Source organism: Craterilacuibacter sinensis (genome assembly GCF_009831765.1).
Taxonomy (GTDB): domain Bacteria; phylum Pseudomonadota; class Gammaproteobacteria; order Burkholderiales; family Chromobacteriaceae; genus Craterilacuibacter; species Craterilacuibacter sinensis.
On the sequence record NZ_WSSB01000009.1, the window covers coordinates 1 to 57,377 of the forward strand.

The 57,377-nt window shown below is 58.9% G+C and carries 50 protein-coding genes (1 of these 50 running past the window's edge); 19 read left to right on the forward strand and 31 right to left on the reverse strand.

Annotated features, from left to right (window positions below):
• Window positions 1–123 precede the first annotated feature (123 nt).
• The 10 genes from GQF02_RS10455 to GQF02_RS10500 form a co-directional block, all read right to left on the reverse strand.
• On the reverse strand, window positions 124–1,278 hold the full coding sequence (locus tag GQF02_RS10455) for an acyl-CoA dehydrogenase family protein (protein ID WP_160796945.1): 1,155 nt from the start codon (window positions 1,276–1,278) through the stop codon (window positions 124–126).
• Window positions 1,279–1,286: 8 nt separating this feature from the next.
• The gene (locus GQF02_RS10460; RefSeq protein WP_160796947.1) at window positions 1,287–2,783 is read right to left on the reverse strand and encodes a CoA-acylating methylmalonate-semialdehyde dehydrogenase; all 1,497 of its coding nucleotides are present in this window, start codon (window positions 2,781–2,783) and stop codon (window positions 1,287–1,289) included.
• Window positions 2,784–2,803: 20 nt separating this feature from the next.
• Entirely contained in the window at window positions 2,804–3,961 is a 1,158-nt protein-coding gene (locus tag GQF02_RS10465) for a phenylacetate--CoA ligase family protein (RefSeq protein ID WP_160796948.1), read from the reverse strand.
• A gap of 11 nt (window positions 3,962–3,972) precedes the next feature.
• A complete protein-coding gene (locus GQF02_RS10470) occupies window positions 3,973–4,785 on the reverse strand; it encodes an ABC transporter ATP-binding protein (protein WP_160796949.1) in 813 nt (270 codons plus the stop codon).
• A gap of 77 nt (window positions 4,786–4,862) precedes the next feature.
• The gene (locus tag GQF02_RS10475) at window positions 4,863–6,173 is read right to left on the reverse strand and encodes an ABC transporter substrate-binding protein (protein ID WP_160796950.1); all 1,311 of its coding nucleotides are present in this window, start codon (window positions 6,171–6,173) and stop codon (window positions 4,863–4,865) included.
• Between the two features lie 67 nt (window positions 6,174–6,240).
• Window positions 6,241–7,305 carry a branched-chain amino acid ABC transporter permease gene (locus GQF02_RS10480; RefSeq protein WP_124734000.1) on the reverse strand — a complete coding sequence of 355 codons (1,065 nt, stop codon included), beginning with the start codon at window positions 7,303–7,305 and terminating at the stop codon, window positions 6,241–6,243.
• Window positions 7,306–7,308: 3 nt separating this feature from the next.
• Window positions 7,309–8,196, reverse strand: coding sequence for a branched-chain amino acid ABC transporter permease (locus GQF02_RS10485; protein ID WP_124733999.1), 888 nt, complete (start codon window positions 8,194–8,196; stop codon window positions 7,309–7,311).
• Between the two features lie 10 nt (window positions 8,197–8,206).
• Window positions 8,207–8,995, reverse strand: a complete 789-nt coding sequence (locus GQF02_RS10490; RefSeq protein ID WP_124733998.1) for an ABC transporter ATP-binding protein — start codon at window positions 8,993–8,995, stop codon at window positions 8,207–8,209.
• Complete coding sequence (locus tag GQF02_RS10495) at window positions 8,992–10,998, reverse strand: AMP-dependent synthetase/ligase (protein WP_160796951.1); 2,007 nt, start codon at window positions 10,996–10,998, stop codon at window positions 8,992–8,994. Before GQF02_RS10495 ends, GQF02_RS10490 begins: the two co-directional genes overlap by 4 nt.
• Window positions 10,999–11,074: 76 nt before the next feature.
• The gene (locus tag GQF02_RS10500; protein ID WP_160796952.1) at window positions 11,075–11,923 is read right to left on the reverse strand and encodes a 3-hydroxybutyryl-CoA dehydrogenase; all 849 of its coding nucleotides are present in this window, start codon (window positions 11,921–11,923) and stop codon (window positions 11,075–11,077) included.
• Between the two features lie 142 nt (window positions 11,924–12,065).
• Between GQF02_RS10500 and GQF02_RS10505 the strand changes: the two genes are divergently transcribed.
• Window positions 12,066–12,473, forward strand: a complete 408-nt coding sequence (locus GQF02_RS10505) for a MerR family transcriptional regulator (RefSeq protein WP_124733995.1) — start codon at window positions 12,066–12,068, stop codon at window positions 12,471–12,473.
• Window positions 12,474–12,563: 90 nt separating this feature from the next.
• Window positions 12,564–13,748, forward strand: a complete 1,185-nt coding sequence (locus tag GQF02_RS10510) for an acetyl-CoA C-acyltransferase (protein WP_160796953.1) — start codon at window positions 12,564–12,566, stop codon at window positions 13,746–13,748.
• 400 nt (window positions 13,749–14,148) lie between these two features.
• Here the strand turns inward: GQF02_RS10510 and GQF02_RS10515 are convergent, their stop codons facing one another.
• The 6 genes from GQF02_RS10515 to siaA form a co-directional block, all read right to left on the reverse strand.
• Window positions 14,149–15,198, reverse strand: a complete 1,050-nt coding sequence (locus GQF02_RS10515; protein ID WP_160796954.1) for an AI-2E family transporter — start codon at window positions 15,196–15,198, stop codon at window positions 14,149–14,151.
• Between the two features lie 98 nt (window positions 15,199–15,296).
• Window positions 15,297–17,066: a protein-disulfide reductase DsbD gene (dsbD, locus tag GQF02_RS10520; protein WP_160796956.1), complete on the reverse strand. Its 1,770-nt coding sequence runs from the start codon at window positions 17,064–17,066 to the stop codon at window positions 15,297–15,299.
• Between the two features lie 40 nt (window positions 17,067–17,106).
• Complete coding sequence (siaD, locus tag GQF02_RS10525) at window positions 17,107–17,898, reverse strand: biofilm regulation diguanylate cyclase SiaD (protein ID WP_160796958.1); 792 nt, start codon at window positions 17,896–17,898, stop codon at window positions 17,107–17,109.
• Window positions 17,899–17,903: 5 nt separating this feature from the next.
• Complete coding sequence (siaC, locus tag GQF02_RS10530) at window positions 17,904–18,284, reverse strand: biofilm regulation phosphoprotein SiaC (protein WP_160796960.1); 381 nt, start codon at window positions 18,282–18,284, stop codon at window positions 17,904–17,906.
• A gap of 18 nt (window positions 18,285–18,302) precedes the next feature.
• Window positions 18,303–18,845, reverse strand: coding sequence for a biofilm regulation protein kinase SiaB (siaB, locus tag GQF02_RS10535; protein WP_124733989.1), 543 nt, complete (start codon window positions 18,843–18,845; stop codon window positions 18,303–18,305).
• A complete protein-coding gene (gene siaA / locus GQF02_RS10540) occupies window positions 18,842–21,025 on the reverse strand; it encodes a biofilm regulation protein phosphatase SiaA (protein WP_328698612.1) in 2,184 nt (727 codons plus the stop codon). The genes siaB and siaA overlap by 4 nt, the downstream gene beginning before the upstream one ends.
• Here siaA and GQF02_RS10545 point away from each other — a divergent pair.
• Window positions 20,976–21,821: an alpha/beta fold hydrolase gene (locus GQF02_RS10545; RefSeq protein ID WP_220789431.1), complete on the forward strand. Its 846-nt coding sequence runs from the start codon at window positions 20,976–20,978 to the stop codon at window positions 21,819–21,821. The genes siaA and GQF02_RS10545 overlap by 50 nt on opposite strands.
• 54 nt (window positions 21,822–21,875) lie before the next feature.
• On the opposite strand, the gene GQF02_RS10550 is transcribed toward GQF02_RS10545, so the two are convergent.
• From GQF02_RS10550 to GQF02_RS10575, 6 genes are all read right to left on the reverse strand, one after another.
• Window positions 21,876–23,072 carry a branched-chain amino acid ABC transporter substrate-binding protein gene (locus tag GQF02_RS10550; protein WP_160796964.1) on the reverse strand — a complete coding sequence of 399 codons (1,197 nt, stop codon included), beginning with the start codon at window positions 23,070–23,072 and terminating at the stop codon, window positions 21,876–21,878.
• 325 nt (window positions 23,073–23,397) lie between these two features.
• The gene (locus tag GQF02_RS10555) at window positions 23,398–24,618 is read right to left on the reverse strand and encodes a branched-chain amino acid ABC transporter substrate-binding protein (protein WP_160796966.1); all 1,221 of its coding nucleotides are present in this window, start codon (window positions 24,616–24,618) and stop codon (window positions 23,398–23,400) included.
• A 143-nt stretch (window positions 24,619–24,761) separates the two neighbouring features.
• The gene (hemH, locus tag GQF02_RS10560) at window positions 24,762–25,889 is read right to left on the reverse strand and encodes a ferrochelatase (protein ID WP_407924829.1); all 1,128 of its coding nucleotides are present in this window, start codon (window positions 25,887–25,889) and stop codon (window positions 24,762–24,764) included.
• Between the two features lie 45 nt (window positions 25,890–25,934).
• Window positions 25,935–28,319 carry a DNA translocase FtsK gene (locus GQF02_RS10565; protein ID WP_160796968.1) on the reverse strand — a complete coding sequence of 795 codons (2,385 nt, stop codon included), beginning with the start codon at window positions 28,317–28,319 and terminating at the stop codon, window positions 25,935–25,937.
• A 53-nt stretch (window positions 28,320–28,372) separates the two neighbouring features.
• Window positions 28,373–29,470: an anhydro-N-acetylmuramic acid kinase gene (locus tag GQF02_RS10570; RefSeq protein ID WP_160796970.1), complete on the reverse strand. Its 1,098-nt coding sequence runs from the start codon at window positions 29,468–29,470 to the stop codon at window positions 28,373–28,375.
• Between the two features lie 26 nt (window positions 29,471–29,496).
• Window positions 29,497–30,834, reverse strand: coding sequence for a M23 family metallopeptidase (locus GQF02_RS10575; protein ID WP_160796972.1), 1,338 nt, complete (start codon window positions 30,832–30,834; stop codon window positions 29,497–29,499).
• 231 nt (window positions 30,835–31,065) lie between these two features.
• Here GQF02_RS10575 and GQF02_RS10580 point away from each other — a divergent pair, with 231 nt between their 5' ends.
• Both GQF02_RS10580 and recJ read left to right on the forward strand, forming a co-directional pair.
• Window positions 31,066–32,085, forward strand: coding sequence for a hypothetical protein (locus tag GQF02_RS10580; RefSeq protein ID WP_160796974.1), 1,020 nt, complete (start codon window positions 31,066–31,068; stop codon window positions 32,083–32,085).
• Between the two features lie 19 nt (window positions 32,086–32,104).
• Complete coding sequence (recJ, locus tag GQF02_RS10585) at window positions 32,105–33,787, forward strand: single-stranded-DNA-specific exonuclease RecJ (protein ID WP_160796976.1); 1,683 nt, start codon at window positions 32,105–32,107, stop codon at window positions 33,785–33,787.
• A gap of 3 nt (window positions 33,788–33,790) precedes the next feature.
• On the opposite strand, the gene GQF02_RS10590 is transcribed toward recJ, so the two are convergent.
• The gene (locus GQF02_RS10590; protein WP_160796978.1) at window positions 33,791–34,429 is read right to left on the reverse strand and encodes a Clp protease ClpP; all 639 of its coding nucleotides are present in this window, start codon (window positions 34,427–34,429) and stop codon (window positions 33,791–33,793) included.
• Window positions 34,430–34,748: 319 nt separating this feature from the next.
• Between GQF02_RS10590 and GQF02_RS10595 the strand changes: the two genes are divergently transcribed.
• The 4 genes from GQF02_RS10595 (at window position 34,749) to GQF02_RS10610 (ending at window position 36,986) form a co-directional block, all read left to right on the forward strand.
• Window positions 34,749–34,952 carry a cold-shock protein gene (locus GQF02_RS10595; RefSeq protein WP_124733979.1) on the forward strand — a complete coding sequence of 68 codons (204 nt, stop codon included), beginning with the start codon at window positions 34,749–34,751 and terminating at the stop codon, window positions 34,950–34,952.
• Window positions 34,953–35,194: 242 nt separating this feature from the next.
• Window positions 35,195–35,704, forward strand: coding sequence for a metal-dependent hydrolase (locus GQF02_RS10600; protein ID WP_124733978.1), 510 nt, complete (start codon window positions 35,195–35,197; stop codon window positions 35,702–35,704).
• A gap of 9 nt (window positions 35,705–35,713) precedes the next feature.
• Window positions 35,714–36,628 (forward strand): pseudouridine synthase, encoded by a 915-nt coding sequence (locus GQF02_RS10605; RefSeq protein WP_160796980.1) that lies wholly within the window; start codon window positions 35,714–35,716, stop codon window positions 36,626–36,628.
• A gap of 19 nt (window positions 36,629–36,647) precedes the next feature.
• Window positions 36,648–36,986, forward strand: coding sequence for a 2Fe-2S iron-sulfur cluster-binding protein (locus GQF02_RS10610; RefSeq protein WP_160796982.1), 339 nt, complete (start codon window positions 36,648–36,650; stop codon window positions 36,984–36,986).
• 49 nt (window positions 36,987–37,035) lie between these two features.
• Here the strand turns inward: GQF02_RS10610 and GQF02_RS10615 are convergent, their stop codons facing one another.
• Together GQF02_RS10615 and hdeA are read right to left on the reverse strand one after the other, a co-directional pair.
• Entirely contained in the window at window positions 37,036–37,230 is a 195-nt protein-coding gene (locus GQF02_RS10615) for a hypothetical protein (protein ID WP_160796984.1), read from the reverse strand.
• A gap of 164 nt (window positions 37,231–37,394) precedes the next feature.
• Window positions 37,395–37,706, reverse strand: coding sequence for an acid-activated periplasmic chaperone HdeA (gene hdeA, locus GQF02_RS10620; protein ID WP_124733975.1), 312 nt, complete (start codon window positions 37,704–37,706; stop codon window positions 37,395–37,397).
• Between the two features lie 295 nt (window positions 37,707–38,001).
• Between hdeA and GQF02_RS10625 the strand changes: the two genes are divergently transcribed.
• The 5 genes from GQF02_RS10625 (at window position 38,002) to GQF02_RS10645 (ending at window position 42,744) form a co-directional block, all read left to right on the forward strand.
• Window positions 38,002–39,333, forward strand: a complete 1,332-nt coding sequence (locus tag GQF02_RS10625) for a ClC family H(+)/Cl(-) exchange transporter (protein ID WP_160796986.1) — start codon at window positions 38,002–38,004, stop codon at window positions 39,331–39,333.
• Between the two features lie 114 nt (window positions 39,334–39,447).
• Window positions 39,448–39,636 carry a CrcB family protein gene (locus tag GQF02_RS10630; protein WP_160796988.1) on the forward strand — a complete coding sequence of 63 codons (189 nt, stop codon included), beginning with the start codon at window positions 39,448–39,450 and terminating at the stop codon, window positions 39,634–39,636.
• A gap of 143 nt (window positions 39,637–39,779) precedes the next feature.
• Window positions 39,780–40,334, forward strand: coding sequence for a thymidine kinase (locus GQF02_RS10635; RefSeq protein ID WP_160796990.1), 555 nt, complete (start codon window positions 39,780–39,782; stop codon window positions 40,332–40,334).
• A gap of 124 nt (window positions 40,335–40,458) precedes the next feature.
• Window positions 40,459–41,610, forward strand: coding sequence for a methyltransferase (locus tag GQF02_RS10640; RefSeq protein WP_160796992.1), 1,152 nt, complete (start codon window positions 40,459–40,461; stop codon window positions 41,608–41,610).
• Between the two features lie 99 nt (window positions 41,611–41,709).
• The gene (locus tag GQF02_RS10645) at window positions 41,710–42,744 is read left to right on the forward strand and encodes an aminopeptidase (protein ID WP_160796994.1); all 1,035 of its coding nucleotides are present in this window, start codon (window positions 41,710–41,712) and stop codon (window positions 42,742–42,744) included.
• A gap of 123 nt (window positions 42,745–42,867) precedes the next feature.
• On the opposite strand, the gene GQF02_RS10650 is transcribed toward GQF02_RS10645, so the two are convergent.
• On the reverse strand, window positions 42,868–43,518 hold the full coding sequence (locus GQF02_RS10650; protein WP_160796996.1) for a GntR family transcriptional regulator: 651 nt from the start codon (window positions 43,516–43,518) through the stop codon (window positions 42,868–42,870).
• A 171-nt stretch (window positions 43,519–43,689) separates the two neighbouring features.
• Here GQF02_RS10650 and GQF02_RS10655 point away from each other — a divergent pair, with 171 nt between their 5' ends.
• Together GQF02_RS10655 and GQF02_RS10660 are read left to right on the forward strand one after the other, a co-directional pair.
• Window positions 43,690–45,027 (forward strand): glutamine synthetase family protein, encoded by a 1,338-nt coding sequence (locus tag GQF02_RS10655; RefSeq protein ID WP_124733968.1) that lies wholly within the window; start codon window positions 43,690–43,692, stop codon window positions 45,025–45,027.
• A gap of 30 nt (window positions 45,028–45,057) precedes the next feature.
• Window positions 45,058–46,422, forward strand: a complete 1,365-nt coding sequence (locus GQF02_RS10660; protein ID WP_160796998.1) for an aspartate aminotransferase family protein — start codon at window positions 45,058–45,060, stop codon at window positions 46,420–46,422.
• A gap of 1 nt (window position 46,423) precedes the next feature.
• Here the strand turns inward: GQF02_RS10660 and GQF02_RS10665 are convergent, their stop codons facing one another.
• The 4 genes from GQF02_RS10665 to glnE form a co-directional block, all read right to left on the reverse strand.
• The gene (locus GQF02_RS10665; protein WP_160797000.1) at window positions 46,424–46,993 is read right to left on the reverse strand and encodes a TetR/AcrR family transcriptional regulator; all 570 of its coding nucleotides are present in this window, start codon (window positions 46,991–46,993) and stop codon (window positions 46,424–46,426) included.
• Window positions 46,983–48,023 carry a lipopolysaccharide heptosyltransferase II gene (gene waaF, locus GQF02_RS10670; protein WP_160797002.1) on the reverse strand — a complete coding sequence of 347 codons (1,041 nt, stop codon included), beginning with the start codon at window positions 48,021–48,023 and terminating at the stop codon, window positions 46,983–46,985. Before waaF ends, GQF02_RS10665 begins: the two co-directional genes overlap by 11 nt.
• Before the next feature lie 60 nt (window positions 48,024–48,083).
• Window positions 48,084–48,284 (reverse strand): zinc-finger domain-containing protein, encoded by a 201-nt coding sequence (locus GQF02_RS10675; protein ID WP_124733964.1) that lies wholly within the window; start codon window positions 48,282–48,284, stop codon window positions 48,084–48,086.
• A 99-nt stretch (window positions 48,285–48,383) separates the two neighbouring features.
• Entirely contained in the window at window positions 48,384–51,056 is a 2,673-nt protein-coding gene (glnE, locus tag GQF02_RS10680; protein ID WP_160797004.1) for a bifunctional [glutamate--ammonia ligase]-adenylyl-L-tyrosine phosphorylase/[glutamate--ammonia-ligase] adenylyltransferase, read from the reverse strand.
• A 28-nt stretch (window positions 51,057–51,084) separates the two neighbouring features.
• Between glnE and GQF02_RS10685 the strand changes: the two genes are divergently transcribed.
• Genes GQF02_RS10685 through tldD form a run of 3 tightly spaced genes read left to right on the forward strand, consistent with a single transcriptional unit; the run spans window position 51,085 to window position 57,262 of the window.
• On the forward strand, window positions 51,085–54,978 hold the full coding sequence (locus GQF02_RS10685; protein ID WP_160797007.1) for a YhdP family protein: 3,894 nt from the start codon (window positions 51,085–51,087) through the stop codon (window positions 54,976–54,978).
• A 14-nt stretch (window positions 54,979–54,992) separates the two neighbouring features.
• Complete coding sequence (locus GQF02_RS10690) at window positions 54,993–55,799, forward strand: carbon-nitrogen hydrolase family protein (protein ID WP_160797009.1); 807 nt, start codon at window positions 54,993–54,995, stop codon at window positions 55,797–55,799.
• Between the two features lie 11 nt (window positions 55,800–55,810).
• Complete coding sequence (tldD, locus tag GQF02_RS10695) at window positions 55,811–57,262, forward strand: metalloprotease TldD (RefSeq protein WP_160797011.1); 1,452 nt, start codon at window positions 55,811–55,813, stop codon at window positions 57,260–57,262.
• Window positions 57,263–57,329: 67 nt separating this feature from the next.
• Here tldD and blaOXA read toward each other — a convergent pair whose 3' ends face one another.
• On the reverse strand, window positions 57,330–57,377 hold the 3' end of the coding sequence (gene blaOXA / locus GQF02_RS10700) for a class D beta-lactamase (protein ID WP_160797013.1). It continues 741 nt past the right edge of the window; the window shows 48 of its 789 coding nt (coding positions 742–789); the start codon falls outside the window, past its right edge; it ends in the stop codon at window positions 57,330–57,332.

Consider the following 57,377-nt stretch of genomic DNA (forward strand, 5'->3'; position numbering starts at 1 on the left):
AGCTAATCACCACGAGACAACAGATACAAGGGTGGGTTAGGGCGCGGTGCGCCCGTAACCCACCGATATTGCTTCGCATGTGGTGGGTTACGCCCCCGCGGGGCTAACCCACCCTACCGCCCCCTACAGCAGGCTATCGCCGTCGCCAAGCAGGCGGCGCGCGATAATCATGCGCATCACTTCATTGGTGCCTTCCAGTATCTGGTGCACGCGCAGGTCGCGTACATGGCGCTCCAGCGGGAAATCATTCAGATAGCCGTAGCCGCCAAAGAGCTGCAGCGCGTCGTTGGCCACAGTGAAACTCGCGTCGGTCGCGAAACGCTTGGCCATGGCGCAGTAGGCCGAAGCATCGGCTGTGCCGCTATCGAGCTTGTACGCAGCCAGACGCACCATCTGCCGTGCGGCCACCAGCGTGGTCACCATATCCGCCAGCCGGAACTGCACGCTTTGCAAGCTGGCAATTGGCGCGCCGAACTGCACCCGCTGAGCGACATAGGTGCGGGCCGCATCCAGCGCTGCCTGCGCGGTACCCACCGCTGTGGTCGCGATATTGATGCGCCCACCGTCCAGCGCCTTCATAGCGAAGGTGAAACCCTGACCTTCCGCGCCCAACAGGTTCTCGCGCGGCACATACACATTGTCGAAGCTCACAGCGCGCGTGGGCTGGCTTTTCCAGCCCATCTTCTTTTCGTTCTTGCCATAGCTGATGCCGGGGCTATCCGCCGGCACGATAAAAGCCGAGATGCCGCGCGCACCTGCACCACCGGTTCTGGCCATCACTACCAGCACTTCGGTTGCACCTGCGCCGGAGATGAACATCTTGCTACCGGACAGGCGCCAGCCATCGCCATCCCTCTCGGCGCGGGTTTTGAGCGAAGCGGCGTCCGAACCCGCGCCCGGCTCGGTCAGGCAATAGCTGCCCAATATTTCGCCAGCGACCATGCGCGGCACCCAGCGGGCGGCCACTTCGCTTTGGGCGAAGCTCGCGATCATCCACGTCACCATATTGTGTATGGTCAGGTAGGCTGCGGTGGAGGTACAGCCGTAGGCGAGTTCTTCGAACACGATGGCAGCATCGAGTCGCGGCAGTGCAAGGCCGCCGTACGCCTGCGGCGTATACAGGCCGAGAAAGCCCAGTTCACCCGCCTCTCGAATGGTCTCCAGCGGAAAATGCTCGTCGCGGTCCCAGTCGGCGGCGTGCGGGGCAAGCGCATGGCGGGCGAAGTCGCGCGCGGCGTCCTGTAGCGCCAGTTGCTGTTCGTTCAGTGCAAAGTCCATGTCGCCTCCTATTTGAGCGAGATGGTGGTGTTGACCCGGCCGACGCTTGCCGCATCGTCAAACCAGCGGCAGGTCACGGTCTGCGTCTGGGTATAGAACGCCACCACCTGCTTGCCGTAGGGGCCAAGATCACCCAGTTTGCTTGCGCGCGAGCCGGTAAAGGAGAACAGCGGCACCGGCACCGGAATCGGCACATTGATGCCGACTTGGCCCACGTCGATATTCTCCTGGAAGTGGCGGGCGGCGGCGCCGGACTGGGTAAACAGCGCCACGCCGTTGCCATTGGGGTTGGCGTTCACAAGCTCGATGGCCTCGTCCAGCGTGGCGGCGCAAAGCACCACCAGCACCGGGCCGAAGATTTCCTGACGGTAAACCGACATCTCGGTGGTCACGTCGGAGAGTACCGTCGGGCCGACAAAATTGCCGTCCGGGTAGCCTGACACCGTCACCCCGCGCCCGTCCAGGCGCAGCGTGGCACCCTCGGCCACGCCTTCGGCGATCAGGTTTTCCACCCGCGCCTTGGCTGCTGGCGAAATCAACGGGCCCAGGTCCGGGTTGTTGATGCCGGCGCCGACTTTCAGTGTCTGTGCGCGGCTAAGCAGCTCATCCAGCCACTGTTGCGCCTCGCCCACCAGAACGGCAACCGAAGTGGCCATGCAGCGCTGGCCGGCTGCGCCGAAGGCGGCGCCGATGAGCTGATTGAGTGTCTGCTCGCGGTTGGCGTCAGGCAAGACTACCGCATGGTTCTTGGCGCCCAGCATGCACTGCGCGCGCTTGCCGGCCAGGCTTGCACGGTTGTAAACATGGGTGCCGACGCGGGTGGAACCGACAAAGGACACCGCCTTGATGTCGGGGTGGTCGCACAGCGCGTTCACCACCTCTTCGCCGCCGTGCACCACATTAAGCACCCCGGCCGGAATGCCTGCTTCCAGCGCCAGCTCCACCAGACGCATGGTGACCATCGGGTCCTGCTCGGAGGGCTTGAGCACGAAGGTGTTGCCGCAGGCGATAGCCATCGGGAACATCCACAAGGGGATCATCGCCGGGAAGTTGAACGGTGTGATGCCGGCACACACGCCCAGAGGCTGCAGCACGGTATGGGTGTCGACACCGCCGGCAACGTTCTGTGCGTATTCGCCCAGTTGCAGCGTGCCAATATTGGCAGCGTGTTCGACTACCTCCAGGCCGCGGAAGATGTCGCCCTCGGCATCGGCCAGCGTTTTGCCCTGTTCTGCGGTGAGGATGGCGGCAAGTTCGGCCATGTGCTCGCGTATCAGCTGCTGGTATTTCAAAAAAATGCGGGCACGGGTGCCGATAGGCGTCTTGCGCCAGCTGGCAAACGCACGCCGGGCACTGGAGACCGCTGCGGAAACTTCGGTGGGTGTGGCCATAGGCACATGGGCCAACACCGCTTGCGTGGCCGGGTTGATGACATCGCGCCATTGCGTGGTTTCTGACTCGACAAATTCGCCGCCTATCAGCAGCTTGACCTTAGGGATATTCATGGCAGTTTCCTGTGTGGTGTTCAGCGACGATCTTCGATCAGGCGGCCGTCGTCGGGCAGGGCATTGCTTAACAGCACGCGGCCTGACAGACGGGTCAGTGCCTTGAGGCTGGACTCAATGGCGGCTGTGTCGCAACTGGCCGCTGCGTCGATATGCAGTGTCATCACATCCTTGCCCGCATCGTCGTGGCTGAGGATCAGGCGCGCGCGGTGGATGTCGTTGTGGCGCGCCAGCACGGCTTTGACTTGCTCGGGGTGGACAAACAGGCCGCGCACCTTGGCGGTGTCGTCGGCACGCCCGAGCCAGCCCTTGATGCGTTGCTGCTGGCTGCCGGGCACGAAGGCGGACAAGTCGCCAGTAGCAAAGCGGATCAGCGGGTAGACGGGGGAGAACGAGGTGATGACCAGCTCGCCGGTTTCTCCCTCGGGCAACGGCTTGCCGCTGGCGTCGCAGATTTCGGCGATGATGCCGCCGGCTACATGCATGCCGGTGCCGGTATCGGTCTCATACGCGATCAGTCCCAGCTCGGCGCTGGCATAGCACTGGCAAATGGCGATGCCGCGCGCCCGGCAGCGCACACGCAGGCTGTCGCTCAGTGCCTCGCCGCTGACCAGGGCCTTGGCAAGTGCAAGAGGCGTGGCGGTTTCGTCGGCCTTGTCCAGGATCAGCTGCAGGAAGCTGGGGGTGCCGACATAGGCGTTAACGCCAAGGTTTGCCAGCGCCGCCAGCGTGATCTCCAGATTGCCCGGCCCACCGGGAAACACGGTGCAGCCCAGTGCCTGCAAGGCACTGTCGAAAATGAAGCCGCCGGGTGACAGGTGGTAGGAAAAACCGTTATGCACGATATCGTCGGCCACGAAACCTGCCGCGGTCAGCGCCTCGTCCATGCGGTAGCTTGCCGCATCCATCGGCTCGTAGATCGGGCCGGGGGATGCGAACACGCGCAGCGCCTTGCCGGCGGCGTAACCGCCAAAGGGCGGCCTGGCCGCCTGGGCGGCAATCAGCGCGGATTTGCGCGTCAGGGGCAGGCTGGCCAACGCCGCCCGGTTATTGATGGCGTCAAGTGGCAGACCCGACAGCAGTGCGGTGTAGGCGGGGGCTTGTTCGCGTGCGTAGCTTAATTGCGCCGGCAGGCGCGCCAGAAGCAGGGCAGCCGGATCGCAGGGCCAATGGTTCATGGCACGCCTCCTCAGGCCAGCCAGCGCTTGCGCCGGCGGTAGTGTTTGACGTCGCGAAAGCTCTTGCGCCCTTCGCCGCCCAGGCCCAGATAAAACTCTTTTACATCTTCATTGCCGGCCAGCTCCTCCGCCGTACCATCCATGACCACGCGGCCGTTTTCCAGGATGTAACCGAAATCGGCATAACGCAGCGCCACATGGGTGTTTTGCTCGGCCAGCAAAAAGCTCACTTTTTCCTTCTGGTTGAGCTCCTTCACGATCTCGAAGATTTCCTCGACGATCTGTGGCGCCAGCCCCATCGATGGCTCATCCAGCAAAATCATTTCCGGCTGGGCCATCATGGCGCGGCCGATGGCAGTCATTTGCTGCTCGCCGCCCGAGGTGTAGCCGGCCTGACTGGTGCGGCGCTGCTTCAGGCGCGGGAAGTAGTGGTAGATACGCTCCAGCGCGGCTTTTTGTTCGGCGCGGCTGTGCTTGCGGGTAAAGGCGCCGGTGAGCAGGTTTTCTTCCACCGACAGGTGGCCGAAGCAATGGCGGCCCTCCATCACCTGCACAATGCCGCGTTTGACCAGCGCATCCGGCGTGGCGCGATCGATGCGCTCGCCCTTGAATTCGATACTGCCCTGGGTAATATCGCCGCGCTCGCTGGCGAGCAAGGTGGAGATGGCCTTAAGCGTGGTGCTTTTGCCCGCGCCGTTGGCGCCAAGCAAAGCGACAATCCGCCCCGGCGGCACTTCCAGCGACACGCCCTTGAGCACCAGAATCACATGGTTGTAGATGACTTCGATATTGTTGACCGACAACAGTGCGGTGTTTGTCTGCATGGATCTGCCCTTAGCAAGGTGGAACTGTGCTGCCGGAAGACAGGCCTTTGCGCGCTGTCTTCCGGCAGGCCAGGCGTTTACTTCTCGGCGGCGCAGTTGCGCGGCGCGATGCCTTTTTCCTGTGCATACTTCTGCGCCGAGGCCTTGACCATGGGGCCGATTACGCTGCTGTCGGCCTTGATCCAGCCGGACACCGGTTTCCAGTCGCTGCCGTTCCACTGCATAAAGCGGGTATAGCCGCTGCCTTCATGGTTCTGGCAGCTGGTCTTGATCTGCGGGAACATATCGGACACGCCCAGTTCTTTTTGGCGCTTGGCGTCGATATTCAGATTTTCCATGCCCCAGCGGATCTGGTCGCCAGTCAGCGGCTTGGCACCATATTTCTTCTGCGCGGTGCTGATGGCTTCGGCCATCAGGATGCCGCTGAGCACGCCGCGGTTGTAGTTGACGGTGCCGATATACCCCTTGTCGGACAGATTGCCCTTGCCTGCGCCGTAGACGGTTTTTTCGATGTCCTGAATCAGCGGGAACTGTTTGCCATCCATGGCAAAACTGCCGGCGATATAGCCTTTGGCGGCATCGCCGGCGGCCACTGCGTCTTCTTCCGACCCCCCCCACCAGTTGGAGACGATCTTCTCGCGCGGGAAGCCGACTTTTTGCGCCGACTTGAGCGCCGACGGGGTCATGACGCCCCAGCTACGCAGCAGTACGTAATCTGGCTTGGCGCGGCGAATCTCCAGCCATTGCGACTGCTGTTCGGTGCCCGGTGCAGGCACTTCGATATGGGTCAGCTCGAAACCGTATTTCTTGGCCAGTGCATCCAGAACCGGAATGGTTTCCTTGCCATAGGCCGAGCCGTGGTAGAGATTGACGATTTTCTTGCCCTTGAGCTTGTCCATGCCGCCCAGTTGCTGGCCGATAAAGGACACCTTGGCGCTGGCCTGGCTCCAGTACGAGGTCACCAGCGGGAACACATACTTGAACACCGTGCCGTCTTGTGCATCGGCGCGGCCAAAGCCCATGGTCATCAGCGGAATCTTGTCCTTGTCGGCACGCTCCATGGTGGCGTAGGTGATGCCGGTCGACATGAAGTTAAACGCCGAAGCGCCGCCGCTCTTGCCCTTGAGCCGCTCGTAACATTCGACACCGCGGTCGTTCTTGTATTCGGTTTCGCACTCTTCGTAGCTGAGCTTGACGCCACCGATGCCGCCTTGCTTCATATTGACGTAATTGAGGTAGTCGATCATGCCGCCATAGAACTTGGCACCACCCGAGGCGTAAGCACCGACACGGTAGCTCGGAATCGGAATGAACTGTTCGCCTGCGGCCAGTACAAAGCCGGACAGGGTTGTCAGGGCCAGCGATACGGCGAGTACGGTTTTTTTCATGTGTTGTCTCCTGAGTAGTGGGCCTGCGGGTACTGCTTAAACAAAGTGGGTGCGACTGCGTCGTGCCTTAATGCGGGAAGGGCCATAAGCGCAGTTTTTCCTTGCTGATCTGCCACAGACGGGCCAGACCCAAAGGCTCGACCGCCAGGAAAAAAATGATCAGGGCGCCGAAGATCATCATTTCGAGATTGGACATGAACTGCGAGCTCACCGCGCCATGCAAAAGCTGGCCGGCCAGATTCAGCAGCACCGGCAACAGCACGATAAAGGCCGCACCAAGGAAAGCCCCGAGGATGGAGCCGACGCCGCCGATAATGATCATGAACAGGATCTGGAAAGAGCGGTTCAGATCGAAGGCCTGCGCATCGACCGTGCCCAGGAACACGAAGGCATACAAGGCGCCTGCCACGCCGCAGTAAAACGAGCTGATGGCAAAAGCCAGAAGCTTGGTGCGCAGCATGCGGATGCCGATCACCTCGGCGGCCACGTCCATATCGCGTATCGCCATCCATGCCCGGCCCAGGCTTGAGCGCACCATATTCTTGGCGGCCAGTGCCATCAGCGCGACGATGGCCAGCGTGAGCAGGTATTTCTCGGCTGGCGTATCCAGCGTGATGCCGAACACGGACAGCACTGGCGAGCTGATCACCCCCGAGCTGCTGTCATTGGAGAACCAGGGGAACTTGGTAAACACCCACTCCACCAGAAACTGCGCGGCCAGCGTCGCAACCGCCAGATAAAAGCCCTTGATGCGTAAAGACGGCAGGCCGAACAACACACCGACCAGCGCCGCGCTCAAGCCACCCAGCACCAGCGCCAGCAAGAGCGGCATGCCCGGCACGCGCAGCATGAAGTTGTAGGTGGCGTAGGCGCCCACCGCCATAAAGGCCGCCGAACCCAGCGATAGCTGGCCGGCGTAGCCGGTGAGCAAATTCAGCCCGAGCGCGGCCAGCGAAAGCACCAGAAACGGGATCAGGATGCCGGAGAGCAGGTAGTCGCTGGCAAGACCCGGCACCGCGACAAAGGCGAAAAGCAGCAGGGCAATAATAAAGATGCGGTCCTGGCGGATAGGCAGGATGGCCGAATCGGCGGCATAGGAGGTCTTGAATTGACCGGCTTCACGATAAAACATGGCTTAGACCCTTTCGATGTGTTTTTCGCCGAACAGACCCTCGGGGCGCACCAGCAAGAACAAGAGCGCCAGCACATAGGGGAACCAGTTCTCGATACCGCCGGACAGAATCGGGCCCAAGTACACTTCGGCCAGCTTTTCACCGGCACCTATGATCAGGCCGCCGATAATCGCGCCCGGCACCGAGGTAAAACCGCCCAGAATCAGCACCGGCAGCGCTTTAAGCACCACCAGCGTCAGCGCAAACTGCACACCCAGGCGCGAGCCCCACAGCAAGCCGCAAACCAGCGCCACAAAACCTGCGACGCCCCAGACAATGGCCCAGATCTGCTTGAGCGGAATGCCGACCGACATCGCCGCCTGATGGTCGTCCGCCACCGCACGCAGCGCCCGCCCCAGACGGGTCTTGTTGAAAAACAGCGCCAGCGAACCGACCAGAACGGCACAGATGGCGGCGGCAAACACATCAAAACTGGAGATAAACACGCCGCCCACATCGAAAGGCTCGTCGTTGAAGCCCAGATTCAGACCGTGTACATCGGCCCCCCACAGCATCTGCGCCAGACCTTCCAGAAAGAAGGCGAGGCCGATGGTGGCCATAAACAGTGAAATCGGCGGCTGGTTGACCATGGGGCGCAGCACTACGCGCTCGATGGCCAGGCCCAGCGCCACCATAATCACCAGCGTGATAAAGAAGGTCAGCCAGAACGGCACGCCCATGGCCTGTATGGAGACGAAGGTCAGCGCTGCGAACAGCACCATCGCGCCCTGGGCAAAGTTGAATACGCCGGAGGCCTTGTAAATCAGCACAAAGCCCAGTGCCACCAGCGAGTACATCACGCCGGCGAGCAAGCCGCCGACCAGAACTTCGGTAAAGAAAAGCCAATCCATGCTGGTCTCCTTAGTGGCGGGTGCCGAGATAGGCGGCAATCACATCGGGGTTGTTGCGCACATCGTGCGGTGTGCCGTCGCCTATTTTCTTGCCGTAATCGAGCACGATGACGCGGTCGGAAATGTCCATCACCACCCCCATATCGTGCTCGATCAGCACAATGGTTGTGCCGAAGGCATCGTTGATATCGAGGATGAAGCGGCACATGTCCTGTTTTTCCTCCACATTCATCCCGGCCATAGGCTCGTCCAGCAGCAGCAAGGTCGGTTCGGCAGCAATGGCGCGCGCCAGCTCCACCCGTTTTTGCAGGCCGTAGGGCAGGCGGCCGACCGGGGTCTTGCGTATCGCCTGAATCTCGAGAAAGTCGATGATCTGTTCGACCTTTTCGCGCTGGGCCATTTCCTCGCGTTGCGCGCGACCCCACCACAAGGCCTGCTGCAGGAAGTTGGCATGCATCTTCAGGTTGCGGCCGGTCATGATGTTGTCCAGCACGCTCATGCCCTTAAAGAGCGCAATATTCTGGAAGGTGCGCGCGATGCCCATACGCGCCGCCTCGTGCGGATGAATGGCCCCGCGCGGCTTGCCGCGCCAGGTGACCTGACCCTGCTGCGGGTGGTAGACGCCATTGATCACATTCAGCATCGAGCTTTTGCCCGCGCCATTGGGGCCGATAATGGACAGCAACTCGTGCTCGCGCACATCCAGGCTGATATCGGTCAGTGCCTTGACGCCGCCAAAAGACAGCGAAATGTTTTCGGCGGCCAGAATGACATCGCCGGTCTTGTGTTGCGGATTCATGCGGCCTCCCTGGCATCGGTCAGGTTTTTGTTGGACGGGTTCTGCAAGGGGGCGCTGCCTGGAAAGGTTGCCGCATCCATGATGCTGAGGGTGGCGCAGATGCGGCCGCTGCGGCCGTCTTCGAACTTGACCTCGACATCGATGGCCGACTCGTGCGAGCCGTCGTACAGGGCGTTGATCAGGCTGCTGTAACGCTCGGCAATAAACTTGCGCTTGACCTTGCGGGTGCGTGTCAGCTCGCCATCGTCGGCATCCAGTTCTTTATGCAGTACCAAAAAGCGCTTGATCTGCGAGCCGGCCAGGCGCGGGTCGTTTGCCAAAGAGCGGTTCATCTTTTCTATGCACTCGCGCAGCAGCGCATAAACCGGCGCTTGCGCCGCCAGATCGGTGTAGCCGGTGTAGGCCATGCCGCGCTTTTCGGCCCAGCTGCCCACCGCGCTCAGGTCGATATTGATAAAGGCCGTGGCAAAATCACGGCCATCACCAAAAGCCACCACTTCCTTGATGTGCTGGAAGAATTTGAGCTTGTTTTCCAGCAGCTTGGGCACGAACAGGCTGCCGTCGGACAGGCGGCCGACATCCTTGGCGCGATCTATGATTTTGAGCTGGCCATCGTCGTCGAAATAGCCGGCATCCCCGGTATGTACCCAGCCGTCAGCCGTACGCGTGTCTGCAGTGGCATCCTCACGTTTCCAGTAGCTGTGAAAGGTGCCGGGGCCGCGAAACAGGACTTCGCCGCTGTCGGAAATTTTGACTTCGACGCCGGGCGCAGGGACGCCGACCGTATCCGGCCTGACCTTGTCGTTGGCCTGCACGCAGACCATGACATAAGCCTCGGTCTGGCCGTAGAGTTGCTTGATATTGATGCCGATGGCGCGAAAGAAGTCGAACAGCTCGGGGCCGATGGCTTCGCCGGCGGTATAGGCAAGCTTCAGCCGGGAAAAACCCAGCACATTCTTGACCGGGCCGTAGATGAGCGCCTCGCCCAGCCGATAGCCGACGCGGTCCCAGAAACCTACCGGCCGGCCTTCCAGAATATCGGTGCCGACGCGGCGCGCATGCTCCATAAAGTAGTGGAACAGGCGGTGCTTGATGGGACTGGCGTCCTCCATGCGTATCATGATCTGGGTCAGCAGATTTTCGAATACGCGCGGTGGCGCAAAATAATAGGTCGGGCCGATTTCTCTCAGATCGGTCATGACCGTGTCGGACGACTCGGGGCAGGCGACACAAAAGCCGGTAACCAGCGACTGGGCGTAGGAAAACAGGTTGTCGCCCACCCAGGCCATGGGCAGATAAGCCAGCACCTCTTCGTGTTCGGTCAGCCCCTCAAGTTCTGCAGCATTGCGTGCGGTGGTCACCATGCTGCCGTGGGTGTGCACCACGCCTTTGGGGGTGCCTGTGGTGCCCGAGGTGTACAACATGATGGCCATATCCGCGGCCTGGCTTTGCGCGACAAGTTCGGTAAACAGTTGCGGCTTGCTATCGTTCAATACCCGGCCACTGCCCAGCACTTCGGCGATGTCGTGCAGCTTGTCGTTCAGGTAGTGGCGCAGGCCGCGGGCATCGTCATAGACGATGTTTTCCAGTTGCGGACACTGTGCTTCGACTTCCAGCAGCTTATCCACCTGCTCCTGATCTTCCACCACGGCAATTTTTGCGCCGGCATCGGCCAGCACAAAGGCCATTTCACTGGCAATGGCATCCTGATACAGGGGGACGGGAATGGCGCCCAGGCACTGGGCTGCCAGCATGCTCATATACAGGCGCGGGCGGTTGTCCCCGATGATGGCGAGGCGATCGCCACGGCCAAGGCCCAGCGATTGCAAGCCCAGCGCCAGCGCGCGCACCTCCTGCTCGACATCATGCCAGCTCAGCGTTTGCCAGATGCCCAGATCCTTTTCCCTTAAGGCCGGACGCGTCGGGCGGACCCGGGCGTGATGCAACAGATACTTGGGGAAGGTGTCCGGCAGCGCCTGCTGCGGGGTGGACGCGATTTCCATGTCTTTGTCTCCTCATGCCCACTCGCATGCGTGGCGGTGCGGGTCTGGATGGTGGAAGGTTGCGGAAAAACAGCACTTAATAGGGGTAAAAGCCGTGCCCGCTCTTGCGCCCCAGCTGGCCGGCGGCAACCAGTTGCACCAGTAGCGGGCAAGCGCGGTATTTGCTGTCGCGAAATTCGGTGTGCAGGATGTCCATGATGGCAAGGCAGGTGTCCAGCCCGATCAGGTCGGCCAGCGCCAGGGGACCGATCGGGTGGTTCATGCCCAGCTTCATCACCGTATCCACATCGGCGGCGCTGGCAATGCCTTCATATACGGTGAACGCCGCTTCATTGATCATCGGCATCAGGATGCGGTTGGAGACAAACCCCGCGCCATCCTTTACTTCGACCGGCGTTTTGCCCAGTGCCCGGGAGAGTTCCATCACGGCGGCGCAACTGGCGTCGCTGCTTTGCCGCGCACGGATGACTTCAACCAGCTGCATCAGCGGCACCGGGTTCATGAAGTGCATGCCGATGACCCGCCCGGGGTGGGAGACCCAGGATGCGATGCGGGTCAGCGAAATGGACGAGGTATTGGAAGCCAGCAAGGTCTGAGGCGACACGATGGCATCAAGCTGGTGAAAGATCTGCTCTTTCACGGCCAGGTTTTCGCTGGCCGCCTCGATCACGATCTGGGCCGAACGCAGGCTGTCCAGATCAGTGCTGCCATGGATGCGGGCCAGGATCTCATCGATGCCGGATTCGGCCTGCAGCCCTTTTTGCGCCATGCGCGACAGGCTGTGACGTATCGTTGTCAGGGCGCGGGTGAGGGCGTCTTCGCTGATATCGCAAAGCCTGACTTCAATGCCGTGCATGGCCAGCGTCTGGGCGATGCCGTTACCCATGGTGCCGGCGCCAATCACGCCTGCCGTGCTGATGTTCATAAGGAGTCCTCTGGTCGCTTGCCTGTTTGCCACTTCAAATTAATTGCCGCTTACGTTAACGTCAACATGCTTTTGTGTTATCTTGACGTTAACGTAAAGTGCTGTTGTTTTAGATACACACTTGGGTAAAAGGAAAGCACCTATGAAACAAGTGGCACGCAAGACCACATTCAGCATCAGCGAGCTGGCCGAAGAGTTTGATATCACCACCCGTGCGCTGCGTTTTTACGAGGATCAGGGCCTGCTCAGCCCCGAGCGCGACGGGCAGCGGCGCATCTATACCCGGCGCGACCGCGTGCGTCTGTTGCTGACGCTGCGCGGCAAGCGCATCGGCTTGTCGCTACAGGAAATCCACGAGTTGTTCAGCCTGTATGACGCGGCCAGCGACGATGAGCCGCAACTGATGGAATTCGTGAAAAAGCTGGAAAAACGCGAGCAACAACTGCGCACGCAAATGGACGATATCCGCTTGGTGCTGGGTGAAATCGGCCAGCTCAAGGCGCAGTGCGAACACTTTATGGCGCGGCGTACCGGCGGTGTGCCGGCCTGATGCCCCGCAAACAGACGATGAGCGCCAGCATTACTTATGGTTTATGACCATCATGCGCGGCATGGGCCGCAAGACAACAAGGAGAAAGCAATGCAGCAAGACCCTATCGTAATTGTCGGCATGGCGCGCACCGCCATGGGCGGCTTTCAGGGCATGTTTGCTGGCCTTAGTGCCAGTGAACTGGGGGCGGTGGCCATTCGTGCGGCCGTTGCGCGCGCCGGCCTTGCGCCGGAGTCTGTCGACGAAGTCATCATGGGCAATGTGCTGGGCGCAGGCCAGGGCCAGGCACCGGCACGTCAGGCCTCGCGCGGCGCCGGTTTGCCGGATGCGGTCAATTGCACCACGCTGAACAAGATGTGCGGCTCGGGCATGAAGGCGGTGATGCTGGCGCACGATATGCTCAAGGCCGGTTCGGCCGACGTGATGGTGGCCGGCGGCATGGAAAGCATGAGCAATGCACCCTATGTGGTGCCCAAGGCACGCACCGGTTTCCGGCTTGGCCATGGCGAAATCAAGGACCATATGTTTCTTGACGGGCTGGAAGATGCTTACGACAAGGGCAAGCTGATGGGCGTATTTGCCGAACTGTGTGCCGACAAATACGGCTTTAGCCGGCAGGCGCAGGATGGCTATGCCATCGAGTCGCTGATGCGCGCCCAGGCTGCGGTCGAAGCCGGTGTCTTTGCCGCTGAAATTGCGCCGGTCACTGTCGCCAGCCGCAAGGGCGAGCAGGTGCTGAGTGTAGACGAGCAACCGCTCAAGGCCAGTGCCGACAAAATCGCCACGCTTAAGCCCGCGTTCAAACAGGATGGTACCGTGACTGCGGCGAACGCCAGCTCCATCTCGGACGGGGCGGCAGCCGTGGTGCTGATGCGCCAAAGCGAAGCCATGGCGCGCGGCCTCAGCCCGCTGGCACGCATCGTGGCGCATGCCACGCACGCGCAGGAGCCGGCCTGGTTCACCACGGCACCGGTTGGCGCAATACAGAAACTGCTGGCCAAGACCGGCTGGGGCGTGACGGATGTGGATCTGTTTGAAGTCAATGAAGCTTTTGCCGTGGTGGCCATGGCGGCCATGCAGGAACTTGATCTGCCGCACGACAAGGTCAATATCCGTGGCGGCGCTTGCGCGCTGGGCCATCCGATCGGAGCCTCCGGCGCACGCATTCTGGTGACACTGGTGTCTGCGCTACAACAAACGGGTGGCAAACGCGGCGTGGCCAGCCTGTGCATAGGCGGGGGCGAGGCCACCGCACTTGCACTGGAGCTTGCTTGATGGTCGTGCCCAATAGCTAGAAACACCAGATCGCTCCGGGGCGCCAGAGCGCAAGGCCCAGCTGAGAGGGTGAAGACCGGATTCGATGGACTTGATCCGGATAATGCCGGCGTAAGCAATGGCTGCAGGTGTCCAGGCGGGCATGGCCGGCTTCTGCCTGGCAGCCAGATGCGCTTCATGGCTGTGGTGCATCTTGATAAGAAACAGCCCGGAGAAGTCCGGGCTGTTCTGCATAGGGCAAGAGGAACTTAGAGGTTGTCTTGAAAAGCCAGCTGCAAGAGAATCAAGCCCCCTGAACAGGGCATGTGATTTAGATTGACTTGCCTGACGGATCGGAACGGACAACCATGGCGCCGCATTTAAAGGCGACAGGAACAGGGCGCAGCTGCCATGAGGGACATCAGTCGCTCTCTCCCAGCCAGTGGCGGTAGATGGTTAGCGCAACGGCCAGCAAGGTCGGCCCGATAAAGAGTCCGATCACACCCCAGGCCAGAAGGCCGCCCATTACCCCCATAAAAATGACGAACAGGGGCATTTGTGCGCCCTGGCTAATCAGCAAAGGGCGCAAGACATTGTCGACGGTGTTGACCAGCAAGAAGCCCCACAGCAACAGGAAGATACCGTAATTGTTGTCGCCCACGTAAAACAGCCAGCCGGCAGCCGGCAGCCATACCAGAAGCGTCGGCAACTGGGCAACGGCAAACACAAAGCACAAAAACCCCAATGCCAGTGCACCGGGTATCCCGGCGATCAACAGGCCGATGACGCACAAGATGGTTTGCGCCAATGCCGTACCCACCACGCCGTTGGATACGCCACGCACGGTGCGTGCAATCACTTCAGCCAGACCGTCGGCCGGGGCACCGCCCAGTTTGCGCAAGGTAAGATTGGCGCCGTCCCATAGCTTGTCACCATTAATCAGCAAAAGACCGGAAATCAGGATGGCAAGAATGATTTCCAGCAGGCTAAAGCCGATGCTGGCACCTTGCTCCAGTATCCATAAAGCGGCCTTATTGGCGGTTGGCCGCAGTTTTTCAATAAAACCGGGCACATCGGCTTGCACCGAGAGCCAGAACGCATTGAGCTTGTGGCCGATCAAAGGAATGGTTTCCAACCAGGCAGGTGCATGCGGTATCGGGGTGTGCCCCAAGGTTTCCAGCGTCTGGGTGTCGGGCAGGCTGTGCGCCAGCTTGACCGCCATCACGCTGATAGGCGCGGCAATGGCAATCATCAGCAGCAACACAATGGCGATGGCGGCCAGTTTGTCGCGGTTGCCCATATGCTTGGCCAGCCAGCGGTAGTAGGGCCAGGTCGCAATGGAAATGATCGATGCCCAGATCAGTGCACCAAGAAAGGGCTGGATCACTTTAATACAGGCAGCCAGCAGAAGCAGCACGGCGGCAATACGGATGCCCGCCATCACATTGAAGCTTTGTTTTTCGGTGTTCATGGCAGTCAGGTTCAGATCAGGAATGAATTTATCATGGCATGCGGGCAAGAAAAAAACCGGACACTTGAAGTCCGGTTCTCGCCATGCAGGCATGCCGCTTAGGGCAGGCGTTGCAACAGGGCAGGGCCATCCACAAAACCGACGATAACCGGCTGCTGCTTGCCCTTGGCATCAAATACGATCAGCCCGGGCGGGCCGAACAAGCCAAAACGCTTAAGCAGTGCCTGATGGTCGGCATTATTGGCCGTGACATCGGCGCGCAGGCGCATAAAACCAGCCAGCTTTGCCACGACGGCAGGGTCTTTGAAAGTGACTTCTTCCAGCTCTTTGCAGCTGACACACCAGTCGGCGTAAAAGTCGACGATCACAGGTTTGCCGGCAAGCTGGGCTTCTATCAGCGCCTGATCCAGCGCGCCCACGCTGGCTATGTCTTGCCAGGGCTGGACAGCTGCTGTGGCATCTGCCTTTTGTCCGGCCAGAAAGCCCAGTGGCTGGCGCGGATTGCTGGCGCCGGCCAGCATGCCGACAAGCTGGGCAGCTCCTAAGAGAAACAGCACGATGCCGAGCGCCTTGCCCAGCTTGTTACGGTAGCCAGCATTGGGCGGTAAACTCTCGAACGTCTTGAGAAAGACCGCGCAAGCTATGGCCAGCGCACCCCAGAGACCCAGCACCAGAAACGCCGGCAGAAAAGGCGTCGCCAGATAAAGCGCCAAGGCAAGCATCAGCACACCAAAACCGGCCTTGACGACTTTCATCCACGCGCCGGCACGCGGCAAAATGTGGCCGCCAAAAGTCCCGATCAGCACCAAGGGCAGGCCCAGCCCCAGCGCCATCATATAGAGTGCGGCCCCACCCAGTAACGCATCCCCGCTTGCTCCGATATAACCCAGCGCCAGCGCCAGCGGCGGTGCGACACAAGGCCCGATCAACAAGGCCGACAACATTCCCATCAGCGTGACGGTGGCCAGCTGGCCGCCGCTAAGCTGGTTGGAGGTGCTGGCTAGCCGGCTTTGCCAGGCGGCAGGTAGCTGGATGGCGTAAAGATCGAACATGGACAAGGCAAAGGCCACCAGCAACAAGCTGGCGCTCAAAATCACCGCCGGTTGCTGCAGCCAGACAGTCAGCAGTGAGCCGGTCAGCCCCGCAATCACCCCGATAACGGTGTAGGTCAGAGCCAGACCCTGCACATACGCAAATGACAGGATAAAGCCGCGCTGTCGGGTAAGCGTGTGCCCCTGGCCGGCAATCAGTGACGAGATAATCGGTAGCAGGGGATACATGCAGGCGGTGAGCGCCATTCCCAGCCCCGCGATAAAAAACATGGAGAGCGTCGCCAGCCAGCCTTGTGCAGACAGATCATTATCTGTCATGTCTGCAGGCGATGGGGCCTGGGGCTTGGCTAGCCAGTCGGGCAGCAAGGATTGCCCCAGCTTGATGGTGCGGGTGTCCGGCGGGTAACACACACCGACATCGGCGCAACCTTGCAGTTTGACTTTGAGTGTCAGTGCCTCGGGCGCATGGGCCAAAAGCGGCACGGTGACCGCAACTTTGCCGGTATAGATGCGCTGCAAGCCAAAATAAGGATCGTCCTTGAGCTTGCCATCGGGAAATATGGCCGCGCCGATCAAGCCGGGCGGCTCGCTAGCCACCGAGATGCGCTCGCGGTACAGATAGTAGCCGGGTGCCACTGTGAAATTAAGCGTCACCACGCCGCCCTGCCGTTCAGCCTTAAGCGCAAAGGCCTTTTCCTGGCTGAGCAGGTCATCCTGGCTTAGCGCATGAGCGGGCAGACTGAATATGCTGCCTAGCAAGACAATCAGGGCAAAGAAAAATGTTTGCCAACGGCCGAAAAAAAGAGAGGTATGCATGCGCGCATTGTCCCGTCGAGGGGACTATCTTGCAAGCGCATTAATCGGCATGGGATAACTGGTTGCGCCCTGCATGCTTAGCGGCATACATGGCAGCGTCAGCTTGGGCAATCAATGCTTCAACGCTTACAGCGGCTGGCAAGCCGGACTGGGCAATACCGAAGCTCATAGATAAAACTGTGCCGTCCGGCATGCCGGTAATGTGCATCCCCGCCATTTTTTGCATGACATCGCGTACCAGCATATCTGCCTCCACCGCCTCGGTCATCGGCAGTAGCAACAGAAACTCCTCGCCGCCCCAGCGGGCGCAGTAGTCGGTTTGACGCAGACGCGACAGCAATAAATCGGCAACCTGCTGCAGTACCAGATCACCCGCTTCATGGCCTGCGGCATCATTGATACGCTTAAAATGGTCGACATCCCCCAGTACCACGCAAAATGGCCGGCCACCGCGCTGCTGACGGGCCAGCTCGTCGCGCAGCCGGGCCTGCATATAGCGTCGGTTATAAAGCCCTGTCAGCTCGTCTTGTTCTGATTGCTGGCGTAACTCTTCATTCAGTTGCTGCAGCGATTGCTGGTAGCGGTCTGAAATGCGCAGCAAGCGCGCCAATCGTTTCATTTGCTGTTCATGGCGTCCGGCGTAGCTCATGCCCCGGTCGTGCTCGGCTTTCTGGTAGCGGTCGGAAATGCGTGTCATCCGCTCCAGCTGCTCGGTATGATCGCAATAAAGGCTATACAAGCCATCCAGCGCCTGATGGAGCGGATGTCCCTGCCATTGCGGATCCGCAAGCAAAGCGCGGATGGTATCGTCCAGATCGGCAGGCTTGGCCATGATGTTTATCCTGTGTACGCCATGATTTCAAAAGGAAAGCTGCAATCTTCGCTAAACTCCTCTGCCAGTTCGGCCACCCGCTCGTTCTCCGGCTGGTAATGCCAGACCAGGCGGATGTCGCGTCCAGCAACAAATGCCTCTTCGGCGCTATCGAAAATATCCATCATGATGCGAATGCTGCTGGTGTTGAGGTAGAGCAAGCCGATATCCAGTTGCAAAGGCAGGCTGCTATCGCCGAGATAGGCTTGAACCCAGTCAAGAACCGGCTGAAAAAATTCGAATGCATTTTCCGGGTAAGAGTCCCCCGACATATGCAGCACGCCGCGGGCGGTGTCTGTGCGGATGCACGGCGTCGATGTCGTTGCAGGGATATTAAGGTCGAGCATATGAATCACCGTCCTGTTTCAAATAACGATCTGCAGGCTGAAAAAACCGTATTGCTCATCCAGTACTTGCAAGGCCGCTGCCGGCGGCTGGCTGGATTTGCGCGCCATATCGATCAGGCCTAGCCCTGCGCCGGTTGTTGCTCCGGGTTCACGTGGCATGCGCAGTTGCAGTTTGTAAGCGGCTTTAAGTTCTGCCTTATCCATCCCGGCCAGTTGTTCGACATGGCGGCACAGTGCTTTGCCATCGGCAAGATGGAGTACATTGCCGGCACAGACTTCATAGTGGCCATCGCTGCGGTGCGAAATGACCACCGTGCCGCTGGCCATGGCATCGGGCAAATTTTTTTGCCGCGAATAATGGCGTATATTCTGTGTCAGCTCAATGTAAATGCTGAATACGTCGGCAGTGGCTGAGGAGGACGCTTCCAGCGCCTCAAGGTGGCGGCGCAGCGCATGGCCGATTTCTTCGATCAAAGTGGCAGAAAACAGGCCGTTAAAACTGAGCAAGATAGCATTGCTATCGAATGTCTCGCGTAGCGCAAGCAGGTCTTGTGGCTTCATTTCTTTACCTCACAGGGCAGGGACAGGCTCGCATCAATGCCAAAAACGGCAATATCATCCATTTGCGGCAGCGCCTGTTGATAGTCAGTTAATACCGTTTGCAAATAGGCACTTCGCTCAGTCCAGGGCAGTGCTTGCAACTGGTTCAGCACGGCCTCGAAGCGGCGACGGCCAAAACCATAGCCCGCTTCACCGCCACTCTGGTCAAGCAGGCCGTCACTGCTCAGATAAAGAGAGAGCGCCGTGCTAAGCGGCAGGGTATGGTTGATCGCCTCCACCACGCGCTTTTCCCCCAGCGCCCGGCGAGCACCGCGTACGACATGTACGCCGGAGGCATCGACGCAATAAAGATCCATATGGGCACCGGCAAAGGTCAAACTACCGGCCTGCCGGTCTATATGGCAAAAAGCAGCATCCATAGTGCTGCTGATGCGGGTGGCAACCGCATCGCTACTGAAGCGCGTACGGGCTAAGGCATCCATGCGCATCAGCAGACCGGCCGGATTGTCAGCCGAACCGTCGACCAGCGCATTCTGAAAAGCGGCATGCGCCAGCATGGTCATTAAGGCGGCGGAGACGCCATGACCGGCACAATCGATCAGGCCAAACAGATAACCGCTTCGGGTCGGCACAAATACATATAAATCACCGCTGACGACATCGCGCGGCAACCACAGCAGGGCATGCTGCTGCGCCAGAGTCTGCTGCAGCACGCGATCCGGCAAGATGCCATGCTGAATCAGACTGGCGTAACGGATATTGTCGTTAATTTTTTTATGTGCCTCGGCCATTTCGCTATTGGCACGACTGAGCAACAAGGTGCGCTCGCTGACTTTGTCCTCCAGCTCCAGCGTATGGGTGCGGACTTGCTGGGCCATCTCGTCAAAAACATGCGCCAGCTCGCCAATCTCGTCATTGCGCGCCATGGCGGATTTGATATCATAATTGCCGGCAGCCAATTGCCTGACATTGCCCGTCAACCGGGCAATCGGCTTGAGTACCAGATGATCCACACCCAGCATCAACAGCAGCAATGTCAGTAAAACCAGCATCAGGATGGCAATAGCCATACCCCATAGCAGCTTGCTATCGATCAGGTGGCCGGCCATCGGGTCAATAGCGGATACGGTGAACCATCCCAGCTCGGGCAGCATGGCCAGCGCCAGAATTTGCGGCTTGCCATCCAGTGTGACCGGCAGGGATTCCAGCCTGGAGCTGCCAGCCTGCAAGCGTCGCAATGCCTCGTTCAGCGCCATCACATCGCCCTCCCCCGTGAGGTAATACGCGAGGGTCTGCCTGTCCTGTGCCTTTTTGCCTGCCAGATTGTAGGCAATGCGTGCGGGGTTGGCGTGAGCCAGAATCGCTCCCTGACGGTCGATTATCAGGCTGCTGACGCCAGACAAGCTATTGCGGACATAGTCATGCAAGAACCGGGTCAGATCGAGTCCGGTGCCGACTATACCCAGATGGCGTCCGCCCTCGGTGACCATGACATTGATCCAGACCTTGGTCACCTTCATATGCTCATCATGATTCACATTCAGATTGAGCGCATCGGACCGTTTGAGGCTGGAAAAAAACCATGAGTCGGCAGGCGTCGTCGCTGACAGCTTATAGCGTGGCTGCGCGCTAAAAGGCTTGATGTCATCATTAAAAAAGAAGTGCCTGGACTGTGCGCTGCTGACAAAATAAGAGTGGTCGGTAAATAGCTTGCGAAAGGATTCCGCATCGGCAAAAAAAGGCTTCTGGAGCGAGGGGTTGGCATCATCGCGCATAAATGCACGGGTGGCCGGCGAATCGGCCATTTTTTGAGCCAGAACAAGCTCGCGCTGGACGGGAATGAACAGGTTTAGTCGCTTCAACTCAACGTGGCTGCTGATATAGGACGTGGCAAAATGTACGCGCACCCGCTCCATCAACATCGCGCCAGCACCTAGCATCAGCGCCATAATGCCCAGCGCAAGCAAAATGGCAACGGTAAGCATCTTGCCACGTACGCCATGAAATCTTGACCGGATCGCCGGAGACGTATTGGCTGAGGCTTGAAGCATGAATTTTCCGAGTCTGGGTGGCTGGATATGCATTATAAATTTAATTATATTGCCATGCATCATCCGTGCATAGATTAATATGCACGCCAATAGCATCATAAAAACCAAGGACACGATTCTGCCCGCCATACACTTTGCTCATGCCAACAGTTTCCCGGCCAGTATTTACCGCAAAATGCTGGCCGTACTCGAGCAACACCATACCGTCGGCTACCTGGATACGATAGGCCATAACCCGCTGTTTCCGGTCAGTGACTGCTGGCCGCATCTGGTACGTGAAACCGTGACCTATATAGAGGAGCATTATCCGGCGGCAGTCTATGGTGTGGGTCATTCATTGGGCGGCTTTTTGCTGTTTTATGCCGCCATTGCCCGGCCGGATTTATTCAAGGGCATTGTGATTCTGGATTCGCCGCTGATGGGGCCTTTGCGCTCGCGCGGCATTTGGCTAGCCAAGAAGCTGGGCTTTATCCATAAGCTGACGCCGGGAAAAAACACCTTGCAGCGGCGCGATAACTGGGCTGAGACCGACATGATGCACGACTACTTCGCGCGCAAGGCCTTGTTTGCCCGCTGGGATCCGGAATGTCTGGCCGATTATGCGCGCCACGGCAGTGAAAGTAATGACAAGGGCGGGGTAAGGCTGAAGTTTCGGCCCACCATAGAGCACGCTATTTATACCACCTTGCCACATGATCACCCTCGCTATCGCGGCCAGCTTAAAGTGCCAGGCGTGTTTGTGGCCGGCACCCAGTCCGGCGTATTAAAGCGCGGCGACTTGCGCTGGATGCAACGCCACTTCGGCCTGAGCGTCGAGCACCAGGCCGGTTCACACTTGTTTCCACTGGAGCATCCGCTGGAAACAGGACGCCATATTCTGGAGATTGTTGCTGCCATGGAAAGCCGGCAACTGATGGCAAAATGAAAAAAGCCCTGCCTTGAAACAGGCAGGGCCGGCTTGCGCGCCAGGGCGTCGTCCTTACTGGGCAGCAGAGGCCGCGGACTTGGCCGGTGCGGCCACCGTCTGCCACTTGCCATCTTTCAACTGGTACAGGGTCACCAAGCCTTGCTTGATGTCACCCTTGGCATCAAAGGCGATCGTGCCGGTGATACCGTCAAGCTGGGTTTTAGGCAGTTCGGGCAAATACTTGGCAGGCTCGGCCGAGTCCGCACGCTTCATCGCGCTGATCAGCACACGGGTTGCATCGTAGGTGTATGGCGCATAGGCCTGAACCTCGCCTTTGAAACGGGTGTTAAAGCGTTCATTAAAGCTGGCATAGCCTGGCATCACATCTTTGGACGCACCGGCACTGGAAGAATAAACGCCCTCGGCGGCAGTACCGGCCAGCTTGATAAACTCGGCGGTATTCACGCCGTCAGCCCCCATAAATGCGGCCTTGATGCCGATTTTCTGCATCTGTTTGACCATGGGGCCGGCTTGCGCATCCATGCCGCCATAGAATACCAGATCCGGGTTGGCGCCTTTGATGGCGGTCAGAATCGCCATGAAATCGCTGGCGTTATTGGTGGTGTATTCGCGCTTAACCACCTTGCCACCTGCAGCTTGCACGGCCTTGGCAAAGTCGTCGGCCAGACCTTGGCCATAAGTCGTGCGGTCGTCGATGATGGCAATATTCTTGGCTTTAAGGTCAGCAACAGCAAATTTGGCCAGCGCATCACCTTGCTGGGTATCGTTGGCGATAATGCGGAAGGTGTTGCTATAACCTTGCTGGGTGAACTTGGGGCTGGTCACCGAAGCCGCCACCATGGGCAGGCCGGCATCCGAATAAATGCGCGATGCCGGGATGGTCGCACCAGAAGTCAGGTGTCCGACAATGCCGTTCACGCCTGCATCAAGAAAACGCTGGGCAACTTGGGTCGCGGTTTTCGGGTCGGCCTGGTCATCTTCTGACATAACTTCGAAGCGGACTTTTTTTCCGCCTAAAGTCACGCCTTCGGCATTGGCTTCTTCAACGGCCAGAATCACACCGTTGTCGCTATCGCGCCCCCAGTGTGCAAACGGGCCGGTCAGCGGGTTGGCCGAACCAATCTTGACGATCAGTTCGCTTTCAGCAGCAGGTGCCGAGGCGTCCGCACTTTGGGTTTCACCGCCCTTGTTGCAAGCGGTGAGGGTCATGATGGAGGCTGCGATCAGGCTAAGACGGAAGAACTGCATGGGATGCCCTTTATTATGATTTAAAAATACTTTTCCAGGGTCATGCACCAAAAATGCCTTTTGGTCATTCAGGTCGGCAACATACGGGTGGGTGTGCTGCCTGTGTACGATCGACTGGATACAACCGATGTACAGACAATGTCATATTATCGCAGCCAAGCCCCCCGTCAAGACCTTATTGGCATTTTATTGTGGGTGTTTTATTGTTTTTGCAATTAAAAATCATATTGTCGCTTGGTGCAGGAGGATTTTCGCTCTCTCAAATGCAAGCGGCAATAAAAAAGCGACCCGTGCGGGTCGCTTCTGTTGGGGTATTTAGCCTTGTTTACTGGGCAGCGCTGGCAGTTGGCGCAGCAGCAGGAGCACCGCCTACCGTCGTCAGTACATCCCACTTGCCGTTCTTGACCTGATACACGGTGACCGAACCGTTGTTAACATCGCCTTGCGGGTCGAACGATACATCGCCGGTCACACCCTTGTGCTGGGTTTTGCCCACTTCCGGCAGGTAGACTTTAGGATCTGTCGAACCGGCGCGTTTCATCGCATCCACCAGCACCATTACAGCATCGTATTCATACGGTGCGTAAATCTGGATTTCCTGACCATTGAAGCGCTTCTTGAACTTTTCGTTGAAAGAAGCAAAGCCTGGCAACTTCTCCTTAGGCTGACCAGGGCTTGCAGCATACTGGCCTTCAGCCGATTCGCCGGCCAGTTTGACAAACTCTGGGGTCTGCCAGCCATCGCCACCCATCAGCTTGGCTTTGATGCCCAGACGCTGCATCTGCTTGGCCAGCGGGCCGGCTTGTGCATCCATGCCGCCATAGAAAATCACATCAGGCTGCGCGCCCTTGATCGAAGTCAGAATGGCGTTGAAGTCAGTAGCGGTGTTGGTGGTGAATTCGCGCTTGACCACCTGGCCACCTTTGGCCTTGACCGCGCCTTCGAACTGGTCAGCCAGACCCTGACCGTAAGCGGTACGGTCGTCGATAATCGCGACTTTCTTCGCCTTCAGACCATCCACGGCAAACTCGCCCAAGGCCTTGCCTTGCTGTACGTCATTGGCAATGACGCGGAAGGTGGTTTTGAAACCCTGTTTGGTGTAGTCGGGGTTGGTCGCAGACGGGGAAATCTGCGGAATACCGGCGTCGGAATAGATCTTGGACGCAGGAATCGTCGTACCCGAGTTCAGGTGACCGACAACACCAACCACACCGGCATCAACCAGACGCTGGGCAACCTGGGTGCCGATTTTCGGGTCGGCCTGGTCATCTTCGGAGACCAGTTCGAATTTAACCTTCTGACCGCCAATTTCGGTGCCCTGTGCATTCAGGTCTTCGATCGCCAGAATGGCGCCGGCTTCATTATCCTTGCCCAAGTGGGCAATCGGACCGGTCATCGGCGAAACCTGGCCGATCTTGACGACAACTTCACCACTGGCAACCGCTGGAGCCGATGCATCGGCCGGCGCTTTTTCTTCTTGTTTGCCACATGCAGCCAAGGACATTACGGCTGCTGCAATCAGGCTAAGGCGAGCTACATGGTTCATATTGATGTTTCCCCTGAGTTAGACTTTTGATCACTGCCGCCACACATGAATGCGCCTGCAGATACCAAATGATTATGATAACGACCTATGGTGCTGTCAATGCCGTTTATCCTTGCTTTTCAAGGGGATAGCACATAAATATATTATTGCGTAGCTCCTAATTTTTTTGCCATATTAATGCGCATTTTGCCTGTTAAGTCGTCGATTCTTTCCCATCCAAGCAAGTTGTGGCAAATAATGTCTGCCAGCGCATCTATCCAGGCCGGACTTTCGTTCAGGCATTCGATATAGCGGTACTCGCCACCGCCGGCCATCAGGAAGTCTTCCTTGCCTTCCATGGCGATTTCTTCCAGCGTTTCGAGACAGTCGCCGACAAACCCCGGGCATACCACATCGACGCGGCGGGTCGCAGCCTTGCCCAGTGCCTTAAGGGTAGGGGCGGTATAGGGCTGCAACCATTCGGCACGGCCGAAACGGCTCTGGAAGGTGACGATATAGTCGTCTGCGCCAAGTTCGAGCGCTTCGGCCAGCAGGCGGCCGGTTTTCAGGCATTCACAGTGATAAGGATCACCCTTGGTTAGCGTAGCTTTGGGCACACCATGAAAACTCATGACCAACTTGTCCGGCCGGCCATTCTGGCGCCAGAACGAAGTTACGCGTTGCGCCAGTGCGGCGATATAGCCGGGGTGGTCGTGAAAATGACGCACCGTGCGCACTTCCAGCATATTCCTTTGCTTGAGCAGGGTCGTGAATACGGCATCCAGCGCCGTGCCGCTGGATGAGGCCGCATACTGCGGATACAGCGGCACCACCAGCAAACGATCGACACCGCGCTCGCGCATCTGGCAGATCACGCTTTCGACTGAAGGCTTGCCATAGCGCATGGCGTAGTCGACTACCAGATTCTGCTGCCCGCGCTCTCCCAGCAAACCCTTGACCAGCTTGCATTGCTTTTGCGTATGCACCAGTAACGGAGAGCCTTCCTGAGTCCAGATGGAGGCGTATTTTTCGGCTGACTTTTTTGGCCGGGTATTGAGGATAATGCCGTTAAGAATGGGCCACCACAGCAGGCGCGGAATCTCGACCACGCGCGGATCGGACAAAAACTGCTTGAGGTAGGGGCGAACGGCCTTGGTGGTTGGCGCATCAGGTGTACCCAGATTGATCAGCAGCACACCGGTTTTGGCGCTCTGGTCGTGACGAAATGCAGGTTCTGGCAGGGAGTGGGTAATCATGGCGATGGCAGTATCAGGAGTGAAAAAAGAGGGCATGCCGCGCCAGCCCTTTTGCCGGATAGCGCCACGCCCCGCCGGCCTTTAGTCTTCGCGCGCCGGCACCAGTACCGAACGGTTGCCGTTGGTTTCCATGGCGGATACCAGGCCCGCGGCTTCCATCTGCTCGATCAGGCGCGCCGCGCGGTTGTAACCTATGCGCAAATGGCGCTGTACCGAAGAAATGGAGGCTTTACGGGTCTTGAGCACAATGGCGACAGCGTCGTCGTACAAGGCATCCTGTTCACTGTCGCCGCTGCCGGTGCTGCCGAACTCGCCTACGTCAGTCCCTGCCTCGCTTTCGCCGGTCAACATCCCTTCAACGTAATCAGGTTCACCCGTGGTCTTGAGGAATTCGACGACATGGTGCACCTCATCATCGGCGACAAAAGCACCATGCACGCGATTGGGGTAGCCGGTGCCTGGCGGCAAAAACAGCATATCGCCCATGCCGAGCAGGCTTTCCGCCCCCATCTGGTCGAGAATGGTGCGGCTATCTATCTTGCTGGAAACCTGAAAAGCCACCCGGGTCGGGATGTTGGCCTTGATCAGGCCGGTAATCACATCCACCGACGGGCGCTGGGTGGCCAGAATCAGGTGGATGCCGGCGGCCCGCGCTTTTTGTGCCAGACGGGCAATCAACTCTTCGATTTTTTTGCCGGCCACCATCATCAGGTCTGCCAGTTCGTCTATCACCACCACGATATGCGGCAGATGTTCCAGCGGTTCGGGGGTTTCCGGCGTCAGCGAAAAGGGGTTGCTTAACTTGGTGCCGGATTTTTCCGCATCCTTTATCTTCTGGTTGTAACCGGCAAGGTTACGCACACCCAGCTTGGACATCAGGCGGTAACGTTTCTCCATCTCGCCCACGCACCAGTTCAAGGCATTGGCCGCATGTTTCATATCGGTGACCACGGGTGCCAGCAGATGCGGGATGTCTTCGTAGATGGACAATTCCAGCATTTTGGGGTCGACCATGATCAGGCGGACTTCCTGTGGCGTCGCCTTATAGAGTAGTGACAAAATCATCGCGTTGATCGCCACCGACTTGCCCGAACCGGTCGTGCCGGCTACCAGCATATGCGGCATTTTGGCTAGGTCCGCCACCACTGGCTGGCCGGAAATATCCTTGCCCATGGCCATGATCAGCTTGGAGGGGGAGTTCTGGTAGACATCGGCTCCGATAATCTCGGACAGACGCACAATCTGGCGCTTAGGGTTGGGTAGCTCCAGCCCCATATAGGTCTTGCCCGGAATGGTTTCGACCACGCGTATCGACACCAGCGACAAGGCGCGGGCCAGATCCTTCATCAGATTGACGATTTGCGCGCCTTTTACACCAACGGCCGGTTCGATCTCGTAACGGGTAATGACCGGCCCCGGGTAGGCGGCAATGACTTTGACTTCGACACCAAAGTCGGCGAGTTTGCGCTCGATCAGGCGCGAGTTGAACTCCACCGTTTCGGCCGAAACCGGTTCCTGCAGACTCTTGGGCGCTTCCAGCAAGGCAAGTCCGGGCAGCTCCCCGTGTGCACCCGCGGAAAACAGTGAAGGCTGTAGTGGCCGGGCTTGAGGGGGAGGAGGGACGGGGGGCGACGTTTCGCTCAGCGCCATATCCAGCACCGGTGGCTCGGCGACCAATGTGGGGACGGCGCGGGCGCGTGGCGCAGGCGAGGGTGAAGCTGCACTGACCGGCGGTTGAGGCGCACTGTGATCCACGCCCGCCAACTGGGAGGCCAATTGGGGCTCGGCTTTGCGGGAGGCTTGACGGCGACGCAAACTTGCTTGTTGCGCCAATAGCCATTGCCATAGCCGTAAAGCCCCTTTTTCCAAACCGGCGCCCACCTTTTCGGAAAGCTCCAGCCAGGACAAACCGGTCGAGAGGGAAACGCCGGCAGCAAACAACACCACCAGCAGCAAACCACCTCCGGTCAGGCCCAGTGCATGACTGAGCCCACCGCCTATCAGCTTGCCGAACAAGCCGCCACCGGCCAGCGGCAATGCAAGCTCCTTGCCTTCCAGTAGCATGGCCTCAAGGCCGGCACTACCCAGCATCAGCAGGCTAAAGCCGCCGATCGCTGCGCCCGCAACCGGTGTCGCCACTGCCTTGCTGGCGGAGAGTTTACGATAACCCCAGACGATGCCGCATAAACAAAACGGTACCAGCCACCACGCGCTATAGCCCCAGAGGTAGAGCAGAATATCGGATAACCAGGCACCGAAGGCACCGCCATAGTTTTGCAGTGTGCTTGATTCGGTACTGTGCGACCAGGAAGGATCCGCCGGCGAGTAGCTCGCCAGCGCAATCACCAGATACACGGCGGCGGCGGCCATCAGCAGCCACCACGCTTCGCGTAGCAAGCCGGTCAGATGGGGAGGTAAGGGGGTGTTCTGGTTTTTAACAGCTGCTTTACGCTTGAGGAGACGCATCTTCCAATAATCATGTTTCGTTTATGGAAGCAATTATAACGGCAAGTCGCATCTCAGCGAGGATAGAGTGCACCCAACACCCGTGCACCGGTTGCGCCGGTCACCTCAGGCAGGCTGCTGTTTTGCCGGCATACCAGCTGCCTGGCCAGCCAGGCAAAGGCTGCAGCCTCCACCTGATGCACAGGCAAACCCAGAGTAGCGGTGTCGCTAACTGACACAGCGGGCAACAAAACAACCAGTCGCTGACGTAAAACCCGGTTGAACGCACCGCCACCGCACAGATAAAGTTCGCGGCTGGCAGGTGCATGCTTTAAACAGGCCTCTGCAATCGTAACCGCGGTCAGCTCCAGCAAGGTCGCTTGCACATCAACCGCAGGCGTGGGGTGCTTGGCCAGTAGCACATCCAGCCAGTCAAGATCAAACAGATCACGTCCGGTGCTTTTCGGAATGGGCGCTGCGAAATAGGGCTCTGCCAGCATCGCCGCCAGCAAGGCAGGGCTAACCTTGCCCTGTGCCGCCCAGGCGCCATCCTGATCGTAAGCAAGGCCTTGATGGCGGTGTATCCAGGCATCCATCAGCATATTGCCGGGGCCGCAATCAAAACCGACGACCGCTTCGCCCGGCGTCAAACGCGTCAAATTGCTGATGCCGCCAATATTGACAATGGCGCGTGCCTTATCGGCATCGGCAAACAGCTGCTGGTGAAAGGCGGGAACCAGAGGTGCCCCCTGGCCACCAGCCGCAATGTCGCGGCTGCGAAAATCACCGGCCACATCAATCCCGGTAAGCTCGGCCAGAAGGGCCAGATTGCCGATCTGCAGGGTATAACCGGCCTGCGGGGCATGGCGTATGGTCTGGCCATGGCAACCAATGGCACAAATAGCATCCGGCGTCAGTTGCTGGGCCTTTAGCAAGCCATTCACAGCCTCCGCATAGTAGCCGGCCAGCACGCAGCCCAGCCGCGCAGCGCGATCCAGTTCGTTTGCGCCTGCAGGCTGCAAAGACAGGACTTGCGCCCTCACTTCAAGCGGATAAGGCAGGAAAAAATCCGCCTGTACCGCAAGCCCGCCCTCAGCATCGAAGGCTACCAGTACCGCATCTACACCATCCAGGCTGGTACCCGACATCAGACCGATAAAGCGTTCATTCATATACAGGCTTGTCCTTGACCTAGGGCTTAATCAAGCTGGGCGACATTGACAGGCAAGCTGCGCAGCAGCTTGAGGTTCGCAGCCAGTTGGCTGCTGTCACGCTTAAATGTCTGACGCTGGGCCGCACTCAGGCCGCGGGCAGGCAAGGTGGTGGTGGACGGGTTGACGGTTTGCCCGGCGATCATCACTTCCATATGCAGGTGCGGGCCGGTTGAACGGCCGGTGCTGCCCACATAGCCGATCACATCGCCCGCCTTGATCTGCTGGCCAGCACGCAAGCCTTGGGCAAAGCGGCTCATATGGGCATATAGCGTGGTAATTTTCTGGCTGTGAGCCAGTTTGACTACATTGCCGTAACCACTTTGACGCTCGACGCTCAGCACACTTGCATCGGAAGGCGCATAGATAGGCGTGCCGCTGCCGGCTGCGTAATCGATACCCTTATGCATGCGCATGCGCTTGAGTATGGGGTGAAAGCGGAAACCATAGCCCGAGCTGATGCGGGCATTCTTGACTGCCTGTACTGAAAAGCCTTTTTTCAGGGGCAAGCCCTGCGCATCAAAATAGGCACCGGATTCATTATCGAAAGCAAAGTAGAAGGCCTGATGGCTGACGCCGCCCTTGATGATCTCGACTGCCTCGATATTGCCGGTAGAGATAGGCATGCCGTTAAACAACAAAGTCTGATACACCAGATTAATCTTGTCGTCGCGGCGCAAGGCATCAAGGTCGAACTGGTCGGCAAAAATGTCGGCCAGTTGTGCCCGAACCTCGACTGGCACGCCAGCCTGAGCCAGAGCGCCGGTAGCGCTGGTTCTGACCGAGGCTGAGCGTATGGTCTGTATCGTCTCGGTTGGCAGCGGGTCAGCGCTGGCCTGCCACACACCATTGATCTGCTCCAATAGCACCAGCACCTGCTCGCCGTTTTCATCGTCATTCAAAAAGCGCAGGGTATAAAGATCGCCATTGTCGTTAGTCTGCACCGACAAGGTGGCGCCGGCTTTCAGCTTGAGCAAATCCTTGGACAGGGGGCTGGAGTAGAGGAATTTACGCGCTTCACCATCCTGAATACCCAAACGGCTCAGTACATGGCTCAAGGTGTCACCGCGTTGCATCTGGGCTTCACGCCAGTAGGGCGTCTTGTCTATGCTGGTGCGCTTGAACTCAGGCAAGCTTAAGCGCTCGCTAACCTGTTCAACGGTAATACTCTGTTCGGTGTTATTGCCTGGGCCTGCCGCAACGGCAACGGTGGTAACGATGCCAAATAGCGGTAACGCTGCTGCTGCCCCCATCCATGCCAATTTGTGGCTGATGAAAAAACGGGTCAATTTTTGCGGTAAAGCGCGCAGTTTGTGATAATCCATGTCTTGCGTTCCGTGCGCCAAGCGCTGTCATCTCTGGCTGGCAGCCTGTCTTGAGGCTGCCTGCACGTATCAAAGCGGGTCATGCTATCAAAAAAATAATTTATTCGAAAGCCTAATCCCTAGTTAAAACAATGGGATGGCGATTTTTCCTGTCCGAAGCAGGTTTTATTTACGTTCGAATTCCCTGCTTTTGTTAACTTATCCATCTTCGCCTGAATAGCCGATGACCTCATGAAACTGACCCTGCTGATCCCTTCGCTATTTTGGCCAGACCGTCATGATGCGCTCGAAGTCCTGAGTGGCCTGAGTCTGCCTGCGCTATCTTCATTGCTTGGCGCATCCAGACGCACGGCAGCAAATAAGGCCCTCTCCAGCATTCAGGCCACGCGCGCCGGCCTGTCATCGCTCGCCCCGGCGCGCTGGCTGGCTGGTACTTATGGACTCGACTCGGCATCGGGGCACTGGCTGCTAGCCGACCCGGCGCATCTCAGGGCGAATCGCGACCGTGCCCATCTGGCTGATTCTGGCATCATGAATTTGACGCAAAACGAAGCCGATGCCTTATTAATCAGTTTGAATGCGCTACTGCAGGAAGACGGAATGCACCTCTACGCGCCCCATCCGGCGCGCTGGTTCCTGCAGATGCCGGTGCCTGCCGCTGCCTCATTTACCCCTTTGCCGGATGCTGTCGGTGAAGATATCAATCGCCTGCTGCCTAGCGGCGAAAAAGGGCTGATCTGGTGCCGTTTATTGAATGAGTTGCAGATGTTGCTGCATGCCCACCCGGTGAATGACGCACGCGAGGCACGGGGGGAGCCTGCGCTTAACAGCCTGTGGCTATGGGGCGAGGGCGATGATCAGGAGCCGGTGTTTAATAATCTTGACCAGTTGTTTAGCGATGACGTGTTGATGCAGGCCATGGCCAGCCATGCAGCCATGCCTTGCGATGCGGTGCCTTACAGCTGGTCGGCCCTGCTGGATGTGTGCACCAAGGATAGGGTTGAAGTCCATCTGGAGCGCCTGCTAGCGCCCGCCCGCTATCGCGACGCATGGGGGTGGCGCGAAGCCATGCAGCAACTTGAAGCCGACTGGTTTGCGCCGCTATGGGCCGCACTGCGCTCGGGGCAGCTGTCTGAACTCAGACTGATAACAGATGGCCCCAGTGGTTTCGAAGCGCATCTGAGCCGGGCCGACACCTGGAAATTCTGGCGCCGGCCATGTGCGTTAGAAAAACTTCTGAACGATAACTAAAGAGCAAACCAAGGCAAGCATGTCGATCATTCTGACCCGTACGCCATCGCCGGAGGCGAGCAACACGCTAAGCGCCTCCGGCATACACCCCGTATTGTCACGCCTGTATGCCGCCCGTGGCATCAGCCAGCGCACGGAGCTGGATTACAGCCTGAAAGCCTTGTTGCCTTATCGACTGCTCAAGAATGTTGAAGCGATGGCCGAACGTCTGGCTAATGCCATTTTGCGTAAAGAAAAGCTGCTGATTGTGGCCGATTACGATGCAGACGGCGCAACCGCCTGTGCCGTCGCCGTCAAGGGCTTGGCCGCACTGGGCGCGGTGGTCGATTTTATCGTTCCCAACCGCTTTGAGTATGGCTACGGGCTCTCGCCCGAGATTGTCGCGCTGGCCGCTCAGCTTGCGCCGGACATTATCATCACGGTCGACAACGGCATCGCCAGCGTGGATGGGGTCAATGAAGCAAAAAAGCGCGGCATCGAAGTCCTAGTGACCGATCACCACCTGCCCGGCGATGCGCTGCCGGATGCGTTGATCGTTAACCCCAATCAACCGGGTTGCGAATTTCCATCCAAAAATCTGGCCGGCGTCGGGGTGATGTTTTATGTACTGATGGCGTTGCGTGCGCGCATGCGCGAGCGTGGCGATTTTACCGCGGGCAATGAACCTAATTTGGCCGAACTGCTCGACTATGTTGCCTTGGGCACGGTGTCCGACGTGGTCAGACTGGATCAGAACAATCGCATTCTGGTCGAAAATGGCCTCAAGCGTATGCGGGCCGGGCGCATGGCGCCCGGCATTTCTGCCCTGTTTCGCGTGGCGGGGCGGGCATCACACAAGGCGACAACTTTCGATCTGGGCTTTACGCTGGGGCCACGGCTGAATGCCGCCGGCCGTCTGGATGATATGAGTGTCGGCATTGCCTGCCTCTTGTCTCCTGACGACGAGCAGGCTGCGCGCCTGGCTGGCGAGCTGGATCATTTGAACCGAGAACGGCGCACGATAGAAGCGGGCATGCAGGAAGAGGCACTGGCCGGCCTGTCTGCCATCGACCCGGCAGATCGCTACACCTTGGCCTTATATCGTGATGACTGGCATCAGGGTGTAGTCGGCATTGTAGCTTCGCGACTGAAAGAACGTTTTCACCGGCCTACCATTGTATTTGCCCCCGGTGACGCGGGCCAGATCAAGGGTTCAGGGCGCTCCATTGCCGGCTTTCACTTGCGCGATGCGCTGGATCTGGTATTCAAACGCCACCCGGGCTTGATCCTCAAGTTTGGCGGTCACGCCATGGCGGCAGGGCTGACCCTGGACGAGGCGAGGCTGGATGAGTTTGCTCAGGCCTTCGAAACCGTGGCGCATGAATTGCTGGAAGCCTCCCAGCTGACACGCCAGATTGAAACCGATGGCAGCTTGCCGCTGGACTGTCTGGATCTGGATTTTGCCGAGCAATTGGGTGCGCTGGTGTGGGGGCAGGGCTTTCCCGCGCCGGCGTTTTGCGACCGGTTTCGGGTGCTGAGCCAGCGTGTACTGGGTGGAAAGCACCTGAAACTCAGGCTATGGAAAGAGGGCACCGAATTCGACGCCATGTATTTCAATCACGCCGACTGGCTGGCCGATGAGATCGAGGCCGTGTACCAGATTGTGGCGAATGAGTGGCAAGGGCGGAAAGAACTGCAGATTTACTTGCAGCATATCGCCTGAGGGTCAATCACTGGGCAAGGCTTTACGTGCCTTGCCCTTGGGGCTGGTCTGCTTGTCATTCTGGTTCATCCGGTTCAGGCGGCGCCTGATTTCATCCGACTCCATCCAGATATCCTCACCGCGCAAAATGCGCGACAACTCGCTCACTGTCAAAAAAGGCTTGCAGATATTCTGCATGACCTTCTCGAACCATTTGCCGATGGCAAACACCTGCGCTTGCTGCTCGTTGCCTTTGCCGATCAAGGCTGAGGTGTAGTTGTGAAACATCAGCTGGCAGTTGTCGTGCACGATCAATTCGTCGCCGACCAGAAACAGGAGTGCGCCCATCGAATAGGCACGCGCCTCCAGGATAGTGACCACACGCGCACGCGTCGCCAGCAGATTGTTGATGATCTGCAAACCAGTATCAAAGTCTCCACCCGGCGTGTTCAGATGCAAGAAGATCACATCGTTCTCGGTGGCGGTTCTCAATGCGTAAAACATTTCGCTGTAATGGCAAGGCTCTACGATTTCGCCTGACAGGTAGTAGGATATTTGCCGCAGCGTAATCTGGCTTTCGAAGCGCTGGTAGGCGACCACCGCGGATGTATCCGGTTCGTCTTCCGTGTTTTCAGGAAGGGGGGGGCTGTGTTTTTTTGGCATAACACACTCCGGAAAAGTCGGACGCCAAGTCCATAAAGCGTAGCGACGGGTTCATCTTTACGCCAGCTTGCAGCTACGCCAGAGCCGTCTTTAAACGACATGCTGGCAAGTGAGCTGTTTTTAGCATGCTATGTGAGCGGCTGCACAATCCGCTCGATAAAAAAGCTTGACCAGGCAGAGTGTGTGCCGTATAAACGCCGCTGCAGGATTTTCAAGCAGCAGAACCATAGCGACATCGTAATGTTCCATGCTCTATTCCTTGATCGTCATGCATAGGGGCAATCGCCCGCTTTTTTAAAAAATCTTAAAGGAATTCATTATGGAAACCGGTACCGTTAAGTGGTTCAACGACGCTAAAGGCTTTGGCTTCATCACTCCTGATGCAGGCGGCAACGATCTGTTCGCCCACTTCTCCGAAATTCGTGCCAGCGGCTTCAAGTCTCTGCAAGAAGGCCAGAAAGTAAGCTACGAGTCCGGCATGGGCCAAAAAGGCCCACAGGCAACCAACATCCAGCCGCTGTAATTCAGCCCTGCTTGTTGCCTAAAAAGCCCCGCCTTGCGGGGCTTTTTTACGTCTGTTCTTTGTGTTTTTGGTCGAATTATTTATTACAAACCCACACAAAATATCCATTTGTTTTTACAATCGGTGCTTAACTGCGGACGTGGGCAACAGACCCGCATATGAATAGCTGAAAGACGTCGCGTGAGCATCAAGCAAAGCCAGAGCCCTGTCCGTTTAACATTTCCGGCAGGGTACGCATTCTTATGAAGGTCGGAACACATATTGCCGCCGGCGCCTGTAGTGGCGTAGGTGCGGCCTTGTTATTGAAGTCACCACTGACTGCCACCATGCTATTGCTGGTGGGCGGCATGTTAGGCTCTTTATTGCCGGATATTGATCACCCGCAAAGCTGGTTGGGGCGGCGTTTACGCCTGATTTCCACCCCCATTTCCATGGTCTTCGGACACCGGGGCATCACCCATAGCCTGCTGGCGCTGGCCGGTGTTTTCTATCTCAGTGTAATGTGCCTGAATGCCGATGGCCCTTACCATGACTTATGGATGCCTTTGGCTTTAGGCTTATGCGTGGGCTATGCCTCGCATATTATCGGTGACTGGTTGACGCCCTACGGCGTACCCTTGCTCTGGCCAATCAAACACCGCTTCCGAGCGCCGGTCACTTTTTTCAATGGCAAATTCATCGAGAAAGTCATGATGACCGGGCTGTGGTTTGGCGCGGGCTTTCTTATGGCAAAATCGACCGGTTCGTTCTGAGAGTTAATGATGAGCCAGCGCACAGCCCCCATTCCTGCACGCCATGGCGTCACCCCCAGTTTTCTGCAACTGCCCGCAGGCGACTGGCCCGATTTATTCAGCTTTCTGCTTGAGCGCTTTGCACATATTCCCGCCAAGACATGGCGTTCACGCCTGGAGAAGGGCGAGGTATTTGACCATCTGGGCCGGCCGCATTCCCTTGCCAGCCCTTATCCGGCCAATCGCCGCATCTGGTATTACCGCGAAACCGAACAGGAAGTGATCGTGCCATTCGAGGCAGACATTCTCTACCGCGATACACGCCTGGTCGTGGCGGACAAACCGCACTTCTTGGCCTGCATCCCGGGTGGACGCCATGTCCAGCAAACCCTGCTGACCCGCCTGCGTAGCCAGCTGGATCTGCCTGCGCTCACACCCATCCACCGCCTGGACAGGGAAACCGCCGGCGTCATGCTGTTTTGCGTCGATCCGGCCTGCCGCGCTGGCTACCAGATGCTATTCCAGAGCCGCCAGGTACAGAAGGAATACGAAGCCATTGCCCGCTTTGATCAAAGCCTCGTTTTGCCGCGCATCCATCAAAGCCTGTTGCGTGAAGAGCCCGGTAGGTTTGTCATGCGCGAGATAGCGGGCACACCCAATAGTGAAACCCGTATTGAACTTCTGGCGCAGCGTGGTCATTGGGGACGCTACCGCTTGCTGCCACACACCGGGCGCAAGCACCAGTTGCGCGCGCACTTAGCAGCGCTGGGCATTCCCATACTCAACGACCCGTGGTATCCCCGCTTGCTGGGCGACAAGGCAGCAGACGATTTTTCTGCACCCTTGCAGCTTTTGGCTCGCGCCATTAGTTTTACGGACCCCTATAGCGGCAAGACTCAACGCTTCACCAGTGCACGCAGGCTTGACTGGCCGGATGCCGACTAAGCGGTCAAAGGGGAAATATATGGTTCGCTTACGCTTTTTCCGCACCCCGCAAGACGAGGCATTCGCCTGTGTGGAGGCAGAGCAGGGAACCTTGCTACTGGACGTGGCTCGTGCCCACGGCTTGCCGCTGCACTGGCGCTGCGGTCAGGGCACTTGCGGCACCTGCCGCATTTTACTGGTGCATGCAAAGCAGCCGGCGCTTTTCACGCCCAGCGCACGCGAGCGCAATGTGCTTAAACGCTTTGGCTTTGCGGCAAGCACCGAGCCTGTCTGGCCGGATAGGCCAGACACCTGGCGACTGGCTTGCCATGTGTCGGTTGGCAGCGAAGACCTGGATATACATTTGCCCGAAGCCTGAGGTTTGTTCGCTCTCAGACAAGCACCCCGTCACGTCTGAATCAAGCCCTCTAAAGATAGGAAGAACCATTACGGTCAAACTTGCTGGCAGCTTCGGCATAACACAGCGCCAGCGAGAACATCAGCAGGGTGCCGGCGATAATCAACAACAGGCTGGAAGGCCCTAATGCGACGCAGGCTGCACCTGGCAACAGAAAGATGCCCGAACCTATGGTGGTATTCAGCCCCAGCAGAAAAATGGACAAGCGAATTTCGCGGTAGACGTAGCCGGCACGCTCATCGGATGGGCCGACACAAAATAGAAAACATAAAAGGCGAGCACAGCATGGCGCGAATCTGAATGGCAAGGCTGCGCATTTCGTCGCCCCCTAAAGTTTAAAGAGCCGGACACCGCCGGCTCTTTAAACACTTACAGACTAGCCTTGACCTTGGCCCAGCTGGACTTGATCTTGCTCCAGAACGTCGCCTTGGGTGCCTGCTGGCACTCCTGAATCACCAAAGGCACAATTTTTTCGACACCTGCAACATCCATCACCGCATCTACCGGTTTGTCCTTCTTATTGAGGCCCTCAGCAAAGTAGATGGCCTTGGGCTGAAAGCTTTCATCCAGCGCAAGGAAATCTTCGCAGGTCCACTTGCTGACCGGTTTTTTGGTGGCATCCGCAGCCATGGCCATGCTGCTGCAAAGGGTCAATGCGCCCAGAAAGATGATTTTTTTCATTGCCGACTCCTGATTCGGGTTAAAGCCGCTTATTGCGACTTGCTACAACGGGTGGCTTGTGCCTGCAAAGGCAGTGCCTGTGATTTGGCAAGACAAAAACAGTATGGCCAACAATCTGAAAATTGCCGTTATTGGCAATAAGTCTTGGCATTAGCTAAACCATAAGGATGCTCTCATTCACTTTGGTAGTACCCCTGGCACCTTTTTCTCCTCCCATCGCGCAGTTTGGCGCGAGCCAGAATAGGTCAGGCACAAGTTCCTGCCTGCTTAAAATGTCGCGCTGCGGGGTGCGCACATGATGCCTTCTGCTCATGAAACCCCTTCTGTCAGCGGCGACGATACGCTGGGCGGCATTGTGCCGCTGGCACTATTGGCCATCGCGTCAGGCATTCTGATCGGCCTTGTCGGCGGCAGCTTCAGGCTGGGCGTCATGCATGTTTCGCAATGGATGAACGCGGCTTACGCCGCCTTGCATGCCTTGCCCGGCTGGACAGGGTTTGCCGGTGTAGCATTCTTGTCGTTATTACTCACTGCCTTGCCCTTGTATCTGGTATTGCGCTTTGCACCGGAGGCTGCCGGTAGCGGCATCCAGCGCGTGGAGGCGGTGTGGCAAGGCGAGGTCGAACCGGACAGCAACAAAGCCTTTTTGCCGGTCAAGTTTTTTGGCGGCATGCTGGCGCTGGCGTCTGGTCATGCACTGGGACGGGAAGGGCCGGTGGTACAGATGGGTTCAGCCATCGGAGCCTATATCGGGCGCTATCTGAAACTGCCATCCAGCGATCAGCGCAGCCTGATCGCGGCCAGTGCCGGTGCAGGTCTGGCGGTTGCATTTAGTGCGCCCTTGGGCGGCTTGCTGTTTACTCTGGAAGAGTTGACCCGTAGCGCCAACGCACGCCTGGTCATCGCCGGCATGATTACCTGCGCGGTGGGCGTACCGGTGGCGCAATTCTTGGTCGGGATGGAGCCGGTATTCAAGATGGCGCAGCCGGTCGAGCCGCGCCTGCTGTCCTTGCCGCTCTATCTGCTGTTCGGCATCGCCATCGGTCTGCTGGGCTTTGTCTACAACCGGCTCATTCTGCTGACGCTCACGCAGATGGCACGGCTTGCCCCCTGGTTGCGGGTATTGCTGTCGGCCTTGGTGCTGGCACTGGTGGTGTGGTATCTGCCTTTTGTCGCCGGCAATGGAGAGGCACTTAACCAGGTGGTTCTGGATGGCACGCTCGGTGGCAGCGCCTTGCTGCTTTTGCTGATCAGCCGCTTTTTGTTCGGCCCGTTCAGTTACGGCATCGGCCTGCCCGGCGGTTTATTTGCCCCCATGCTGGCGCTGGGGGCGGTAGCCGGTGCCTTGTTCGGTCTGGCCGGCAATGCCATATTGCCGACACTGGGACTGAATGTGCCGTCCTGCGCCGTCGTCGGCATGGCGGCGCTGTTTTCCGCCTCGGTGCGTGCACCACTCACCGGCATCGTGTTGATTATCGAAATGACCGGCGCCAGCTCATTGACCTTGCCTTTGCTATTGGCCTGCCTGCCTGCCGCCATTGTACCGTTCTGGCTGGGCGACCTGCCCATCTACGAGGCTTTGCGCCTGCGTATGTTGCAAGGCGCAAAACCCGCTAGTAGCGACTGAGCCCAGTTGCGCGACTGAGTCAGCCGGCTGATGCAATATCCGTACGACGGGATGCTAGCGGCCAGCGTTGACTGATCTAGCCGCGCTTTTCAGTAAAAGCCAAGGGGAAGATCCGTGATCACGGCACTGATAGGCACCGGCATTATGGGCGGCATGTCGACCTTCTCCAGCTTTGTCTACGGCACAGCCGAAGCCATGAAAACACCCGGCGAGCTTGCGATGGTGCTGGGCTATGTCGCAGCAAGTTTGCTCGCCGGTTTTTGTTTGTTACAAGCAGGGGGGGCTGGTCAAAAAAGCAGTTGATTGAAGCTGCAAACGGCAGACGGGAAGGGGGCAATCGAAAGTACTTTTTACCTGCAAAAAGTGAGCCGCTACGTGCCTCCCGCGTTAACAGGCATCCTGCCCGCTGTCTTTCTGCTAAACTTCGCGCCTTTTTCCCGCTTCCCATGGCCAAACTGTTTTTCCGCCATGCCGCTATGAATAGCGGCAAAAGCACACAGCTATTGCAAATCGCGCACAATTACGAACATCAGGGGCGGCGGGTGAGCCTGTTTACCGCAGCCATTGACGGCCGTTTCGGTGTCGGGCAAATCTCGTCCCGTCTGGGCGTGTCGCGTAGCGCGGCAGTGTTTGACGCCACCACCCATTTTGATGCGCAGCTGGTTGGGGCTGTCGATTGCGTACTGATAGACGAAGCCCAGTTTTTAGCGCCGGATCAGGTGTGCCAGCTGCATCGTCTGGCCCATTTATGCGACATTCCGGTGATTGCCTTCGGTCTGCGTTCGGATTTTCGCGGCGAACCGTTTCCCGGCGCTGCCTGGCTATTGGCGCTGGCCGAAGACATCGAAGAAATCAAGACCATCTGTCTGTGCGGACGCAAGGCCACCATGCATCTGCGGGTCGACGCCAGCGGCAGGCGCCTGAATCAAGGCCCGCAAGTGGAAATAGGCGATGCTGATCGTTACCGCTCGGTGTGCGCGCGCTGTTTTTATGCAGGCTAAGGCCTGACGGCTGGCGCAGGCCTTAGCCTGCGCTTAGAATCCACGCAAATTGGCGCCGGTCACTGGTCCTTTTCCCGGCGGCGCACAAAGCTTTCCTTTTGAATTTATTGCCTTAACGAGACTCATGACCGACTCCATCACCTCTGGCACTGTTGCCGACTATCCGACTGTCTACTGGAACGAGGCAGGTGAAGAGCGCTCGGCGCGCTGGCGCTCGGAAGCCGGCCTGCCGCCACCCAAGCGCGTCATGGTCGTCGATGACACCTTGAATGCCGATGCGGCCTACAAGCTCTCCTGTGAAGGCACCACGCTCTTGTGGCGCGGTGACTACCAGAATGCGCGCCAACTCTTGCAAGCACTGGTACGCCGGGTGGACCGCAAGCCGGCCAAGCGCGGCGCTACAGCAAGCGAGGCGTTTCATTTGCATCGCCAGGCCCAGGGGCGCCGGGCGCGGGTATTGTCCATGCTGCTATTGCCGCTGGATGCGGCTTACGGCATTCCCTTGCGCCGGGCGCCGGATGTGGTCGCGGCCTGTACCGAAGCGTATGGCGAAGCCGATGGTGCGTCGCTGGTTTCGCTACGCGAACTGTTGGGGCTGATTGGCGCGCATGAATGGCGCAAGAAGGGGGTGGAGGTCAAGGCGCTGGGCGCACGGATCCATCCGCATTACGGCGTATTTGCCCCGATACGCGGCGAGTATGTTGATCTGGTAGCCAGGGCGCCATTACCGGATACGACGCGGGCTTTCGATATCGGCACCGGCAGCGGCGTATTGGCTGCCGTATTGGCCAAGCGCGGTGTGGCGCAAGTTGTCGCCACCGACCAGGACGCCCGGGCGCTTGCCTGTGCCGCTGAAAACCTGCAACGCCTGGGTCTGGATGCGCAAGTCACGCTGCAGCAGGCCGACCTGTTTCCCGAAGGACAAGCTTCCCTGATCGTCTGCAACCCGCCATGGCTGCCGGCCAAGCCCACCTCGCCGGTTGAATACGCGGTGTATGACCCGGACAGCCGCATGTTGCGCGGTTTTCTGGAAGCACTGGCGGCACATCTGACCCCCAAGGGCGAGGGCTGGCTGATCATGTCGGACCTGGCCGAACATTTGGGTCTGCGTAGCCGCGAAGCATTGCTGGGCTGGATAGCCGAAGCCGGTTTAGTGGTACTGGGCCGGTTGGATGTCAGGCCGACTCACAAAAAATCACTGGAAGTCGTGGATGCGCTGCATGAGGCGCGTATGGCCGAGGTCACCAGCTTATGGCGCTTGGGCTGCGCCGGATAGACGGGAGTTTGACGCAAGTCACAAGCGATCCATTCATGCTCTATTAGCATGTGGTCATGTTTTCTTGCTATAACATGCCCACTTGCCAAGGAGTTTGCCATGCATCGTCCGCTATTCCGTCTTTCCGTTCTGGCCCTCGCGCTAGGTGTCTGCGGTTCTGCCATGGCAGCAACGCATGGTGAAGTGGCCGCACGCGAGATGCGTCATGTTGCCACCGCCTTCAAAGGACGCATGGCCGGCACGGAAACCGAGCAGGCCACTGCGGCCTATCTGGCCAAAGCATTCAAGAAGATGGGCTATCAGGTCGGCGAGCAACCGTTTACGTCTTCGTTCGAGTATGAAAAAGCCGACAAGAGCAAGGTCAAGCGCGAGGTCAAGTCGATCAACGTGATCGCGACCAAGCCGGGTATGGATGGCAAGGTGGTGATTGTCGGCGCGCACTTTGATTCGCGTACGCCGAAAAAAGACAGCGATATCGGCAAGATCGGCGGGCCCAAGCTGGAAGGGCTGGACGACAACGCTTCCGGCGTCGGCATGCTGCTCGAAATCGCCGACCAGCTCAAGAAAACCAAGACACAACATACGATCAAGTTTGTCGCCTTTGGTGCCGAAGAGTTGGGGCTGCTGGGCTCCAAGGACTATGTGGCGCGCATGAGTGACAGCGACAAGCAAAATGTGATCGCGATGGTGAATATGGATAGCCTGATTACCGGCGACAAGATGTATTTCCATGCCGGCAAGGAAACAGTCGCCAAGGATGCCAAGGCCGGCTTTGTGCGTGACCGCGCACTGGCCATTGCCAAGAAACTCGGTATCGCGGCTGACACCAACCCGGGGCTGGACAAGGAGTATCCGAAAGGGACAGGCTGCTGCTCCGATCAGGAGAGCTTCGATGAAGCAGGTATGCCGGTACTGGCGGTGGAGGCCACCAACTGGGAAATCGGCGACAAGGACGGTTACGAGCAGACTACCAATAAGGCCATCAAGGACGGCATGAGCTGGCACCGCCCTGATGTGGACAATGTGAAGAACCTGGAAACCATTTTCCCGCAGCGGGTCGAGCAACGCTCGCGCGACTTTAGCCGCATCCTGACACCGCTGGTGATCGAGCTTGCCGGTGGCAAAGCCAAATAAAGGCGAAAAAGCGGGGAGGGTGCAAGCCCAAACCCGAGCCCTCTGAAAATCCCCCGACGTCGGGGGATTTTTTTGGCTATGTCCCAATGACGGGTTAAGGTTTGTGTCCGCTGCACGGACACACTAGTCCTTACATAAGGTCCGCAGATAGGCGCCGGCCTGCCTGAGATCCTCCGCGATGGCTTGTCCCACACCATTCGCGTCATTTTGCAGCAACGCCGCCAGCAAGGTGCTGTGTGCAGCATTCATCGTCGCCCATACCGCCGCATTCTGATGCAGCCGGTTGGAGATAGGGCCGACATACAGCCAGACCGTTTCGATCAGTGTCATCAGTATGGGCGAGCCGGCTGCCAGGTAGAGCATCTGATGAAACGTCTCGTTGGCATCCAGATACGCCTTGATATCCCCTTGCGCGATGGCCTCGTCCATCTGCCGCACCAAAGACGCCAGCGTGCTTCTTGCACCCTTATCCAGCTTTAGCGCCCCTTGGCGCGCCGCTTCGCCCTCCAGCAGGATGCGGGTCGCGAGGATGTCGTCAAATTCGGCCTTGCTCAGTTGCGGCACGCTGACCCCGCAATTGGGCACATTGACCAGCGCCTTTTCCGCCACCAGACGCTGCAAGGCTGTACGAACCGCCATGCTGCCCATGTCCATTTCACGGGCCAAGGTATGGATTTTCAGGCGTTCGCCGGGCAGCCAGCGCCCCAGCATCAGCCCCTGTCGCAAGGTTTGGTAAGCCTGGTCCTGCAAAGTGAAAGCAGCGTCGGTTTTCATGGAGAAGATTGGGGGAGAGATGGCGACGAGGATAGCAGAGCAGGGTAGACCTGCCAATATTTGATCAAATGTTGACGGATAGATTTGATCAAATCTATGATGCAGGCAAACAAGACCCGCCGTGATCGTCGCTGCAACTGCCTGTACCGGGTCAACAAACGGGAGCAAACCATGAATGAAGTGTTGAATGCCTTTATCCGCGAGCATGCGATCCATGAGATCGAGTGTGTCATTCCCGACATGACCGGCATGGCGCGCGGCAAGATCGTGCCCAAGAACCTGTTTCTGGCCGAAGACAGCATGAAAATGTCCAAGGCCGTGCTCACCATTACCGTAAACGGCGAGTTTGCCGACTTCGAGCGTCTGACCGGCCCGCATGACCCGGATATGGTGTGCGTACCTGATGTTTCCACCATCCGCATGGTGCCGTGGGCGATGGAGCAGGTGGCGGTGGTGATTCATGACTGCGAAGACTTCGACGGCAAGCCGGTCGGCCTGTCGCCACGGGCAGTGCTGCGCAAAGTGCTGGCGCGCTATGCCGAGCGCGGCTGGCGCGCCGTGGTGGCGCCGGAGATGGAGTTTTACCTGATCGCGCAGAATAATAATTCGGACGAACCCTTACGCCCGCCCACCGGTCGCGCCGGTCGCTCTGAAATTGGCCGCCAGAGTTTTTCCATCGATGCGGTCAATGACTTTGATCCGTTTTTTCAGGAACTGTCCACGTTTTGCGTGGCGGCCAGGCTGAATGTAGAAACGCTGGTGCATGAAGTTGGCGCCTGCCAGATGGAAATCAACTTCACCCATGGCGATGCGCTGGAGCTGGCCGATCAGGTTTTCCTGTTCAAGCGTGCCGTGCGCGAAACCGCCTACCGCCACAATATTTTTGCGACATTCATGGCCAAACCCATGCAGGACGAGCCAGGCAGTGCGATGCACATCCATCAAAGCGTGGTCGACGCCGAAACCGGGCTGAATGTCTTCAGCCTTCCAGACGGTAGCGCCAGCGAACTGTTTTACCAGCACATTGGCGGCATGCAGCGCTATCTGCCGGCGGTAATGCCGATGCTGGCGCCTTACGTCAACTCCTACCGCCGCCTGACCCGCCATGCGGCGGCGCCTATCAATGTGCGCTGGGGTTACGACAACCGGACTTGCGGCATCCGCGTGCCGCCTTCCGGCCCCGAGGCGCGTAGGGTGGAAAACCGCGTACCCGGCGTGGACGTCAATCCCTACCTTGCCATGGCGGCTACGCTGGCCTGCGGCTATCTGGGCATGGTGAATGCGCTGGAGGCCTCGCCACCGATGGAAGGCAGCGCCTATACGCTGGATTACGAGTTGCCGCGCAGCCTGGAAGACGCCATCGAGCTGATGCAGGGCTGCAAAGAGCTGGGAGAGCTGCTTGGCCACGACTTTGTTTCGGCCTTTTGTGCGGTCAAGGGCAAGGAGTTCGAGACATTTAATCGGGGCATTACCGCATGGGAACGCGAACACCTGCAATTGCATGTGTAAGCCGTCTGGTCTTTTCAAGGGGGAAGAACAATGCAAGCTATCCGTTACGGCGTGAACTGGGCGCAGGCGCAGGCTTTATATCAGCGCGAACGCACCGACTTTGCCACCCGCCGCCCGCGCTCGCGCGCGCTGTCACAGCAAGCGGCTGAACACCTCCTGTTCGGCGTGCCGCTGCACTGGATGGATGACTGGTCTACACCATTCGCGCTTTATGTCGAATCGGCCAAGGGCGCGTCTATCCGCGATGTGGATGGCTTTAGCTATACCGATTTCTGCCTGGGCGACACCGGTGCCATGTTCGGCCATGCGCCGCAGGCGGTCGCCGACGCGATTGCCGCGCAGTGCGCCAAAGGCTTTACCACCATGCTGCCCTCGGCCGATGCCGCCTGGGTGGCAAACGAACTGAGCCGGCGCTTTGGTATGGACAAATGGCAGTTCGCGCTAAGCGCCAGCGATGCCAACCGCTACGCCATCCGCTGGGCGCGTGCCATCACCGGCCGCGACAAGATTCTGGTATTCAATGGTTGCTACCACGGTACGGTCGATGATGTATTTGTCGATCTGGAAGATGGCCTTCCGGTGCAGCGGGCCAGCCTCTTGGGTCAGGTCTACGATCTGACCTGCCACACCCGCGTGGTCGAATTCAATGATCTGGCCGCGCTGGAGTCGGCGCTTGCGCATGGCGATGTTGCCTGTGTGCTGGCCGAGCCTGCAATGACCAATATCGGCATGGTGCTGCCCAAGCCAGGCTTCTGGAAAGCGGCCAGCGACATCATCCGTCGTCATGGCGCCTTATTGTTGATGGACGAAACCCACACCATCAGCTCCGGCCCGGGTGGCTATGCCGTTGCCGAAGGCGTGCCGGCCGATATGCTGGTGGTCGGCAAACCGGTGGCCGGGGGCGTACCTTGCGCGGTATACGGCTTTTCTGCCGATACGGCAGCTAAAGCCGAAGCCGCCAAACGCGCCGCCCCGCCCGGACACTCGGGCATAGGCACCACGCTGACAGCCAATATGCTGGCGCTCGCGGCCATGCGTGCCAACCTTGAGCAGGTGATGACGGATGCGGCCTACGCGCATATGTTCCGTCTGGCCCAGATGCTGGAAGAGGGCTTGCGTGCGGCGATTGCCCGTCATGACTTGCCGTGGTGCGTGACGCGCATCGGCGCGCGCACCGAGTTCCAGTTCTGTCCGCGCCCGCCACAAAACGGCAGCGAGGCCGAGGCGATTCTGGATGGCGAGCTGGAGCATATCGTGCATCTTTACCTGCTGAATCGCGGCCTGCTGATTACGCCTTTTCACAACATGATGCTGGTGTGCCCGGAGACGACAGAAACCGATATCACGCGTTTTGTCGATGTGTTTGACAGCTTGCTGGCACAACTGAAAGGCTGACTCAATCGCGCAGCGCCAGCGCCATGATTTCATCCGCCAGTTCGGCAACCGACAAACTGCCTTCTTTGCGGTACCACTGCACGCTCCAGTGCAGGCTGCCCAGCAAGGTTCGGCGCAGCAAGCGGGTATTGGCTTTGACCAGCCCGGCCGCTGCCGCCTCATCCAGCACTTGCTGCCACAGGGCTTCGTAGCGGTCGCGTAATACCACCAGACCCGGGCGGGCCGCTTCGGATACGCTGCGCCACTCGTACAACATCACTTCCAGCGCCGCCTGGTTTTCTCCGAGCAAGGAATGCAGGTGGACATGAAACAGCGCTGCAAGGCGTTGTTCGACATTTCCGGCCTGCGCCAGCGCCTCGCCCAGTTGCTCGGTGGTGCTGCTGATGCCCAGTGCCATCACCGCCACCAGAATCTCTTCTTTATTGCGAAAGTGATAAAACAGACTGCCGGACTGCATGCCGGCGGCGGTGGCGATGTCGCGCACCGTACTGCGCTCGTAGCCGTGATCGCGAAACAGGCGCGCGGCAATGCGTACCAGTTCCATGCGCCGGCTATTGGGTTCAAGACTCATGCCTGTGCTCCGGCGCAAAGCGTTGCAACAGGGTTTGTGATGCCTGCCAGACCCGCTCCGGCTGCATTTTTTCCAGGCAGTCGGTGTGCTGCAAGGGGCAGACGCGCTCGAAGCAGGGGCTGCAATCCAGATTGAGCGAGACAATCGCCGCCTTGTCAGACAAGGGCGGGGTGAAGCCGGGGCTGGACGAGCCATACAGCGCCACCAGCGGCAGCTCCAGCGCGGCGGCAATATGCATCAGCCCCGAGTCGTTGCACACGGCAAGCGAAGCGAAGCCCATCAAGTCGATGGCTTCTTCCAGATTGGTCGCCCCGCACAGATTGATGGCGCTGCCGCCAGCTTGCTCGCTGATGGCCTTGCCGATTTCGGCATCCTTGTTCGAGCCGAACAGCCAGACATTCCAGCCGGCATCGGCAAAGGCGCGCGACAGGGCGGCAAAATGGCGTGCCGGCCAGCGTTTGGCCGGGCCGTATTCGGCGCCCGGACACATCACTACTATCGGACGCGACAAATCCAGTCCCAGTCGTACTGCCGTCGCTTGCCCTGCATCCCGGTTGACGCAAAGCTTGGGGTGGGCAATCGGCAAGGCAGGGGTGACACCGGGCGCTTCAGCGAGCGCGCAAAAGCGCTCTATCATCATCGGCAGGGCTTTTTCGTCCAGTTCGCGCCTGTCGTTGACCAGGCCGTAGCGCATTTCACCGGTAAAACCGGTGCGCAGGGGAATGCCGGCCATAAAGGGGATCAGGGCAGACTTGAGCGAGCCGGGCAGAATCACCGCCTGGTCGAATTTTTCCCGCGCCAAAGCCCGCGCCGTGCGCCAGCGCTCACCCAGTTGCAACTGACCGTGACCGAAGGGGTTCAGGTGAGCGCGGCTCACCTCGGGCATGCGCGCCAGTAACGGCAGTGTCCAGGCCGGGGCGAAAACATGCACCTCGGCACCGGGGTTGCGTTCAAGCAGACGGCGATAAAGTGGCTGGGCCATCACGCCGTCGCCAACCCACGAGGGGCCGATGACCAGAATTTTTTTCATGTTCGGGTAAGCAAAAAAGGTGCGCCGGACGCACCTTGAGGATCAGGCCGGTAAACAGGCTTAGTGATGGGCGCTGACCGGGCCTGTCAGTTGGTAATGGGTGCCGCAGTAAGGGCACAAGGCTTCACCGCCGTTTTTGACGATGGGCAAAAAGACGCGCGGATGTGAATTCCACTTCACCATGTCGGGCATAGGGCATGCCAGCGGCAGGTCGGTCGCAGTCACTTCAATCACGCGGCGGGTATTTTCAGTCAGTTCCATAGCAGGGCTTCTTCTTCAGTGTTGTTTGTCTTGTTGCCGCGAGTATACCGTGCAATGCACGTGCAAGCCAAAAGGCGGCGTTTCAGGGCGCTTGCTGTTTCAGATGGTCTGGCCGAATACGGCCTGCCACAGAGTGCGTACAGCCTGATAGTCGCCCAGCAATTCCGTGCTCAAGGGTACGCCGCCCTTGTCGTTGAGCCGTGCGGCGTGTTGCAGGCGGCGGTAATGGCGGTAGGCATCCTGCGCCTTGCGTGCCAGCGTCTGATCGATCAGCCCGGCTTCGGCCGCCACAGCCAACAGTGCGATGGTGCCGGTATTGGCTGTGAGCGCCGGCAGGGCGTGGGCATGGCCCAGAATCAGCGCCTGAATAATGAATTCGGCGTCGATGATGCCGCCGCGCGCATGCTTGATATCTTCATCACGTGCAGGGTGGGTCTCCAGCATGCGCTGACGCATGTCCACCACTTCCTGCTTCAGGATGGCAAGGTCGCGCTTTTGCATCAATACGTCGCGCCGTATCGTGTCGAATGCCTCGCCGATCGCGCTATCGCCGGCCACAAAGCGCGCCCGGGTCAGCGCCTGATGCTCCCATACCCAGGCTTGCTGTGTCTGGTAGCTGGCAAAGGCCGACACGGTACTCACCAAGAGGCCACTCTGGCCATTGGGGCGCAGCCGCAAATCAATGTCGTACAGCACGCCGGCACTGGTGGTACTGGTCAGCCAGGTCGACATCTTGCGCGCCAGACGCGCATACAGCTCGGGGGCATCCGGGTGTTCGTCCTCGTAGAGGAAAATAATGTCGAGATCGGAGACATAGCCCAGTTCTTTTCCGCCCAGCTTGCCGTAGCCGATGATGGCAAAGCGCGGAGCCTCTGTGTGGCGTTTGGCGATATCCAGCCAGGCATGACGCAAGGTGGCCGCCAGGACCAGATCGGCCAGACGTGACAGCTCATCCGACAAGGCTTCCAGCGTCCACATGCCGGCAATGTCCTGCGCGACCAGACGGAATACCTGTGCATGCTGGAAATGGCGCAAGGCATCCATCTTGCCTTCGGCGTCGCCCTCGCAAGCTGCAAGCTGGCTTTCCAGTTGCACCGCCAGCTGCGGCCAGTCGGGGGTGGCATACAGCACGCGCGCGTCCAGCAGCTCATCCAGCAAAATAGGGTGGCGCGTCAGATAGGCCGACACCCATGCGCTGGCCGAACACAGCGAGGCTAATCGTTGCAGCGTCTGCGGGTATTCGCTCAATAGCGCAAGGTAGGATGCGCGCCGGCTGATAGCTTCAAGTAGCGCCAGAATGCGGCTCAGGGTAGCATCCGGCCCGGTTTGATGGCTGGCCACTTCGATCAAAGGAGGAATCAGCGCATTGAACTTGCGCTGGCTGCGCTCGGGCATCTGCAAGTAGCGCTGGCTGGAGGCAATGGCAGCCAGTTGGCGTGCTACCGCATCCGCTTCGGTGTAACCCAGCGTGGCCAGCCGTTCGGCACTATGGCTGGACGATTCCAGAATGTCGCGCCACAAATCGGCCAGCGGATGGATTTGCGTATCCTCGGCCGGCAGGAAGAACACTTGCTCGAAATGGCGGGTGACATGGCGGCGCTCGAGATTGAGCGCATTCATGAAGGCAGGCCAGTCTTTAAAGCCCATGCTGTGGGCGAGGCTGGCGCACGCGTCGTCACTGGTGGGCAGGGTTTGTGTCTGCTGATCGTCGGTGTATTGCAGATGGTGTTCAAGCTTGCGCAAAAAGGCATAAGCCTGTTGCAGCTCGTCAATGGCGCCATCTTCCATCAGGTGCAGCGCTTTGAGCTGCCCCAGCGTCGCACGGGTGCCGCGCAGTTGCAGGCTCTTTTCCCGCCCGCCCCGTATCAGCTGAAAGACCTGGGCAATGAACTCGACTTCGCGTATGCCGCCAGGGCCCAGCTTGATATTTGCCGCCATATCGCGCCGTGCTACTTCGCGCCGTATCTGGGCATGCAGTTCGCGCATCGCGCCATAGGCGCCGTAATCGAGATATTTGCGGTAGACAAAAGGGCGCACCAGATCCCAAAGGGCAGCGGCGTCGCCACTGAGAGCCCGCGCCTTGATCCAGGCATAGCGCTCCCATTCGCGCCCCTGGGTCAGCAGGTAGTTTTCCAGCGCGGCAAAGCTCATGACCAGAGGACCGGAATCGCCATAAGGACGCAGGCGCATATCGACGCGGAACACCAGGCCATCGGCACCCGGCTCGCTGATGATGCGGATCAGCTGTTTACCCAGCCGGGTAAAATACTCGTGATTGGACAGGCTGCGCGCGCCATTGGTGTCGCCGTCTTCCGGATAGACAAAGATCAGGTCGATATCGGACGAGACATTCAGCTCCTTGCCGCCGAGCTTGCCCATGGCAATCACGATCAATTCCTGCACTTCGCCACTTTCCTCGCCAATGGCCTCTCCGAAAGATGCGAGGGAATGGCGCGCAGCGATCAGGCCGCGCTGCACGGCAAACTCGGCCAGCGTGCTGATGGTGGAGACAACTTCCTCCAGTGAGGCATGACCGGCCAGGTCGCGGCAGATCAGCCGTGCCATCACCGCCTGGCGTAAATGGCGCAGCACCGGCATCAGTGCGTCCGGTTCGATCAGCGCGTCCCAGTCGGCAAAGGCCTGCATTTGGGCCACATCGAAGGGCAGATGCTGGTGTAAGGCAAGCTCTTCCAGCCTTTGCGGTCTAGCTTGAAACAGGCGCTCCAGATAAAAGCTAAAAGAGCGTGCATAGGCAATGTCAGTAACTGGCATAATACGGTTTCCAAACGATGACAAGATCGTGAAAGATAATTCTACCCCTCCCCAGCCCGAAACGGGCAAACACTGGCTTCTGCGTCTAGGGGGCATTCCGGTTCGGCGCACGCTGGTGTGGACGGGCCGCATTCTTGCGGCTGTTTTTGCCCTATGGCTGCTGATACTCGTTGCTTTAGTGCTGGCCTGGCAGTTCTGGCTTAAACCCAACTTGCCCACGGTACGCGATGATTTGGCGCGTGAAGCCTCGCGCCTGATCGGGCGTCAGGTCTCGATCAAGGGTCTGGCGACCCAATGGCAGGCATTGACCCCTACCGTCACACTCAGCGGTTTTACCATTGCCAACCCTGTTGGCCATCCGCTAAGCCTTGAGCAGGTCACGCTGACACCATCCTGGTCCTCGCTATGGCAAGGCTCGCTGCGTTTCTCCCAGATTCGTGTCAGCGGCGTCAAACTCAGCCTGTTGCGCCAGAGCAACGGCCACATCCTGTTAAACGGCTTTGATTTGTCGCAAGGGGATAGCAGCCATAGTGACGGAGAACTCGTCAACTGGCTGCTGACCCAGCCTGAAATTGCCATCAATCGTACCGAACTCAGATGGCGCGATGAGCTGGTCGATGTGGCACCGCTTACGATCAAAGATGCCAATCTGGCACTTAATCGTGGCCTGTTCGGCCATCGCCTGGTACTGGACGGCCGGCCGGACAGCCGCTTTCTCGGCAGTTTCCGTGTAAGCGCCGACTGGCGCGGCGACGATGTCAATGCTTGGCGCTCATGGCAGGGCAAGGCCACGATGATGGCGCGTGGTGGCGCTTTTGCCTGGTGGGAGCGCTACGCACCCAAGACGGCCTTGCTGCCCAAGGGCAAGGCTAACTTCAATGCCGAACTGACTTTCTCCGGCGGACATATCGATACGCTGGAAGCCGAAGGTCTGGTCGAACAGGCAGAACTCGCCGAGCGCGCCGCCACGCCGCTGGCCTTGCCGCGTATCGCCGGCCGGGTGAAATATCAGCGCGAGGGCGATGACAACAACCGGCTCTTTGCCGACAAGCTGTTTTTGCAGACGCAAAAAGGCGCGCTGTTCAGCGATAGCCGTATCGAGGCGAGCTGGTCGGATCAGGGCGGCGGCAAGGTCAGCGTCAGCCGGACCGATCTTGCGCCCTTGCTGCCCATTCTGATCGCAGCCGGCCTGATGCCGGAAAAGCCATGGCGCGAGGCGGCGCTGCATGGGGTGCTAAATGATGTGTCGGCCAGCTGGCAAGGCCGCGTAGAAAAGCCTTCGGGCTTGCATGTCAGTGGAGAGTTCGACAATCTGGGCTGGCATACTTTCGGTGCTTTTCCCGGTGTCGCCGGCGGCTTTGCCGGGAAAGTAGCCTTGAGTGAGGCAGGAGGTGAGCTCACGCTCAATGGTAAAGGGGTCAAGATTGACGCACCCGAGCTGTTTGCCTATCCATGGCAGCTGAAACAGGCCAAGGGCACGCTGACATGGGCACGTACGGCCAAAGGTTTCTGGCAAGTCACCCTGCCGGGGTTTGACCTGGCCACGGAAGACTTTAGTGGCCAGGTGGATGGCACGCTGCAGATTCACCCCGATGGCGCACTGCTTGCCGATTTGAAAGCGGCCGTGCCTGAAGTGCCGCTGGTGCGCGTGGTGCGCTATTTGCCGGACAGTCTGGGCAAAGAAACACTGTCGTGGCTACAGACCTCTTTAAGTGCCGGAACAGGGCGCGAAGTCAAAGCCGTGCTAAAAGGCGATCTGCGTGCTTTTCCCTTCCCCTATGGCAAGGGCGGCAGTTTTGATCTGGACGCCAGACTGAAGCAGGCCGCCTTGCGCTTTGCACCGGACTGGCCGGAAATTTCGGCCATCAATGGCAAGCTGGTGTTGAGTAATGACGGGGTCCGCGTCACGGCGGATGATGCCGTGACCCAAGGCGCGCGCCTGTCGCAGGTCAAAGTCGAGCTGAAGGATTTGTATAGCGTGCCTGCCGCTGTCGATATAGACGGGCAGGTCAGTGCGCCGCTGCAGACCATGCTCGACTACAGCAAGGCCAGCCCGGTCAATGGCTATCTGGATGGCTTTCTTAGCGACATCAAGGCCGGCGGACCGGCCAGCCTGGGACTTAAAATCCGTGTGCCGCTGGATACCCCCGCGAAAACCTCGGTTGCGGGAAAACTGGCTTTCAATGGCAACCCCTTGCGTTTTACCAGCTTGCCCATACCCGCACTGGACACGGTCAACGGCACCTTGCTGTTTAGCGAGTACGGTGCGTCCACACCGGGCTTGGCACTATCGGTGCTGGGGCAGCGCATGCGCCTGCAAGGCGATACCAGCAAGCAGGGTTTGTCGCGCTTTAACTTGCAAGGCGACGCCGACATCCGTCGGGTGCTGGATTTTTACCTGCCGGTGCTGGCGCCCTTTGCCCGTGGCGTGACGCCGCTGGACATCGCTTTCAGTCTGCAACATGGTGATTTCCTCGGTTTGCAGGCCAATAGCTCGCTGACAGGTGCCGCACTACAAGCACCGGCGCCGGCGCATAAAACAACGCTGGAGCGCTGGCCGCTCAGTCTTGTGCTGAAGCCAGGCCCGCAAGGCAAAGGCGCGCAAATAGACTGGATGCTGACTGGCCATGCCTCGGGCCGGGCCGTACTGACCCGCGATGGCAACTTGCAAACCGCCAGCGTGGGCGTCGGCACTAAAGCGCCGGCCTTGCCGGCGCAGGGTCTGGCGCTGGCGCTTTCTGCTGCACAACTGGATGCGGATCAATGGCTGGCGGCACTGGCAGGGCCACAGGCCAGCTCCGGCGCCGCATCCGCCCACATGCCACCCTGGCCCTTGTTTTTTAGCCTGAGTACACCACAGCTGACGCTGGCCGGAAGGCCATGGGGAGAGGTGGCTCTTAACGGGCAGGCCAATGGCAAAATGGCCCGGGCGAGTGTGCAGAATCGTTATCTTGCCGGTTCGGCCAGCTATTTGCCGGATGCGCGCACCGTAAATGCACAGCTCGGATATCTCAAACTACCGCTACCCGAAGCCGTGCCAGCTCCGTTTTCAACGCTAGCAGCCCCCCAGGCGAACAGCACCCCCCGTGGCATGCATATCAACCTGGATGCCGCAAGCTTGCAGTACCGCGCACGGGACCTGGGGCGCCTGACGGCAGAAATCAATAGCGGCAAGGGATTTTGGCAACTAGACAAGGTTGCGCTCACCTCGGTTGATGGCAGCTTGCAGATCAGCGGGGTGGATGCACTGGGCGGTTCGCGCACCGCCATCAGGCTGGCATTTAATTCCGGCAATTTGGGTGCATTCCTTGGCCGTTTCGGTTTTCCCGGCGCGATACTGGGCGGATCAGGCTCTTTAAGCGGAGCACTGTCTTGGCCAGGCATGCTGACACAATTTAACGAAGAAACAATATCCGGTTCGCTTAGCCTGGACGTGAAAGACGGCCGTTTTGCCAGTGTCGACTCGCAAGCGGCGCGACTGCTAAGCGTTTTGTCGCTGCAATCGGTCGGGCGCTTATTGCAGCTGGATTTTGCATCGGTATTCGGCAAAGGCTTCGCCTTTGACCGCATTCATGGCAATGTGGCCGTGATCAACGGTATTTTCGAGAGCAGCGCCATCAATCTGGACAGTACGGCAGCCAAGGTCTTGCTATCGGGGCAGGTGGATCTGCCGCGGGATAGCCAGTCGCTGGAGGTCACGGTCACACCCAAGCTGTCGCAAGGCGTGGCGCTGGCCGCCGGTGCCGTCATGCTTAACCCGGTGGTCGGTCTGGCGACGCTGGCCGCCGAAACGGTGCTGGGCAACCCGATAGGCCGCTTGTTTTCATTCAGCTATAGCGTCAAAGGCTCGTTGAATGACCCGGTAGTCAAACGGGTGCAGACGCCGCTGCGTAAACCGAACGCTCCCAACCCTAACCCGTGACAAGGACCCGCGCTTTGCAAACATTCCGTGCAGCCGCCGTACAAATGGTGTCCGGCACCTCGGTTGCCGCCAATCTTGAACGTGCCCGCCACTGGGTACAGGAGGCGGCGGCCGCTGGAGCGGCTTTGGTGGTGTTACCCGAATATTTCTGTCTGATGGGGCAAAACGAGCGCGACAAGCTTGCGTTGGCCGAACAAGCCGGCAGCGGCCCCTTGCAGGATGCCTTGGCGCGCATGGCGCGCGACAACGGAGTGTGGCTATGTGCCGGCACGCTGCCTTTGCAATGCCCGGAGGCGGACAAGGTGTATAACAGCTGCCTGCTGTTCAACCCCGATGGGGTGCAGGTAGCAAGCTACGACAAGATTCATCTGTTCGGCTTTTCCGGCCTTGGCGAGCGCTATGCCGAGGCCGATACCATCGCGCCGGGCAGCCAGCCGCTTAAAGTGGCCACGCCACTGGCCGACGTCGCTTTCGGTATCTGTTACGATCTGCGTTTTCCTGAGCAGTTTCGCATGCTGGCGCCGTTTGATCTCTTGCTACTGCCGGCAGCATTTACCGCCATCACTGGCGAAGCGCATTGGGAAATCCTGCTGCGTGCGCGTGCCATCGAGAACCAGTGTTATCTGGTTGCCGCAGCCCAGGGCGGGCTGCATGAAAATGGCCGGCGCACCCATGGCCACAGCATGATTATCGACCCGTGGGGGCGCATTCTGGCCGAGTTGCCCGAAGGCGAGGGCCTGGTGCTGGCCGATCTCGACCCCAAACTGATCCAGTCGGTGCGCAGCCGTTTGCCGGCGCTGGCGCACCGCACATTAGCCTGAGAGTGAACATAATGAACCAAACAACCCATCAGGCAGCCGATACGCTGCTGCTATCCCCGGGCGGGATCAGCGAATCTGTGCTGGACGCCACATTCGGCCGCATGCAAGGCCATGGCGTCGACTATGCCGACCTGTATTTCCAGTACACCCGCAACGAGGCGTGGAGTCTGGAAGAAGGTATCGTCAAAGCCGGTAGCTTCAGCATCGACCAAGGGGTCGGGGTACGTGCCGTCTCCGGCGAAAAGACTGCCTTCGCTTATGCCGACGAAATCAGCGCGGCGTCGCTTGCGCGCGCCGCCGACACCGTACGCGCCATCGGCGCGGGCGGTGGGGATGGGCAAATCAAGGTCGAAACGCCGCGCATCACGACAGGTGCGGCGCTTTATCCCGCCATCGACCCTTGCCACAGCCTGGAAGCGGCGGCCAAGGTCGAGTTGCTGCATCGTATCGAGCGCATCGCCCGTGCCCGCGACCCGCGCATTATCCAGGTGATGGCCAGCGTCGCCTCCGAATATGATGTGATCTACCTTGCTCGTGCCGATGGCGTGCGTGCAGCCGATGTGCGCCCCTTGTGCCGCGTATCGGTGATGGTGATTGTCGAAGAAAACGGCCGGCGCGAGCAGGCCGGCGCCGGTGGCGGCGGGCGCTTCGATCTGACCTACTTTACCGACGAGATCGTGACCGGCTATGTCGAGCGCGCGGTCAAAGAAGCCACCACCAATCTGAAAGCGCAAGCGGCACCGGCAGGCCAGATGACTGTGGTGCTGGGCGCAGGCTGGCCCGGTGTCTTGCTGCATGAAGCTATCGGTCACGGCCTTGAGGGTGACTTTAACCGCAAGGGCACATCGGCTTTCTCCGGGCGCATAGGCGAGCGGGTCGCCGCCAAGGGTGTGACCATTGTCGACGATGGCACGCTTGCCGGACGTCGCGGTTCGCTATCGGTCGATGACGAGGGTGCGCTGACACAATGCACCACCCTGATCGAAGACGGCATACTCAAGGGCTATATGCAGGACGCGATGAATGCGCGCCTGATGGGGATGGCAGCCACCGGCAACGGCCGGCGCGAATCCTACGCCCATATCCCTATGCCGCGCATGACCAACACCTACATGCTGGCCGGTCAGCATGATCCGGAAGAGATCATCGCCTCGGTCAAGGATGGTCTGTATGCGGTAAATTTCGGTGGCGGCCAGGTCGACATCACCAGCGGAAAATTCGTGTTTTCCGCGTCCGAAGCATGGAAAATCGAAAACGGCAAACTCGCTTACCCGGTCAAGGGCGCAACGCTGATCGGCAATGGCCCCGATGTACTGACCCAGGTCAGCATGATAGGTCATGATCTGGCGCTGGATACCGGTGTTGGTGTCTGCGGCAAAGAAGGGCAGAGCGTGCCGGTAGGCGTAGGCCAGCCAACCCTGCGTATAGATGGCGGACTGACCATAGGCGGTACTGGCAGCTAACAGGTAGTTGAAACAGCCAAAGAGCCCGGACGTATGTGGACGTCCGGGCTCTTTTCTTTATCTGCGCTTAGTGTGTTGCATGTTGCAATATCGCAGGCAGTTTTTCCAGCCAGAT

Bases quoted from the DNA above. Each gene is read 5' to 3' on its own strand.
- GQF02_RS10455 (WP_160796945.1), bottom strand. From the start codon at position 1,278: ATGGACTTTGCACTGAACGAACAGCAACTGGCGCTACAGGACGCCGCG.
- GQF02_RS10460 (WP_160796947.1), bottom strand. From the start codon at position 2,783: ATGAATATCCCTAAGGTCAAGCTGCTGATAGGCGGCGAATTTGTCGAG.
- GQF02_RS10465 (WP_160796948.1), bottom strand. From the start codon at position 3,961: ATGAACCATTGGCCCTGCGATCCGGCTGCCCTGCTTCTGGCGCGCCTG.
- GQF02_RS10470 (WP_160796949.1), bottom strand. From the start codon at position 4,785: ATGCAGACAAACACCGCACTGTTGTCGGTCAACAATATCGAAGTCATC.
- GQF02_RS10475 (WP_160796950.1), bottom strand. From the start codon at position 6,173: ATGAAAAAAACCGTACTCGCCGTATCGCTGGCCCTGACAACCCTGTCC.
- GQF02_RS10480 (WP_124734000.1), bottom strand. From the start codon at position 7,305: ATGTTTTATCGTGAAGCCGGTCAATTCAAGACCTCCTATGCCGCCGAT.
- GQF02_RS10485 (WP_124733999.1), bottom strand. From the start codon at position 8,196: ATGGATTGGCTTTTCTTTACCGAAGTTCTGGTCGGCGGCTTGCTCGCC.
- GQF02_RS10490 (WP_124733998.1), bottom strand. From the start codon at position 8,995: ATGAATCCGCAACACAAGACCGGCGATGTCATTCTGGCCGCCGAAAAC.
- GQF02_RS10495 (WP_160796951.1), bottom strand. From the start codon at position 10,998: ATGGAAATCGCGTCCACCCCGCAGCAGGCGCTGCCGGACACCTTCCCC.
- GQF02_RS10500 (WP_160796952.1), bottom strand. From the start codon at position 11,923: ATGAACATCAGCACGGCAGGCGTGATTGGCGCCGGCACCATGGGTAAC.
- GQF02_RS10505 (WP_124733995.1), top strand. From the start codon at position 12,066: ATGAAACAAGTGGCACGCAAGACCACATTCAGCATCAGCGAGCTGGCC.
- GQF02_RS10510 (WP_160796953.1), top strand. From the start codon at position 12,564: ATGCAGCAAGACCCTATCGTAATTGTCGGCATGGCGCGCACCGCCATG.
- GQF02_RS10515 (WP_160796954.1), bottom strand. From the start codon at position 15,198: ATGAACACCGAAAAACAAAGCTTCAATGTGATGGCGGGCATCCGTATT.
- dsbD (WP_160796956.1), bottom strand. From the start codon at position 17,066: ATGCATACCTCTCTTTTTTTCGGCCGTTGGCAAACATTTTTCTTTGCC.
- siaD (WP_160796958.1), bottom strand. From the start codon at position 17,898: ATGGCCAAGCCTGCCGATCTGGACGATACCATCCGCGCTTTGCTTGCG.
- siaC (WP_160796960.1), bottom strand. From the start codon at position 18,284: ATGCTCGACCTTAATATCCCTGCAACGACATCGACGCCGTGCATCCGC.
- siaB (WP_124733989.1), bottom strand. From the start codon at position 18,845: ATGAAGCCACAAGACCTGCTTGCGCTACGCGAGACATTCGATAGCAAT.
- GQF02_RS10545 (WP_220789431.1), top strand. From the start codon at position 20,976: ATGCACGCCAATAGCATCATAAAAACCAAGGACACGATTCTGCCCGCC.
- siaA (WP_328698612.1), bottom strand. From the start codon at position 21,025: ATGGCGGGCAGAATCGTGTCCTTGGTTTTTATGATGCTATTGGCGTGC.
- GQF02_RS10550 (WP_160796964.1), bottom strand. From the start codon at position 23,072: ATGCAGTTCTTCCGTCTTAGCCTGATCGCAGCCTCCATCATGACCCTC.
- GQF02_RS10555 (WP_160796966.1), bottom strand. From the start codon at position 24,618: ATGAACCATGTAGCTCGCCTTAGCCTGATTGCAGCAGCCGTAATGTCC.
- hemH (WP_407924829.1), bottom strand. From the start codon at position 25,889: ATGCCCTCTTTTTTCACTCCTGATACTGCCATCGCCATGATTACCCAC.
- GQF02_RS10565 (WP_160796968.1), bottom strand. From the start codon at position 28,319: ATGCGTCTCCTCAAGCGTAAAGCAGCTGTTAAAAACCAGAACACCCCC.
- GQF02_RS10570 (WP_160796970.1), bottom strand. From the start codon at position 29,470: ATGAATGAACGCTTTATCGGTCTGATGTCGGGTACCAGCCTGGATGGT.
- GQF02_RS10575 (WP_160796972.1), bottom strand. From the start codon at position 30,834: ATGGATTATCACAAACTGCGCGCTTTACCGCAAAAATTGACCCGTTTT.
- GQF02_RS10580 (WP_160796974.1), top strand. From the start codon at position 31,066: ATGAAACTGACCCTGCTGATCCCTTCGCTATTTTGGCCAGACCGTCAT.
- recJ (WP_160796976.1), top strand. From the start codon at position 32,105: ATGTCGATCATTCTGACCCGTACGCCATCGCCGGAGGCGAGCAACACG.
- GQF02_RS10590 (WP_160796978.1), bottom strand. From the start codon at position 34,429: ATGCCAAAAAAACACAGCCCCCCCCTTCCTGAAAACACGGAAGACGAA.
- GQF02_RS10595 (WP_124733979.1), top strand. From the start codon at position 34,749: ATGGAAACCGGTACCGTTAAGTGGTTCAACGACGCTAAAGGCTTTGGC.
- GQF02_RS10600 (WP_124733978.1), top strand. From the start codon at position 35,195: ATGAAGGTCGGAACACATATTGCCGCCGGCGCCTGTAGTGGCGTAGGT.
- GQF02_RS10605 (WP_160796980.1), top strand. From the start codon at position 35,714: ATGAGCCAGCGCACAGCCCCCATTCCTGCACGCCATGGCGTCACCCCC.
- GQF02_RS10610 (WP_160796982.1), top strand. From the start codon at position 36,648: ATGGTTCGCTTACGCTTTTTCCGCACCCCGCAAGACGAGGCATTCGCC.
- hdeA (WP_124733975.1), bottom strand. From the start codon at position 37,706: ATGAAAAAAATCATCTTTCTGGGCGCATTGACCCTTTGCAGCAGCATG.
- GQF02_RS10625 (WP_160796986.1), top strand. From the start codon at position 38,002: ATGATGCCTTCTGCTCATGAAACCCCTTCTGTCAGCGGCGACGATACG.
- GQF02_RS10635 (WP_160796990.1), top strand. From the start codon at position 39,780: ATGGCCAAACTGTTTTTCCGCCATGCCGCTATGAATAGCGGCAAAAGC.
- GQF02_RS10640 (WP_160796992.1), top strand. From the start codon at position 40,459: ATGACCGACTCCATCACCTCTGGCACTGTTGCCGACTATCCGACTGTC.
- GQF02_RS10645 (WP_160796994.1), top strand. From the start codon at position 41,710: ATGCATCGTCCGCTATTCCGTCTTTCCGTTCTGGCCCTCGCGCTAGGT.
- GQF02_RS10650 (WP_160796996.1), bottom strand. From the start codon at position 43,518: ATGAAAACCGACGCTGCTTTCACTTTGCAGGACCAGGCTTACCAAACC.
- GQF02_RS10655 (WP_124733968.1), top strand. From the start codon at position 43,690: ATGAATGAAGTGTTGAATGCCTTTATCCGCGAGCATGCGATCCATGAG.
- GQF02_RS10660 (WP_160796998.1), top strand. From the start codon at position 45,058: ATGCAAGCTATCCGTTACGGCGTGAACTGGGCGCAGGCGCAGGCTTTA.
- GQF02_RS10665 (WP_160797000.1), bottom strand. From the start codon at position 46,993: ATGAGTCTTGAACCCAATAGCCGGCGCATGGAACTGGTACGCATTGCC.
- waaF (WP_160797002.1), bottom strand. From the start codon at position 48,023: ATGAAAAAAATTCTGGTCATCGGCCCCTCGTGGGTTGGCGACGGCGTG.
- GQF02_RS10675 (WP_124733964.1), bottom strand. From the start codon at position 48,284: ATGGAACTGACTGAAAATACCCGCCGCGTGATTGAAGTGACTGCGACC.
- glnE (WP_160797004.1), bottom strand. From the start codon at position 51,056: ATGCCAGTTACTGACATTGCCTATGCACGCTCTTTTAGCTTTTATCTG.
- tldD (WP_160797011.1), top strand. From the start codon at position 55,811: ATGAACCAAACAACCCATCAGGCAGCCGATACGCTGCTGCTATCCCCG.